Source organism: Pseudomonas sp. PS01270 (assembly GCF_029959775.1).
GTDB classification, from domain to species: domain Bacteria; phylum Pseudomonadota; class Gammaproteobacteria; order Pseudomonadales; family Pseudomonadaceae; genus Aquipseudomonas; species Aquipseudomonas atacamensis.
Window position 1 is genome coordinate 1 of the sequence record NZ_JASCPT010000045.1, and the last position, 40387, is coordinate 40387.

General features: G+C 59.6%; 34 protein-coding genes. 19 read left to right on the forward strand and 15 right to left on the reverse strand.

Annotated features, from left to right (window positions below; all coding sequences use genetic code 11):
• Window positions 1-40: 40 nt before the first annotated feature.
• On the reverse strand, window positions 41-1366 hold the full coding sequence (locus tag QMX86_RS14490; RefSeq protein WP_122601743.1) for a sigma-54 dependent transcriptional regulator: 1326 nt from the start codon (window positions 1364-1366) through the stop codon (window positions 41-43).
• Between the two features lie 513 nt (window positions 1367-1879).
• Here QMX86_RS14490 and QMX86_RS14495 point away from each other — a divergent pair.
• The 3 genes from QMX86_RS14495 to nhaB all read left to right on the forward strand — a co-directional run bounded on the left by QMX86_RS14495 (window position 1880) and on the right by nhaB (window position 5291).
• Complete coding sequence (locus tag QMX86_RS14495; RefSeq protein ID WP_016774677.1) at window positions 1880-2146, forward strand: hypothetical protein; 267 nt, start codon at window positions 1880-1882, stop codon at window positions 2144-2146.
• A 264-nt stretch (window positions 2147-2410) separates the two neighbouring features.
• Window positions 2411-3700 (forward strand): hypothetical protein, encoded by a 1290-nt coding sequence (locus tag QMX86_RS14500; RefSeq protein WP_282383989.1) that lies wholly within the window; start codon window positions 2411-2413, stop codon window positions 3698-3700.
• A gap of 88 nt (window positions 3701-3788) precedes the next feature.
• Window positions 3789-5291, forward strand: a complete 1503-nt coding sequence (gene nhaB / locus QMX86_RS14505; protein WP_122612227.1) for a sodium/proton antiporter NhaB — start codon at window positions 3789-3791, stop codon at window positions 5289-5291.
• A 126-nt stretch (window positions 5292-5417) separates the two neighbouring features.
• On the opposite strand, the gene QMX86_RS14510 is transcribed toward nhaB, so the two are convergent.
• From QMX86_RS14510 to gnd, 3 genes are read right to left on the reverse strand one after another with little or no spacing between them, the layout of a single operon-like run.
• Entirely contained in the window at window positions 5418-6239 is an 822-nt protein-coding gene (locus tag QMX86_RS14510; RefSeq protein WP_130929902.1) for an HAD family hydrolase, read from the reverse strand.
• Window positions 6236-7759, reverse strand: coding sequence for a glucose-6-phosphate dehydrogenase (gene zwf / locus QMX86_RS14515; RefSeq protein WP_122704360.1), 1524 nt, complete (start codon window positions 7757-7759; stop codon window positions 6236-6238). The genes QMX86_RS14510 and zwf overlap by 4 nt, the downstream gene beginning before the upstream one ends.
• On the reverse strand, window positions 7756-8736 hold the full coding sequence (gnd, locus tag QMX86_RS14520; protein ID WP_016774672.1) for a phosphogluconate dehydrogenase (NAD(+)-dependent, decarboxylating): 981 nt from the start codon (window positions 8734-8736) through the stop codon (window positions 7756-7758). The genes zwf and gnd overlap by 4 nt, the downstream gene beginning before the upstream one ends.
• 275 nt (window positions 8737-9011) lie before the next feature.
• Between gnd and QMX86_RS14525 the strand changes: the two genes are divergently transcribed.
• From QMX86_RS14525 to QMX86_RS14535, 3 genes are all read left to right on the forward strand, one after another.
• Window positions 9012-9194 (forward strand): DUF6026 family protein, encoded by a 183-nt coding sequence (locus tag QMX86_RS14525; protein ID WP_016774671.1) that lies wholly within the window; start codon window positions 9012-9014, stop codon window positions 9192-9194.
• Window positions 9195-9405: 211 nt separating this feature from the next.
• Window positions 9406-11148 carry a phosphoethanolamine transferase CptA gene (locus QMX86_RS14530; protein WP_282383988.1) on the forward strand — a complete coding sequence of 581 codons (1743 nt, stop codon included), beginning with the start codon at window positions 9406-9408 and terminating at the stop codon, window positions 11146-11148.
• Window positions 11149-11324: 176 nt separating this feature from the next.
• Window positions 11325-11534 (forward strand): hypothetical protein, encoded by a 210-nt coding sequence (locus QMX86_RS14535; RefSeq protein ID WP_016774669.1) that lies wholly within the window; start codon window positions 11325-11327, stop codon window positions 11532-11534.
• 115 nt (window positions 11535-11649) lie between these two features.
• Here the strand turns inward: QMX86_RS14535 and QMX86_RS14540 are convergent, their stop codons facing one another.
• From QMX86_RS14540 to zapE, 3 genes are all read right to left on the reverse strand, one after another.
• Window positions 11650-12147: a GNAT family N-acetyltransferase gene (locus QMX86_RS14540; protein ID WP_024012903.1), complete on the reverse strand. Its 498-nt coding sequence runs from the start codon at window positions 12145-12147 to the stop codon at window positions 11650-11652.
• Between the two features lie 115 nt (window positions 12148-12262).
• On the reverse strand, window positions 12263-12844 hold the full coding sequence (locus QMX86_RS14545) for a DinB family protein (RefSeq protein WP_282383986.1): 582 nt from the start codon (window positions 12842-12844) through the stop codon (window positions 12263-12265).
• Window positions 12845-12861: 17 nt separating this feature from the next.
• On the reverse strand, window positions 12862-13980 hold the full coding sequence (zapE, locus tag QMX86_RS14550) for a cell division protein ZapE (protein WP_273528252.1): 1119 nt from the start codon (window positions 13978-13980) through the stop codon (window positions 12862-12864).
• A gap of 289 nt (window positions 13981-14269) precedes the next feature.
• Between zapE and QMX86_RS14555 the strand changes: the two genes are divergently transcribed.
• Window positions 14270-15736 carry a nucleobase:cation symporter-2 family protein gene (locus QMX86_RS14555; RefSeq protein ID WP_282383981.1) on the forward strand — a complete coding sequence of 489 codons (1467 nt, stop codon included), beginning with the start codon at window positions 14270-14272 and terminating at the stop codon, window positions 15734-15736.
• 65 nt (window positions 15737-15801) lie between these two features.
• Window positions 15802-16275 carry an LEA type 2 family protein gene (locus QMX86_RS14560; protein ID WP_282383979.1) on the forward strand — a complete coding sequence of 158 codons (474 nt, stop codon included), beginning with the start codon at window positions 15802-15804 and terminating at the stop codon, window positions 16273-16275.
• 137 nt (window positions 16276-16412) lie between these two features.
• Here the strand turns inward: QMX86_RS14560 and QMX86_RS14565 are convergent, their stop codons facing one another.
• Window positions 16413-17336 (reverse strand): carbon-nitrogen hydrolase family protein, encoded by a 924-nt coding sequence (locus tag QMX86_RS14565; protein ID WP_110645240.1) that lies wholly within the window; start codon window positions 17334-17336, stop codon window positions 16413-16415.
• An 84-nt stretch (window positions 17337-17420) separates the two neighbouring features.
• On the opposite strand from QMX86_RS14565, the gene QMX86_RS14570 reads away from it, so the two are divergent.
• Entirely contained in the window at window positions 17421-18335 is a 915-nt protein-coding gene (locus QMX86_RS14570) for a LysR substrate-binding domain-containing protein (protein ID WP_282383975.1), read from the forward strand.
• Window positions 18336-18341: 6 nt separating this feature from the next.
• Here the strand turns inward: QMX86_RS14570 and QMX86_RS14575 are convergent, their stop codons facing one another.
• Window positions 18342-18596, reverse strand: coding sequence for a hypothetical protein (locus QMX86_RS14575; RefSeq protein WP_003224595.1), 255 nt, complete (start codon window positions 18594-18596; stop codon window positions 18342-18344).
• A gap of 154 nt (window positions 18597-18750) precedes the next feature.
• On the opposite strand from QMX86_RS14575, the gene QMX86_RS14580 reads away from it, so the two are divergent.
• Window positions 18751-19068 (forward strand): DUF883 family protein, encoded by a 318-nt coding sequence (locus QMX86_RS14580; protein ID WP_024012897.1) that lies wholly within the window; start codon window positions 18751-18753, stop codon window positions 19066-19068.
• A 59-nt stretch (window positions 19069-19127) separates the two neighbouring features.
• On the opposite strand, the gene QMX86_RS14585 is transcribed toward QMX86_RS14580, so the two are convergent.
• The gene (locus tag QMX86_RS14585) at window positions 19128-20156 is read right to left on the reverse strand and encodes an Ldh family oxidoreductase (protein WP_130929894.1); all 1029 of its coding nucleotides are present in this window, start codon (window positions 20154-20156) and stop codon (window positions 19128-19130) included.
• A 278-nt stretch (window positions 20157-20434) separates the two neighbouring features.
• Window positions 20435-20857 (reverse strand): hypothetical protein, encoded by a 423-nt coding sequence (locus QMX86_RS14590; RefSeq protein ID WP_282383973.1) that lies wholly within the window; start codon window positions 20855-20857, stop codon window positions 20435-20437.
• Here QMX86_RS14590 and QMX86_RS14595 point away from each other — a divergent pair.
• The gene (locus QMX86_RS14595) at window positions 20840-25231 is read left to right on the forward strand and encodes a DUF6543 domain-containing protein (protein WP_282383971.1); all 4392 of its coding nucleotides are present in this window, start codon (window positions 20840-20842) and stop codon (window positions 25229-25231) included. The two genes, QMX86_RS14590 and QMX86_RS14595, sit on opposite strands and share 18 nt — an antisense overlap.
• Before the next feature lie 70 nt (window positions 25232-25301).
• On the opposite strand, the gene QMX86_RS14600 is transcribed toward QMX86_RS14595, so the two are convergent.
• Complete coding sequence (locus tag QMX86_RS14600) at window positions 25302-25571, reverse strand: PepSY domain-containing protein (protein ID WP_071172382.1); 270 nt, start codon at window positions 25569-25571, stop codon at window positions 25302-25304.
• A gap of 153 nt (window positions 25572-25724) precedes the next feature.
• On the opposite strand from QMX86_RS14600, the gene QMX86_RS14605 reads away from it, so the two are divergent.
• Window positions 25725-26726 carry a FecR family protein gene (locus tag QMX86_RS14605; RefSeq protein WP_123442532.1) on the forward strand — a complete coding sequence of 334 codons (1002 nt, stop codon included), beginning with the start codon at window positions 25725-25727 and terminating at the stop codon, window positions 26724-26726.
• A 52-nt stretch (window positions 26727-26778) separates the two neighbouring features.
• On the opposite strand, the gene QMX86_RS14610 is transcribed toward QMX86_RS14605, so the two are convergent.
• Window positions 26779-29118: an acylase gene (locus tag QMX86_RS14610; protein WP_282383966.1), complete on the reverse strand. Its 2340-nt coding sequence runs from the start codon at window positions 29116-29118 to the stop codon at window positions 26779-26781.
• Window positions 29119-29361: 243 nt separating this feature from the next.
• On the opposite strand from QMX86_RS14610, the gene QMX86_RS14615 reads away from it, so the two are divergent.
• Entirely contained in the window at window positions 29362-29739 is a 378-nt protein-coding gene (locus QMX86_RS14615; RefSeq protein ID WP_071172379.1) for a fe2+ zn2+ uptake regulation protein, read from the forward strand.
• 9 nt (window positions 29740-29748) lie between these two features.
• On the opposite strand, the gene QMX86_RS14620 is transcribed toward QMX86_RS14615, so the two are convergent.
• On the reverse strand, window positions 29749-29937 hold the full coding sequence (locus QMX86_RS14620; protein WP_016770563.1) for a hypothetical protein: 189 nt from the start codon (window positions 29935-29937) through the stop codon (window positions 29749-29751).
• Between the two features lie 311 nt (window positions 29938-30248).
• On the opposite strand from QMX86_RS14620, the gene QMX86_RS14625 reads away from it, so the two are divergent.
• From QMX86_RS14625 to QMX86_RS14645, 5 genes are read left to right on the forward strand one after another with little or no spacing between them, the layout of a single operon-like run.
• Window positions 30249-31496, forward strand: a complete 1248-nt coding sequence (locus QMX86_RS14625) for an MFS transporter (protein ID WP_282383964.1) — start codon at window positions 30249-30251, stop codon at window positions 31494-31496.
• Window positions 31497-31505: 9 nt separating this feature from the next.
• Entirely contained in the window at window positions 31506-32636 is a 1131-nt protein-coding gene (locus QMX86_RS14630; protein WP_151551065.1) for an acyl-protein synthase, read from the forward strand.
• A 1-nt stretch (window position 32637) separates the two neighbouring features.
• Window positions 32638-35040: an acyl-CoA reductase gene (locus QMX86_RS14635; protein WP_282383959.1), complete on the forward strand. Its 2403-nt coding sequence runs from the start codon at window positions 32638-32640 to the stop codon at window positions 35038-35040.
• Between the two features lie 43 nt (window positions 35041-35083).
• Complete coding sequence (locus tag QMX86_RS14640; RefSeq protein WP_282383958.1) at window positions 35084-36394, forward strand: phenylacetate--CoA ligase family protein; 1311 nt, start codon at window positions 35084-35086, stop codon at window positions 36392-36394.
• Window positions 36363-37298, forward strand: coding sequence for a GNAT family N-acetyltransferase (locus QMX86_RS14645; protein WP_282383956.1), 936 nt, complete (start codon window positions 36363-36365; stop codon window positions 37296-37298). The genes QMX86_RS14640 and QMX86_RS14645 overlap by 32 nt, the downstream gene beginning before the upstream one ends.
• 45 nt (window positions 37299-37343) lie before the next feature.
• On the opposite strand, the gene QMX86_RS14650 is transcribed toward QMX86_RS14645, so the two are convergent.
• The gene (locus QMX86_RS14650; protein WP_071172374.1) at window positions 37344-37871 is read right to left on the reverse strand and encodes a hypothetical protein; all 528 of its coding nucleotides are present in this window, start codon (window positions 37869-37871) and stop codon (window positions 37344-37346) included.
• A gap of 353 nt (window positions 37872-38224) precedes the next feature.
• On the opposite strand from QMX86_RS14650, the gene QMX86_RS14655 reads away from it, so the two are divergent.
• The gene (locus QMX86_RS14655) at window positions 38225-40216 is read left to right on the forward strand and encodes a methyl-accepting chemotaxis protein (protein WP_282383952.1); all 1992 of its coding nucleotides are present in this window, start codon (window positions 38225-38227) and stop codon (window positions 40214-40216) included.
• Window positions 40217-40387 lie beyond the last annotated feature (171 nt).

Genomic DNA, 40387 nt, shown 5'->3' on the forward strand with positions numbered 1-40387 from the left:
TATAGTTAAACTTTGATTACCGCACTTCAATTTCTTGCATTTACCTAATCTGATGCTTATGCAACAACCGATAAAAAGTAGGCCGCGAAACCCCTAAAACTTTCGCGGCCACACTCAAATTATCACTGTGCCGGTTCAACACATCACACAACGCCTGCCGTTCCGCCCGGGTTTTGTAATCCTCCAGCGTGCCCATCGGTGTGGCGATCGAATGCTGGCTGATCAACCCCAAATCCCGCGCCTCGATCTGGCGGCCCTCGGCCAACACCAACCCACGCCTGACCCGGTTAGCCAGCTCGCGCACATTGCCCGGCCAGTCGTGCTTGCCCATGGCAATCAGCGCGTCTTCGCTGAAGCTTCTTGGCCTGCGCCCGGTTTCGTGGCTGTAGAAGTGCGAAAAGTGGTTGGCCAGCATCGATAGATCGCCGTGGCGCTCGCGCAATGGCGCTGTGACCACTTGCAGGACGTTCAGCCGGTAATAAAGGTCTTCACGAAAGCGCTTCTTCTCGATTGCTGCTTCCAGGTCAACGTGGGTTGCTGCCAGCACGCGCACATCCACCGGTATCGGCTGACTGCCGCCAACCCGCTCGATGTGCTTCTCCTGGAGAAAGCGCAGCAGATTGGCCTGCAATTCCAGCGGCAGGTCGCCGATTTCATCGAGGAACAACGTGCCGCCATTCGCCGCTTCGATGCGTCCGACCTTGCGCTGGTGTGCGCCGGTGAACGCGCCTTTCTCGTGGCCGAACAATTCTGACTGGATCAAATGCTCGGGAATCGCCCCGCAGTTGATCGCTACAAACGGTTTGTTGTGACGCTGGGATTGTCGGTGCAGGGTGCGCGCGACCAGCTCTTTGCCGGTGCCGCTTTCGCCGCGAATCAGCACGGGCGATTCGGTCGGGGCAAGTTTGCTCAGCAGTTTGCGCAGTTCGCGGATCGGTTTGCTGTCGCCGAGCAGTTCGTGCTCTGGCTGATCGACATGAATCGTGCCCTGCCCGCGCAGGCGCGCCATGCCGAAGGCGCGGCCGAGGGTGACCTGTACGCGAGAGACGTCGAAGGGCAAGGTGTGGAAGTCGAAGAACCATTCACAAACGAAGTCACCGACGTTCTGTAAGCGCAGGACTTCCTGATTGAGCACAGCGATCCATTCAGTACCGCTGCGGCTGATCAGCTCTTTGACGGCTTCGGGTCGTTCCAGATGGAACGGCTGCAAACGCAGCAGGCCGACATCGCAAGCGCGGGAAGCAGCGTTTTCCAGATTACAACTGTCGACATCCCAGCCTATGGCGCGCAATCCGGGCAACAGGCGATGGCAGTCGTCGCAGGGATCGACCACCAGTAAACGTCTCGACGCAGGCGCTTCGCTCATGACTGTTCCTTGGCGCCAAATTTGATAAATGATCGAAAAAACAGTCATTTGGCAGACCCGGTTGTAACACTAGCAAGATTTTGACGGGGGCTTGTACCGATTGCTTATAGGGCGGGTATTAAAAGAGTTATAAGAAAGTTGGTTGTTAGTTAGCTATCGACTATTTGCGGGGAGTCAAAGAGCGGAACGTCACCCTAGCCCTCTCCCAAGGCAGAGGGAACTGACCGAGGTGTTTGCGCGGGGTACGCCGATCTGAAAGACCAAGCCGAACTCGAGTTTGAAAAAAGCCCACAACTCGGCCCCCTTTCCTTGGGGAGAGGGGGGAATTCAGCGCGGTGTTCGGACATGTGCAGGATTAACGGAACGAACTTACGTTATGTAAAGAACCTGAAATTTCTTTGTTTCATGTGTGACCCGCCCCCCGGTTGCGTGCATCAGTACAAGTAACCCGCCGCACGGTAAGCCCAACCGACGGCACATCACTTGATTGGGCGCGAATAGAGAGAAGACCCCATGACTGCCCCGCTGCGTATCAACGAAGCTCTTCTGATTGCCAACCACGCCTTCAAGCCTTTCCAGTGCGTGGCCTGGGCGCCACAAGACGGCAATGGCGAACTGAGCCTGACCGTCGTCGACCGCACCAACTCCCACATCGGTCGCAAACAGATCCCGAGCAGCGCCTACTCTGACCCGGCGCAACTCGAACAACTGCTGCAGCAGGCCCGCGCCGAGCTGAGCGAAGACGGCCACAAGTTGCAATCCTGGTCGATGCCACACTGATAACCGAACAAGGGCGGATGACGTTAAAGTCATCCGCCCTTGTTGTGTGCGTAGCCGAACAATTAACGTAGTTGCAGTGCCGTTTCATCCAAAGTACTTGGCTCGCTTGCGAGTGGTTCAACAAGACACTGTTCTGGCACAGTGCGACCGTCCTTCTGTTAGTACACCCAGTTGTACTTATCGCGTTTCGGGGATTGAATGTTTCGCTCGTGCAGTCAGCCGCCCAACCACTGGGTATCGGCTCAGGCACAAGGAGACGCGTGCATGTCCACCCTGAGCCCTTATGCGCTGCCTACTGCATGGACCGCCCCCGGTTCGCTCGACCCGGCATTCGCCATTGGCGGTGTTGCGCAGGTGTACTTTGCCGGCAGTTTGTCCAGCCAGACTCAACATGTCACGCTCGATGCACAGGGTCGGATTCTGGTCGCGGCCAAGGTCGGTACATCCAAGGGAAGCCGTTTTGGCCTGGCGCGGCTGCTGGCCGATGGGTCGGCGGATTTGTCGTTCGGCATTCAGGGCAGCGTGATCGGCAGCTTTGTCGAGGGTTTCGAAGCCAAGGCCGGCAAGGTTCAGGTGTTAGCCGACGGCAAGATTCTGCTGGCCGGCCTGCATTATGAAGATACCCGACGCACCCTGCCCGCCCTCGCCCTGTTCGATGCCAACGGCCAGCCAGACCGATTCTTCGGCGATGACGGTTTCCAGGTGGTGCGGCTGCCCGGCGAGCTGTCCATGGGCACCCGCGACAACTGGTTGCCGCCGGGCGTGCCGGGCGTCGAAGCCTGTGACTTTGTGGTGCAGGAAGACGGCCGTATTCTGCTGATCGCCAACCATCATTTCAGCCTTGCCGACCACGCCGGGATGCTGATTCGCCTGCATGCCGATGGCCGGCTCGACGAATCCTTCAATGGACGCGGATTCGTCGTGGTCCGCCACCTGCTGCTCAATACCTGGCTGAGTACGCTGCTGTTGAAGAAGGATGGGCGCGTCGTGGTCGCAGGCTCCATCGACTTTCCTCAGCAAGGCCTGCTGGCGGTGTACCGGCCCGATGGCAGCCTGGATGAGCGCTTCGCCGTCGATGGCTTCATGGCCTTCAAGGCCCACGGCAATAGCGCTCAGGTCAGCCAGATCATTGAATCCGACGACAGGCTTTATTGCTTCGGCAGCAGCCGCGATCCAATCCGCTGTTTGACGTTTGTCCTGCACGCCAACGGTCGACCGGATCTGCACTGTCATCATGGCCAACCACAGGTGGTGGACATCGGTCCCAGCGGATGCCAATGGAACGCCGCCCGGTTGATGAGCGATGGCCGCATCGTTGCCGTGGGCGCGACCATCGGCGGGGTTGAAGCCGACTTCATGGTCGCCCGTTATCAAGCTGACGGCAGTCTCGATCCAGCGTTCGGCCAGGGCCACGGTTGGTTGCGCACGCGACTGGGGCGAAGTCTCGATACAGCCAATTCTCTGGCCGTACAAACTGACGGCGCAATTGTGGTTGGTGGCTATTCGCTGGATGGCAACTACCGGGCAATGGTTGCGCGTTATCTGAATCCATAGAGCATTCAACAGGATCGAGATTATCGGCGACTTGATCTTCCTTGAAACATCCGGCAACTTTCGCGCTTCTAAATAAAAGGAGCAGCCGATGTCCGGTTCAATCGCCCAGGCGTTCGCGCACAACTTCCTCGGGCAATCGCCACGCTGGTACAAGGCGACCATCGTCGGTTTTCTCATTCTCAACGCCGTGGTGCTATTCACCATCGGCCCGGTCGCCGCAGGCTGGTTGCTGGTGATCGAATTCATCTTCACCCTGGCCATGGCGCTCAAGTGTTATCCGTTGATGCCCGGCGGCCTGCTGTTGATTGAAGCGTTGCTGTTGAAGATGACCACGCCGCAAGCGCTCTACGATGAGTTGCTGCACAACTTTCCGGTGATCCTGCTGCTGATGTTCATGGTTGCCGGCATCTACTTCATGAAAGATCTGCTGCTGTTTCTCTTCTCGCGGCTCCTGTTGGGCGTGCGTTCAAAAGCCATTCTGGCGCTGATGTTCTGCTTCTTGTCGGCATTTCTTTCGGCGTTTCTTGATGCGTTGACCGTGACGGCGGTGATCATCAGTGCGGCTGTCGGCTTCTACTCGGTGTATCACCGGGTCGCGTCGGGCAACGATCCACGTAAGGACAGCGAATTCGGTGACGATGAGCATTTACCGTCGCGACACCATGAGGACCTGAATCAATTCCGCGCTTTCCTGCGCAGCCTGTTGATGCACGGCGCGGTCGGCACAGCGCTCGGTGGCGTCTGCACCTTGGTCGGTGAGCCGCAGAACCTGTTGATTGGCCATGAGATGGGCTGGCATTTCGGCGAGTTCTTCCAGAAGGTAGCCCCGGTGTCGCTGCCGGTACTGGTGGCGGGTCTGGTCACTTGCGTGCTGCTGGAGAAGCTGCGCTGGTTCGGGTACGGCACACTGCTGCCGGACAACGTCCGCGCCGTGTTGGCCAACTACGCTGCCGAGGACAACGCCAAACGCACGCCTCGTCAGACGGCGGCGCTGCTGGTGCAAGGCGCGGCGGCGCTGATTCTGATTGGTTGCCTGGCGTTTCACCTGGCTGAAGTCGGCCTGATCGGTTTGATGGTGATTGTGTTGATCACTGCATTTACCGGCATCACCGACGAGCATCGCCTGGGCAGCGCATTCAAGGACGCCATGCCGTTTACCGCGCTGCTGGTGGTATTTTTTGCCGTGGTGGCAGTCATTCACGATCAGCATCTGTTCGTCCCACTCATCGAGTGGGTCTTGGCGTTGCCGATGGATCAACAGCCGGGCATGTTGTTCATCGCCAATGGCCTGCTCTCGGCGATCAGCGACAACGTATTTGTCGCGACCATTTACATCACTGAGGTGAAACAGGCTTTTCTTGCCGGGCACATGACTCGCGAGCACTTCGAAACGTTGGCGATTGCGATCAACACCGGCACCAATCTGCCGAGTGTGGCGACACCGAATGGTCAGGCAGCGTTTCTGTTCCTGCTGACCTCGGCGATCGCGCCGCTGGTACGTCTGTCGTACGGGCGCATGGTGTGGATGGCGGTGCCGTATACCGTGGTGATGGGACTGCTGGGCTGGTATGCGGTGAGCTATTGGCTATAACGACTAGCGATGTGTAGGAGCTGCCGAAGGCTGCGATCTTTTGATTGGGACGCAGAGCGTCCCGGGCTGCATTCCCACGCAGAGCGTGGGAACGATCAAACACCGCAAAACCCATGTAGGAGTGGATCAGCGCGGGAGGATGTACTGCTCGATCGCCAAAGCCACGCCGTCTGCGGTGTTGGCAGCGGTGACGACATCCGCCTGACGCTTCACCGCCTCTTCCGCCTGCCCCATGGCAATCGACAAGCCGGCGCATTTGAACATCGCCGGGTCGTTGCCGCCGTCGCCGATGACAGCGGTTTGCTCCAGCGGCACGCCGAGGTATTCGGCAATGGTTGTCAGCGCGGTGCCTTTGTTGGCCTCAAGCGCAGTGACGTCCAGATACACCGGCTGCGAGCGCGACACTTGCGCCATGCCGTTGACCTTGGGCAACAGCTGCGCCTCCAGCTCAATCAGCAACTCAGTGTTGTTGCTGGTGGCAACGATCTTGTCGATGCGCTCCAGATACGGTTCGAAACTCTCGACCACCACCGGCGGATAGCCGAGGCCGCTCTGTTCACGTGGGACCATCGGCCCGTGCGGGTCCTTGAGCAGCCAGTCGCCGCCACTGAACACCCAGATTTCCACCTCCGGTTGATCGGCAAACTGCGCCAGAGCAATCAGCGCGGTCGTGGCCGGCAGATAATGCGCGGCCAACAGTGTGCCGTCCGGTTTGACGATGGTGCCGCCATTGAACGCCGCTGTCGGCAAATCAACGCCCAGCGCCTCGATCTGCTGCAACATGGCTTTCGGCGGGCGGCCGCTGGCGAGGCTGAACAGCACGCCGGCATCGCGCAGCGAGCGCACAGCTTCGATGGTGCGTTGGTTCAGCGTGTGATCCGGCAGCAACAGTGTGCCGTCCATGTCGCTGAGCAGAAAACGTATCGGTTGTTTCGACAAATCACTCATCCCAGGCTGTGCCAGACGCGACCATCGCGAGTCAGCAGATCTTCGGCGGCTTGCGGGCCATCTTCGCCGGCCGCATACGTCTCGACGCTCGCATCCTGCTGCCAGGCATCAAGGAAAGGCTGCACCGCTCGCCAACCGTTCTCAATGTTGTCGGCACGCTGGAACAGCGTCTGATCGCCGGTCAGGCAGTCGTAGATCAAGGTTTCGTAGCCAGTCGACGGCTGCATCTCGAAGAAATCCTTATACGCAAAACCCAGCTCGATATTAGCCATGTTCAGCGCCGGCCCCGGGCGCTTGGCCAGCAGGTCGAACCACATGCCTTCGTTTGGCTGGATCTGTATACGCAGGTAAGTCGGCTGCAACTCGTCGACTTCGGTGTCGCGGAACTGTGCGTACGGCGCCGGTTTGAAACAGATGACGATCTCGGTGTCGCGCACGCTCATGCGCTTGCCGGTGCGCAGATAGAACGGCACGCCGACCCAGCGCCAGTTATCGATCATCACCTTGAGCGCCACGTAGGTTTCCGTGGTGCTGTCGGGCGAGACGTTGGCTTCTTCGCGATAACCCTTCAATGGCTGGTCATCGCGCTTGCCGGCGCTGTACTGGCCGCGCACCGAGTTGGCCCGGGCTTCCTCCGTCGACCAGGGACGAATCGCCCCGACCACTTTGGCTTTCTCGCCGCGCACCGCGTCAGCGCCGAAAGCAGCCGGCGGTTCCATGGCGACCATGGCCAGCAACTGGAACAGGTGATTGGGCACCATGTCGCGCAGTGCGCCGGTGTGTTCGTAAAAACTGCCACGGGTTTCCACGCCGACGGTTTCCGCCGCAGTGATCTGCACGTGGTCGATGTAATGGTTGTTCCAGAACGCTTCGAACAGGCTGTTGGAGAACCGGCTGACCAGGATGTTCTGCACGGTTTCCTTGCCCAGGTAATGGTCGATCCGGTAGATCTGCTTTTCGCTCATGACCTTGAGCAGGCAAGCGTTCAAGGCTTCGGCAGTGTGCAGATCGGAGCCGAACGGCTTCTCGATCACCACCCTTCTGAACGCTTCGGGCGTTTCTTCAAGCAAACCGGCGCTGCCGAGACGGCGCACCACTTCACTGAAGAAGCGCGGCGCGGTGGCCAGGTAGAACACCGCATTGCCAGTGCCGCTGTCGGCGATTTTCGCCGCCAGGGCTGAATAAGTGCTGTCGTCGAGGAAATCGCCCTGGACGTAGCTGATGCCCTTGGCGAGCTTGGCCCACAAGGCCGGATCAAGCATCTGATCGCCCTTGCCGACCTTCGCTGCCACTTCGGTACGGATGAAGTCTTCGAGCTTTTGCGCGAAGGCTTCATCGGTAATGGCGTTGTGATCAACGCCGACGATCCGCAGATTCTCGTCGAGCAGGCCGTCGCGACTGAGGTTGTACAGCGCCGGCATGAGCAAGCGCTTGACCAGGTCGCCGTGGGCACCGAACAGGAACAGCGTGGTCGGTGGTGCGGGTTCTGCCTTGGATTTTCTGCGGATCGTACGGGTCATTTCTTGGCAATCTCCACGTGGCCGCCGAAGCCGAAGCGTTGTGCCGACAGGATTTTGTCACCGAAGGTGCCCTGCCCGCGCGAGCGGTAACGGGAGAAAAGCGAATTGGACAGCACCGGTACCGGCACCGCTTGCTCCATGGCCGCCTCGATGGTCCATTGGCCTTCGCCACTGTCGGCGACCGAGCCGGAGAAGCCGTCAAGCTTCGGATCGCTGGCCAGCGCATCGGCAGTCAGGTCCAGCAGCCACGACGAAACCACGCTGCCACGACGCCAGACTTCAGCGATATCAGCCACGTTCAGATCAAATCGCTGATCTTCCGGCAGGCGTTCGCTGGATTTGGTCTTGAGGATGTCGAAGCCCTCGGCGAACGCGGCCATCATGCCGTACTCGATGCCGTTGTGGATCATCTTCACGAAGTGCCCGGCACCGGCGGGACCGGCGTGGATGTAGCCGTGCTCGGCACGGTGGTCATCGGACTTGCGGTCCTTGGTACGCGGGATGTCGCCCATGCCCGGTGCCAGTGCGGCGAACAGCGGATCCAGACGTTTGACCGTCTCGGCGTCGCCGCCAATCATCATGCAATAACCGCGTTCCAGGCCCCAGACGCCGCCGGAGGTGCCGACGTCGATGTAGTGCAGGCCCTTCTCGTTCAGCGTCTTGGCGCGACGAATGTCGTCCTTGTAGTTGGTGTTGCCGCCGTCGATGATCGTATCGCCGGGCTCAAGCAGTTCGCTCAGGGTGTTGATGGTGTCTTCGGTCGGTGCGCCCGCCGGCAGCATGACCCAGACCGCGCGCGGCTTGTCGAGGCCGGCAACCAGTGCTGGCAAGTCGGCGACGCCAGTGGAGCCCTCGGCGACCAGGTTATCGATGAAAGCGGTATTGCGGTCGTAAACAACGGTGGTGTGCCCGTTGAGCATCAGACGTCGCGCAATATTGCCGCCCATGCGGCCCAGTCCAATAATCCCGAGTTGCATGTGCTGATGCTCCTTACTACAAATAAATGTGTGTCATTGGTTATAGCCCAACGCGACTGATGGAGGTTAGTCCAGAGCGTTGCGATGAAGTTTCCGGGCATTGTGCCCGATCCAGAGTGATAACGCCCCGAATCCTGCCGAAGACACACCGACCATGAAAAATAAAAAAGTTCCCTTCCAGGGCAAAAGAAATCAAAATTGGCGCCGATAGTAAGTCAAGCGCCTCAAAACGAGGAGTGACTTACAGTTGATGCACGCCATTTGCGAGGTGAGCAATGGGCACAGTACATACAGCAATGCCGCCACAAACCCTCTACGTTACGATCCGTCGCGATGAATTGCGCCAGTTGAAAGACGAGCGCGACCAGTTGAAGCACGAATTGGCGCAATTGCGCGCACTGACCCAGGGCTCGCAGCCGCAACCGCGTCCGGTTGTGCAGCGCGCACCCCACGCCTGATCCTCGCCTGCTTCGGGAACGGCCCTCGTCGTTCCCGACACGTTGCACCTCTGACCGCTTGATACACACCAACAGCGGCGCTTAACAAATCTTTCACAAGCCCTTGGGGATACTTCGCCCCATTCTGGCCGTGCCTGCGTGTACGGCCTCTGTTCGTCGGTGTCATGGAAGCGTTTCCGGCGTGGGTCTGATGATTGAGCTGGAGCGCTGAATGGCATTGTTCAAACGCAGCAAAACGACTGCGACCGGTTTCGACTGGGCCGGATTCATCTGGTTGTTCGTCTTCTTCTGGTACTTCTCGGGCATCACTCAACTGCTGATCCAGCTGACCGGCACGTCTGGTTTCACAGGATTCCGTCAGGCGTTCGTGATGAGTGCACTGTGGCTGGCGCCGATGCTGCTGTTCCCCAAACAGACGCGTCTGCTTGCGGCAATCATCGGTGTGGTGCTGTGGGCCTGCTCGATGGCCAGCCTGGGTTACTTCTTCATTTATCAGCAGGAATTCTCGCAGAGCGTCATCTTCATCATGTTCGAGTCGAACGTGTCGGAAGCCGGCGAGTACATGACCCAGTATTTTGCCTGGTGGATGATCCCGGCGTTCCTCGCCCATACCGCGTTCGCTTACTTTTTATGGACGCGTCTGCGCCCGGTTTACATGCCGCGTGGTCGCGCGCTGGTAGCGGCGACGGCGATTGTCATCGCCGTGGCCGGTTATCCGCTGATCAAACAAACCATGCGCATGGGCAATTTCGCTGAAGGCTTCGAGAAATTCGAAACCCGCATCGAGCCTGCCGTGCCGTGGCAGATGGCTGTGGCGTATCACCGCTATCTGGAAACGCTGGGGGACATGCAAGGCATGCTCGACAGCGCGAGCAAGATCCCGCCGCTGAAAAACCTCAAGGACGCCTCGGCCGGGCAACCGGCGACGCTGGTGCTGGTCATCGGTGAATCGACCAACCGCCAGCGCATGAGCCTCTACGGTTATCCGCGCAACACCACGCCGGAACTGGACAAACTCAAGGATCAACTGGCGATCTTCGACAACGTCATCACCCCGCGCCCGTACACCATCGAAGCGCTGCAGCAAGTGCTGACCTTCGCCGACGAGCAGAACCCCGACCTGTACCTGTCGACGCCATCGCTGGTCAGCGTGATGAAACAGGCTGGTTACAAGACGTTCTGGATCACCAACCAGCAGACCATGACCAAGCGCAACACCATGCTCACGACCTTCTCCGAACAGGCTGACGAGCAGGTGTACCTGAACAACAACCGCAACCAGAACTCGGCGCAATACGATGGCGACGTCATTGAGCCGTTCAACAAGGCGCTGGCCGATGCGGCGCCGCGCAAGCTGATCGTCGTGCATCTGCTCGGCACGCACATGAGCTACCAGTACCGTTATCCGCCGACGTTCGATAAGTTCAAGGATCGCCAGGGCGTTCCGGCTGGCGTGCGTGACGATCAGGTACCGACTTACAACAGCTATGACAATGCCGTGCTGTACAACGACTTCGTAGTCTCGAGCCTGATCAAGGACTACGCCAAAACCGACCCGAATGGCTTCCTGCTGTACCTGTCCGACCACGGTGAAGATGTCTTCGACTCGGCCGGCCACGGCACGCTGGGCCGCAACGAAAACAAACCGACCGCGCCGATGTACACCATCCCGTTCATGGCCTGGGCCTCGCCAAAGTGGAAGGAAAACCATGACTGGAACTTCGCCGGCGACCTCAGCCGCCCGTACAGCAGCTCACAGCTCATTCATACCTGGGCGGACTTGGCCGGGTTGAGCTCCGATGAACTGGATCGCAGTAAAAGCCTGGTCAGCGACAGCTTCGTAGCGCGCAAGCTGCTGATTGGCGACCCGTACCAGGCACCGCGGCGGGCGTTGATTGACTTCAGTTTGATGAAGCCAAAGCACCCGGATCCGGCGGAAGTAGCGCAGAAGTAAAACGACAAAGGGCCGAGAAGGCCCTTTTTTGTGCCTATCGACCGCGTCGTTTCTGTAATACGCCGCAATATTTGCGCTGAACCAGCGTTAACCCATTGTTAATGGCCGCGACGCAGACTTCTTTCGCGGTCTGCTTCACGGACGAACCGACTCCCACTTGTTCAGTAGGAGGCACCATGAAAACCACTACCTTCATTCTCACCACCCTGCTCGCCCTCGGTTCCACCAGCGCCTTCGCTGAAGGCGGTGCCGAACGCATGCGTTATTACTACGACAACTTCCCGGTCCAGCACGCGCAAGGCGAGCAAAAGGCCGACGCCAGTGCGAAAGAAATTCGCGTCCCTGCTGACCAGACGGCGCAGGTGACCGAGTCTTATCGCGACTGAGCTTCACCGAGCAACCGATGGACCTTCCGTGGCTCCGCTCTGGCCCGGGAGATGACAGTTCAGGCGCCCTGATCGGGGCGCCTTTTTTATGTTGGTGATTTGCGGTGAGGCGCCTTCAGGCCTGCAAGTCCTTTATCCAGAACAGCATCCGCCCGTGATCCGGATTGAACATCCCCGGTGCAAAGCCGAATTTGCGATACGAACCCTGCGCCACCGCATTGCCTTCCAGCACTTCCAGGGTGATCTTGCAGCAACCGCGCTGACGGGCGATTTCTTCTACCTTCTGCAGCATTTTCTGACTGAGCCCCAAGCCGCGAAATTTACCGACCACGGCGACGTCGTGGACGTTGACCAGCGGTTTGCAAGCGAAGGTCGAGAAGCCTTCGAAACAGTTGACCAGCCCGGCCGGTTCGCCGCCGACGAAGGCCAGCACGCTGAAGGCATGCGGGCGGCGGGCGAGTTCTTCGGGCAGGCGTTGCAGCAGTTCGGGCGCGATCGGATGACCGCCGCCCATGGGATCTTCGGCGTAGTGGTTGAGCACGATGCCGATGGCTTCGGCGTGCACCGGGTTGCTGTAGCTGGCCTGAAGTACGAGTATTTCTGCGGAATCCATTTCCATCCCCGATCAAGCAAAGAGCCCCGGCGCGCAAGGTGCTTGCTGGAAGGCTTTTGGACATTAGCTTGGGTGAGGTGGAGTGAGCAACTTGAAAAGCTGCGATCTTTCGCGGTCAGTGGCCCCAGATAAGCTCTTCAGTCCAGCCCAGTTCGGCGAAGTCTTCGGCGCGCAATGCGCTTTCCCCTGCACAGAAAAACTCATCCAGTTGCGGTGGCTTTACCGCCGTGCCACTGAGCATGGCGTGCACCTGGCCGCGATGATGGATCTGGTGCTCGAACAGGTGCGAGAGCATGCGCAGTCGGCTGTCATGTTGCGGTTCGTCGCGAGCGATAGTGACGATTCTTGGCAGATCGGCATCGCGCAGTTGCTCGCAATAGGCGATCAGCCGGCGATCGACGCGGCCCTGTTCGGCACGCAGCGTTGCGGCATCGGTAAATGGCTCGTCCTGATTAAAGAATACGTAGCAATCCGGGTGCGGCTCGTCCCCGCGCAATTCGCGCTCCAGCGCGTCGACGTAGAACCAGTCGCAAGTGAGGATGTGATTAAGCGTGAGGCGGATGCCGGGGAAGAAGCTCACCCGTAGCTCCGCCAGTTCAGTGGCATCGAGCTGGGTCCAGGCCTTGGCCAGGCGATGATTGGCCCAGGCATTCTGGTAGGCCATGGTCAGCAAATGATGGGACAGCGGTTGACTCATGTCGGTGCCCTCTTCTTTCAGGCTTCAGCGAAGCGCTGCAACTGCATCTCCTGCAAACGGCTGAGGGTGCGGCGGAACGGGAATTCCAGATAACCCTCGGTGTACAGCGCATCCATTGGCACGCGTGCTTCTACATAGAGCGGCACTTTGCGGTCGTAGCATTCGTCGACCAGCGCGATAAAGCGGCGAACGCCGTCGTCATGCACCGACAACTGCGGCAACTCGCGATCACCGGCCACTACGCGCTCAGCGCCGTCTTCGGTACCGCGTGCAATACGTCCTTCGCGTTTTTGTGCGCTGAGGTTCGGTACTTCGCTCAACAGAATAGCCCGGTAGCGATCGCACAGGGCAATGAAGTCCATAGCGGCGAAAGGTTGTTCGCACAAATCGCTGTAGCGGCACCACAGCACGGATTCGCTGGCTTGCACCACGTTGAGTGTGCGGTGGCCCACGGCCACTGGCTCCTCGCTGACAGTCTCATCTGCAGCCAGCGATTTGAACACGGCCTCCAGTGCACTCGGTAAAACATCCGCGCGAACAAAATAACGCTGCTCGATCGTCCCCGGATGCAAGCGATGATCCTCGGCGCCATTCACCGCGACCACGGTCATATGCGCCTTGATCGCCGCAATCGCCGGCGTGAAACGGTCGCGGTTGAAGCCGTCCGCGTACAGAAAATCGGGCGGCAGATTGGAGGTGCAGACGATCACCACACCTTCATCGAACATCACCTGAAACAGCCGGCCGAGAATGATCGCGTCGCCGATGTCATTGACGAACAGCTCATCGAAGCACAGCACGCGCACTTCGCCGGCCAGCTCTTTGGCCAAAGCGCGCAACGGATCGGCGATGCCACTGAGTTGAAACGAACGCTGATGCACCCAGCCCATGAAGTGATGAAAGTGTTGACGCCGCGCCGGCACCCGCAAGCTCTGATAGAACTGATCCATCAGCCAGGTCTTGCCGCGCCCGACCGGCCCCCACAGGTACACGCCGCCGACCGAGCGGGCGCCGGCGTGCAAGGCTTCATGGCATTTTTGCAAGGCCCAGACCGCGTGCTCCTGGGCTTCATCCTGGATGAATCCCTTGTGGTCGACTGCGTATTGCCAGGCACTGAGGGGGGAGTCGAAAGTCATGCGCGGGAGTATGCCACGGGCGCTTTTCCATTGCTGGTCGAGGCACGCTTGATCATTCCCGCGCTCTGCGTGGGGATGCCTCAAGGGACGCTCCGCGTTCCAGCTCTGGAAGGGACGCGGAGCGTCCCGGGCTGCATTCCCATGCGGAGCATGGGAACGATCAGAACAAGGGAGAGGCAGTAAAACCTGACCTTTCAGGCAGTTATTGCTCGTTGCCCTCGCCGCCCTCTTCCGGCATTCTGCGCACCCATTTTCTGACCCGGCCCCGCCTTGCGGCGCGCACCTCATCATGACCGCCTCTGACAAAACCCCGCGCAACAACGACCTGATCTACGGCCTCAACGACCGTCCGCACCTGACCGCCACGGTCTTCGCCGCGTTGCAGCACGTGTTGGCCAGCTTCGTCGGCATCATCACCCCGACCCTGATCATGGGCGGCGCCCTCGGTCTGCACAGTGAAATCCCCTACCTGATCAGCATGGCGCTGTTCGTCTCCGGCCTCGGCACCTTTGTCCAGGCCAAGCGATTCGGCCCGGTGGGTTCCGGTCTGCTCTGCCTGCAAGGCACCAGTTTCTCCTTCATCAGTGTGATTCTCAGCGCCGGGTTCATGGTCAAGGCGCGTGGCGGTAGCACTGACGAAATCCTCTCGACGATCTTCGGCGTGTGCTTTTTCGCCGCGTTCATCGAAGTGGTGCTCAGCCAGTTCATCGGCAAGCTGCGCATGCTGATCACGCCGGTGGTGACCGGCACGATCATCACGCTGATGGGCCTGTCGCTGATCAAAGTGGCGATGACCGACATCGCCGGCGGCTTCGGCGCGCCTGACCTGGGCGCGGCCAGTCACGTATTTCTCGCGGCGCTGGTGATCGGCACCATCGTTGTGCTGAACCGTGTCGACGTGCCGTTTCTGCGTCTGGGCGCGATCGTCATTGGCCTGACCCTCGGCTACGTAGTGGCATGGCTGATGGGCACGGTGGACTTCGCTTCGATGCCCGAGGTGCCGCTGGTCAGCGTGCCGGTGCCGTTCAAGTACGGTTTCAACTTCGATTGGGTGGCGTTCGTGCCGGTGGCGGTGATTTTCCTCGTGTCGCCACTGGAAGCGGCCGGTGATCTGACCGCCAACTCGATGATCTCGCGGCAACCGGTGAAAGGCCCGCTGTACATCCGTCGCATCAAATCCGGCCTGCTCGCCGATGGTCTCAACTCGGCCATCGCGGCAGTGTTCAACAGCATGCCGATGGTGACCTTTGCGCAGAACAACGGCGTGATCCAGTTGACTGGTGTGGCCAGCCGCTACGTGGCTTTCTTCATCGCCGGTCTGCTGGTGTTGCTCGGTTTGTTCCCGATGATCGGCGCGGTGCTGCAACTTATGCCGAAACCGGTGCTGGGTGGCGCCGAACTGGTGATGTTCGGCACCGTCGCCGTGGCCGGAATCAAGATCCTCGCCGAAGCCGGTCTGCATCGGCGCAACATGCTGATCGTGGCGATTTCCCTCGGCATGGGCCTCGGCATCGCCGCCGTACCGGAAGTCCTGCGCGAACTGCCGCAAGCGCTGCGCAATATCTTCGAATCGCCGATCACCGTTGGCGCGTTGTGCGCTATCGTGCTGAACATCTTCCTGCCCGAGGAATTCATCGAGCTGGAAGAAGACGACTTCGACCCGGAAGCTTCGATCCTGCAGGTCATGGAAAACCCCGACGTCGCCGCCAAAGGTGAACCCGGCCAAGCGGCGGCTGTCGCACAGTTGAACCGCTGACGTCGCGCCTCGAAAACAAGGGCTGCACCGGCGACGGTTCAGCCCTTTTTTGTCGAGAGATTTTTATGCGCCGCGTCCACGCCGTCATCCTGTCGCTTCTGCTGTTGTCGCTCAGCGCCTGCGCACTGTTTCCCAATCGCGACCCGGTGAACATCAACGTGGTCGGCCTCGAACCCTTGCCCAGCCAGGAACTGGAAGTGCGCTTCGCGATCAAGCTGCGCGTACAGAACCCCAATGAAACGGCGATCGATTACAACGGCATCGCCCTGGATCTGGAGGTCAATGGTCATTCGCTGGCTTCGGGTGTGAGCGATCAGAGCGGCTCGATCCCGCGTTTCTCTGAAGCCATTGTCACGGTACCGGTCAGCGTCTCGGCGTTCTCGTTCCTGCGCCAGACATTGGGCCTGAGCCAGACGCAAAGCCTCGATAACCTGCCCTACGTACTGCGCGGCAAACTGGCGGGCGGGTTGTTTGGCACGATGCGCTTTATCGACAGCGGCAAGTTGAGCCTGCCCAAGGCGAGTGCGGCGACTTGGTAAAAAGTTTTCTGATCGGGCACCGATCCCTGTGGGAGCTGGCTTGCCAGCGATAGCGGTGCATCTGCCAAAAAGATGTCGACTGACATGGCCCCATCGCTGGCAAGCCAGCTCCCACAGGTTCAAAACAAATATCAAGGTCAAGTGTTGAACCGCACCCCCGGCTTCGCACGTTCATCAACGGTCAACTCGAACACATCCGGCCGCGCATAGTGGCCGACCACATCGTAGTCATACCGCGCGCGGATCAGTTCATCGGTGTCGATCTGCGCCGTAAGCAAGCCCGCTTCCCCGCGCAACGGCCCCGCCAGCACATCGCCCATCGGTCCGACGATCACGCTGCCACCGGCAATCAACGGTCGATCACTCGGCCAGTTGGCAATCTCCACCCCCAAGGCATTCGGCGAGGCCTGCACCTGACAGGCGCTGACCACGAAGCAGCGGCCTTCGTGGGCGATGTGGCGCATGCTGACCTGCCACATTTCGCGCTCGTCCACGGTCGGCGCGCACCAGACCTCAACACCCTTGGCATACATCGCCGTGCGCAGCAGCGGCATCATGTTTTCCCAGCACACCACGGCGCCAAGCTTGCCGACCTGGGTGTCAAACACCGGCAAAGTCGAGCCGTCACCCTTACCCCAGATCAGTCGCTCGGTGCCGGTGGGCATGAGCTTGCGGTGTTTGCCGAGCAGCCCGGCCTGCGGATCGAAATACAGCACCGTGCAATACAACGTGCTGCCGGCGCGCTCGATCACGCCGATCACCAGATTGGCCCCGGTGCGCGCTGACAATCCGGCCAAGGCGTCGGTTTCGGCGCCAGGCACATCAATGGCGTTGGCAAAGTACCGCGCGAAGGCCTCGCGCCCCTCGGGCAGTCTGTAGCCCAATTGGGTGCCGAAGCCCTCGCCTTTCGGGTAGCCACCGAGCAGGGCTTCCGGCATCACCACCAACGCGGCGCCGGATTCGCGGATTGCGTCTTCCCAGCTCAGGATCTGTTCAAGGGTTTCGCCTTTGCCGCCGGGCAATGCACCGATCTGCAACGCCGCGACTATGGATTTGGCCATGGTATTTACTCCATCAGGTTCAGGTGTTGCCGATTCTCCGGCGTCACGCGATCATGAATAAAGCCCTGCCCACTGCTGAATGATATGAGCCAAATGAATATCGCCGACATTGACCTCAACCTGCTGAAAGTTTTCGAAGCGCTGCACGACGAATCCAGTGCCAGCCGCGCCGCCCTGCGCCTGGGCGTAACGCAATCGGCAGTCAGCGCGGCATTGCGCCGCTTGCGTGAGGTGTATGGCGATCAGTTGTTCGTGCGCACCGGGCGCGGTCTGGCGCCGACCCTGCAAGCCAATCAGCTGAAACCGGTGATCAGCGATGCCCTGAACAAATGCCGGCAAAGTCTGGCCATGCTTGATCCAGCGGCCAATCAGTACGAGGGGCGCTCGGTGGCGATTGGTCTGTCAGATGATTTTGAAATTGCCTACGGCCGCCGCCTGATCGAGGAAATCGCCCGCCGTGCGCCGAAGCTGCGGTTGATATTTCGCCAGACCCACAGCCAGATCGTTGCCCGCGCGCTGATGGAACGCAGCATCGACCTGGCGATCACTGCCGGCGGCTTTTCCGAGCGCCTGCTCAGCCGTCAGGTGTTGGGCGAAGGTGGCTATGCGTGTCTGGTCGACCCGGCCAGTCTCGCGCCAGGCCAACAGCAGATCGCGTTGCAGGAGTTCGTTGAACGCGAGCACATTCTGGTGTCGTCGGGCGGCTTTATCGGCATCACCGATGAAGGATTGGCGGCAGTGGGTTTGAGCCGCCGAGTCTGCGCGTCGACCACGCATTTTGCTGCACTGCCCTTTCTGCTCAAGGGCAGTCAGGCAGTGGCGACGATCCCGGCCCATGCCGCCGCAAGCATCGCGGCGCTGAGCGGGCTGGCGTTGCTGCCCTGCCCTCTGGCGTTACCACGCTATCCGGTGGAACTGGGCTGGCGCACCAGCACGCAGATCGATCCGGTGCTGGTCAAGGTTCGCGAGGCGATTGCTGCCACGTTCAGCCAGGCGTGAAGCGGATTATTTGTTCGCCGCCATCAGGCGATTGACTTCACTGCGCACCATGTTGGCGAACTCCGGCGGCGACATGCCGTCCAGCTCGGCGCGGACCCACTCGGCCCATTTGCCCTTGCGCTTGGAGCGCTCCCCAAAAAGGCGCGCGGCTTCGCCTTTGGCTTTGCCCAGATTGTTCTGCCAGAGTTCGAACAGACGGGATTTCTCATCTTCCAGCGCTGCGCGCTCTGCGAGGGATTTGTCGGCCAGATTGAAACTCATGGGGATTTATCCTGCTGCGTAAAATGGCGACATCTTACACGCTCGACACAAATCTCCGGTGCAGGTTTTTCCCTTGTCCGCGAATGACATGCAACTTTTCGCCTGCCGCTACACTCCATTGGTCACTGTCCATTCACCTGCAAGGAGTCACCCAATGGCCCGTAAAACCGCCTCGCAAGCTGCCGAAGAGCAAATCAAGGATCAAGCTTTCAGCGAGCTTCAGGCTCTGATCGAAGAATCGGACAAACTGCTCAAGAGCAGCGCTTCACTGGTAGGCGAAGAAGCAGAAACGCTGCGCGCACAAATCGCCCAGAAGCTGCAGCTGGCACTGGATTCGGTGTCCAGCGTGCGCGACCGCACCAAACCCGCTGTTGAAGCCACCGAGAACTACATCGGTGGCCATCCTTGGCAAACCGTGGCGGTCTCCGCCGGTTTCGGCCTGGTGGTGGGACTGCTGCTCGGCCGCCGCTGAGTTCCAGCGCCACAAAAAAAGCGAGCCTTGGGGCTCGCTTTTTTATGCCTTGTGCAAACTCAGTCCCCCGCCAACTCCCGCAACTGCCCCAGCGTCTGTTCATCCAGCGTGATGCCCTGCGCTAATGAGCGGGCACGCTGCAAATGCCGCCGATCCCCCGGCAAACGCTTGAGCCCGACCCCGTGCATCTGCCGTACCAGTTCCTCGCTGCGTTGGGCAAAGCTCTGCCCCGCCGCTTTGCTCGGGTCGATGACGATCAACAGCTGGCCGGTCCATGGCGTCTTCGCGCCAGGATGGTTGGACCAGTCAAACTCGAATGAGAAATTGCCGCCGGTCAATGCCGCCGCCAGCAACTCGACCATCATCGACAGCGCCGAGCCTTTATGCCCGCCGAACGGCAACAACGCGCCGCCTTCGAGAATCGCCTTGGGGTCCTGGGTCGGTTGGCCGAGGCTGTCGACCCCCATGCCGACCGGGAGTTTTTCACCTTTGCGCGCGGCGATCTGCACATCGCCATGGGCGATGGCGCTGGTGGCAAGGTCGAACACAATCGGCGCGGCGTTGGCTCTTGGTGCGGCGAAGGCAATCGGATTGGTGCCGAACAATGGCCGATCAGCGCCATGGGGCACCACGCAGGTCATGCTATTGACCACGCTCAGCGCGACCAGACCTTCGTCGGCGAAGGGCTCGACATCCGGCCACAAAGCAGCGAAATGATGCGAGTTGCGGATCGCGAGCACCGCGATCCCGGCATGACGCGCCTTCTCGATCAGCAGCGGTCGGGCCGCTGCCAACGCTGGCTGGGCAAAACCGTTGCCAGCGTCAACCCGGACAAACCCCGGCGCGACGTCTTCAACCTGGGGCACCGCATGGCCATTGACCCAACCACTTTTCAGCGTCGAGACATAACCGGGGATGCGAAACACGCCATGACTGTGAGCGCCGTCGCGTTCGGCGTTGGCGCAGTTGGCGGCCAGCACCCGGGCGACGTCGCTGGAAGTGCCGTGGCGCAGAAAAATCGTTTCAAGCAGTTGCGTCAGTGCCTCGAGGGACACTGTGGACGAGCCATGATCGTGTAGCGCAGACATCTGAAGCTCCAGAATGATTATTGGAGGGAACAACAGCGTACGGTCGAATTTGCCCACCGATTAACCGCGCCCGAGCTGCCAGCTGTCAACCCTTCGATTGATCGGCATCCGCTGGCGCGCCCAGATGCACATTTCACGGTCAGCGTGTGCGGTAACTATCTACCGCAAGTGCTCCAGTCTGCGCATCTACTGTTGAGTTCCAGCCCGATGGCGCCCCGTTCAGAGTTGCAATGATGTCCACCCCGACTGCCCCGCTGTTGTTTCCAGTGATATTCGATTCACCCGGCCTGCATGCTGCCCTGGGTCCGGCACACGGTCTCAACAGCAAAGACTTCGACTGGCTCGCCCATGCGCAACTGGCGACGCAATCGCTGCGCAACAAGCAAACCCCACCGATGCTGGCCGAACGCATCCTGCTCAACGCCGAAAAGCAACAGGCCGTGCCGCTGGCGGGCAGCTTCATGCTCAGCGCAGGGCCGGATGACAACGGCGTGTTTCTCTATACGCCCTACGATGGCCTGAAAAAATTCGCTGACCGCCAAGCACTGACGGACGCCCTGCAGACACGCCTCGACAATGCCGGGGAAGCTGATGATCTGCTGGCTTTCCTCTCGGTTTCGCTGCGCAAGGAACTGGTGGAAAAACGCGGGATTACCCTGACCTGCGAAACCATCGAAGGTGATGTGTTCGAGGACCAACAAGCGGCTATCGGCGAATCCCTGGAGAGGTGCGCCCGTGACCTGCTGGACGAGCTCAAACGCCTGCCATCCCTTGCAACGCTGCTGGAAAAGATTCTCGACGAACTGCTCGAAGCGCATTTTGGCACCGTGCAACAGTCGCTTACCCGGGTCGGTTTCTATTCGGTGACTTCTTCGGATGGGAAACAGTGGGTCGACTCGCTGTCGCTGACTGAAGCGCTGTTGGTGCACTTTCACCGTCAGGGCTGGCCCCACGGTCAGGCCGTAGAATTCACCCATCCCGCCCGTTCGATAAGCGAAGACGATCAGTCGGCCTGGACCAATGCGATCAAGTCGGCATCGGGAAAACTGACCATGCTGTTGTTTCGACAGCTTGAGGTGTTTTGGAACGGCGCCTCATTCGAAGGCTCGCCCAGACGTACTTTCTTCAGCCAGACGCTACAGGATCAAGCGCGAGCCGATCTGATGATCAAGCGCGAAACGCAGATCCTCACTGCCAGCGAATTCGACGCCCTGCACTGTCTGGTCCGTGAGCCAAGCGTTGCAGTGCGGCGGCCAACGTTCGAAACCGTGTGCCTGAGCGAAGAGACAGCCTGTGTCGAGCTGGCCGGTTCGCTGATGATCAATCATGACAAGGCTTATCTCTATACGCCCAGCCAGGGCCTGCAGGTACTCACCGACTACGCCGACCTCAAACAGACACTGACCGCCAAACTGCGAGCTGCCGGGCACGAAGATGAGCTGTACGGGCTGATGAACCTGCAAGAGCGCAATCGCTACCTTGGCTTCACTAACGCACAGGTATCCGGGGAAAACATTGGCGGTGAGATCATGACGACGCTGTTCGAGACCATCATCACCAAACAACGCCAGAACATTGAATTCGTGTTGCAGCGCTTTCGTCAGAGCAAACGCACCACCGATATCCATGCACTCTTTGATAAGGCATTGGATATCCGCTCGATGATTCATGAACGATTGCTCAAGCTCGATCTCAATCAGCGCTGGAGTACCCGTCCGTTATTCACCAGCACTCCGCCATCGTCACTCGTGCAAGCGGACAAGGCTGCGCAGCAGGCGACGAGTCTGGGACGGACGCTGGATAATCTGACCAGCCACTTCAAAGACCAGCCGACCGGCCACGGCGGCGAACAGCGGGTCTTTCTCGAGGGCATTCTCTGGAAGCTGGCGCAGGCGTTCGAAGATGGCCTGCGCGGTGAGGCGTACCTGCGCAGTCTCAGCGGGTCATGGCTGGAGGCGGAGCGAAAGATCGTCGACACCGTGTTCGATGCCACGCATCCGACACGCAGGGAGCGCCAGTCACTCAATGGTTTTCGCCCCGATGCCTGGTCGCTCACCCTCACCTGTGCCGAGTTCAAAGGTGCGCTGCCGCTCGCTCACTGCGTGCTCCTGACCGAGCGCGGCGGCATGGATGACAAGCATTCCGGACGCGCCATCCTGTGGACACCGGCCACGGGGCTGGAACAGTTCGAGAATATCGCCGTCGCGCAGAAGCAATTGCAACAACGCCTGGATGACAACAACCAGAGTCGCACGCTGCTGGAAAATCTGCCAAGAGCTCAACGTCGACTGGACCAGCAATACACCCTGGGCAGTTTTCAATTGATTGAAGACCGGGTTTCCAGTAATCGCATGCAATCGGGCATTGAACACTTCCTGGCCGATTCAGAAGAGCTGCGCGTTTGTATCAAGGACCAGGACAGGTTGCAGACTTACCTTGAGCAAATGAAAAGCGCGGTGATCGATACCAATCTGCGCCGCGCCGTTGACCTTGCACGAACCCTTGCCAGTCATCTGGATTATCCCGACTGGTTGCGCATGGCCTCGGCGACCGAGCAGCGCACGCAACTGGCGTTGCTGGATGAAATGCGCCGCGCGTTCATCGACGGCAAGGATTTCCTCGATGAGGCCCCGGCCCTGGCCACTCATATCGAGCAGACACTCAAGACACTGCTCGATGCGCGATTTCCAGGCAACGGCCTCAAGCCACAGGACATCCGGATCACCCCCAACCTGACACTGGCCGGCCCTGCCTGTGACTTGCTGGAGTTTAGCTTGCATCACTACAACGTCGTGCAGGACAGCGGTTTCAAAGTGGCATCGACAACAGCGACGGCACTACCGAAGGATTTTGGCCAGTCCGCCGTACGGCAACTGCTGCAATCTCTCGACGTTGCCACTACCTACACCGCGAAAGTGACGGAAGCGCTGACAGCTGATAGCGCCTCAGCACGCCTCAGCAAAGAACGATTCTTGCGCCAGCTGCCCTGGCAATTGATGCAGCACGCCCACTCGATGAAGTTGCAACAGCAACTCTCCGATACCGGCTACGACTATATCTGCCAGGTCCTCGATATGCCGGACGGGATAGCGCGGGCGATGGTCGACGGTGCTCACGCCATCGCTTGTCCGCTATCGTTGATCAAGACTTCGGGCGCTGATTGCGTAGACGCGCTCGGACTGTATGTCTTCGGTCCGGGCGCAGGGCAAACAGGTCCCCGGGTCCTTTATGCGCCTTACTCAAGATGGGTATTTCGCGAGTTCGAGAACGAAGCGCAGTTGATCGAGGCACTCAATACCCCCGGCCACTTTCAGGACTTGCTCATCCGGCGTCTGCCTGACGCGCAGCAGGCCGTATTCAAGAGCCTGCTGAAAACAACGATCGGCAAAAACAGTGAAATCACCCTTCATGACTCCCCCATAAAGGGCAACGTGCTCGAGCGGTTGCACAAAGACACCCTGAGTCTTCTGCCACAAATGCTGCGCAGTCAGCCACAGATCAATGCCCAGGCAGATTGGGAAGCAGTGAAGTTTCTGTTCAGCCACGGCGTCCGCCTGGTGCCGCACGTGTTGCCGGGCAAACTCGCCTGCGGATTTTTCCTTTGGCGCAGCTATCAGGATTTCAAGGCTTCCGCTGAAGGCCTGCAGGATCACCACTGGGCGAACGCCCTGAAAAGCTTCATTGCAGGGGCGATTACCCTCTTCAGCCTGGGACGTCTGTCCTGGGAAAGCGAGGCAGAAACGCTCAGTACCGAATTCGCCGCAGAGGCGCACGCACCTGAGGGTACAGCCACGACGGTGCAAGCAGCCTCTCGCTGGGCAAAAGTGTCACCGGCAACGCCCGCCCGCGTGGATCTGCAGCCCTTCGAAAGCAGCACGGCGCTGGAAAGCCTCAAGCTCGATGCCAATAAGCTGGTCTATGGCGATTCGTCGACGACGCAGAAATACGCCGCCATTGCCGGCAAGGTGTATCCGACGGTCCAGGTCGAAAAGACCTGGTATTTGCGCAAAAAAGACGGCAGCCAGGGGCCGGCACTCGAGGAGAAAAACTCCCGTCTGGTCGTCGCAAGCACCAGCCAGCAGGTGTATCGCTGCCGGTCAAAAAAACGTGACCCTGTGCAACACGAAGTCGAGGAAAACCGTTCCGTAGAAATGTATATCCAGGCCAGAGGCATGGCCCAGATCAACCGTCGCTATCCGGCCAGGGCGTTCGTGATACAGCAAGCGGTAAATCGTGCAAGAGAATACGCAGTCAATTGTCTGCATAACTACGTTACGCAGCGCGACAACCTTACGGGCACGCGGTTAGAGACGGTTTTAAAGGAGTTCTTCGAGGTGTCGGTGATAACGCCCACGCTGCTCAGGAAATTCGAGAAGGTGATCATTCCTGTTTGCCGAGAACTGACGAACCCGAAAGACGATCTGCTCTACACCGAACGCTTTTTTACTGGTCTGAACGGGCCTGGCAGCGGCAATACCGTGGCATTCGTTTTCAAACAGGACAAACGAAAAATCATTCATCTCACTGAACTGTTTTTCAACCCGGGACTGGATAAATACACTGCGCATTTGCCTCCTCGGTTCAATGTTGATTCCCATGCCCGCGCTGTAACGCTGATCCATGAGCTCTCGCATCTGGTTTGCGACAGCGACGATCTTGTCGCCGTGCAGGCCATGGCGCCTTATCTGGACCTCATCGATACGAGGACGACCCCGGGCAAACATGCCAAGGAATCTATTGAACGTCATCGCAGCTTATTGTCGCGCTACGGCAAGCACTTGTTTGCGGTGAAGACCGGCAAACAGGTCTGGACCGACCTCGACAAAATGCCGGCGCATGCCGGCAATTACCAAAAAATCCTCAGCCTTACCAACACCACAAACCTTGCAGATGCACGCCTGGCGTTTTGCCGCCCTGATTCTGCAGATGCAAGGATTGACGTCATGCTCGCCAACGCCGATTCGATCGCATTGCTCATCAGTGAACTGGGCCGCCAGCTCGACCCGCTTCCCGCCCCTCCATCGTCAGCGGCGCCGGGCTCGGATCAGGCAGGATCCTCGCAAGCGCTGCCGTGAAGACAAAAAAATGCGCTGACGTCGCGCCAGCGCATTGCTCAACACAAGAATCAGGGGTGCTTATGCTGGGTTAATCCTTCTGGTCCCGCAGTACATTGCCCGAGGCGCCGTCGATGCGGAACTCATAGACACTGCCATCGGCCTTGCGCCCTTCGCCTTCCCAGTAGCCGTCATTGTCGGCGCCGATCTCATAGACCTCGACATAACCGGCCTTGGTCTTGGCGACCTCGATGGCTTTTTCGATGGTGATCCAGCCTGCGCCCGGCTTGTCCGCCAGAGCGGCACCGGCGCTGAGCAAACCAGCAGTGGCGATCAGGGCTGCGAATGTCTTTTTGATCATTTTTTCACTCCATTTATGGATAGTAGGCAGTTGCTTCCTGTTTTTTTGGGCGCCACAGGGAAAAATAAGTTCCACGTTGATGGGTAAATGCCATGACGGATGTTCTCGGCAGCCTGCCGGCGAGGTTAGAATGAGCGAAATCAGGACGAGTCAATGACCCAAGACACTCTCTCGGAAGCCGAATACGATGCGATCACCGATGCCGCCGCGCACTGGTGCATGCGTCTGCACGCCGCTGACTGCACGGACGAGGAGCGTCGCGCATTTGAAGACTGGCACGAAGCCCATCCGCTGCATGCCTTTGAATACGAAGCCATGCAGGAAATCTGGGAAGTCGCCGGAGATCTGCCTCGAACCGAACCCGAGGCGCTCGCGGCGCAGCGCAAACCCTTGCGTTCGTGGCGCAAGTTCGCGGTCATCGCCGGCGCCTGCGCTGTCGGCTTGCCGCTCGCGGCCTACAGCGGCTGGAGTCTGGGCTGGGTGCCCAACAGTTATCAGCATTACGCCGCCACCGACAGTGTGCGTCAGATCACTCTGAGTGACGGCAGCCAGCTGGAACTCAACCTGAACACCGACCTGACTTTCAGCAATTACAAACATGAACGTCGCGCCACTCTGAACAAGGGCGAGGCGTTTTTTAATGTCAGCCATGACGCGTCTCATCCGTTCGTGGTGCGCGCCGGCGATGGCAAGATCCGCGTAACCGGTACCCGATTCAATGTGTGGATGTATGAAGATCAGGTTCGGGTCAATCTGGTCGAGGGTTCGGTGCTGGTCAGCAGCAATCGCGATCTGCCGGGCGACGGCCTGCGTCTGAGTCCATCGATGCAGGCACGCTACCGACATGGCGATTACACCCCGCAAATCAGTCAGACCTACCCCGGCGATACCTCGCTGGCGTGGCGCAGCGGCCGACTGATACTGGACAACCTTGCGCTGCACGACGCCCTGCCGCTGATCAACCGTTACCTCGACAAGCCGTTGATGCTGGCCGACACCAGTACCGGCGCGATCCGCGTGGGTGGTGTCTACAACATCAAAGAGATGAACAACCTCGCCAACAGCCTGCCAAAAGTGCTGCCGGTCTACCTGACCCGCAACAAGGAAGGCAACCCGGTAATCAATTCGATGCCGCAGCGCCCGCCGAAAAGCTGAAGGCCGCGTCCCTTGCGGGAGGCGGCCTTCGTTTGTTTCAGGCGACGACTGTTTACTGCGCTGCCACCTTCCCTGCCTGATCCTGCTTGATCGTCTGCACCTGATATTGCGGATCCGCCTGGATCTGCTGCTCAGTGAATGGCAGGACACTCCACTGTTTCTTCGAAAACGCCTCGGTCTGATCGCGTGAATATTTCGACGCCGGATCACTGGATAACGAGAACGCCAGCAGCCCTTGGGCGTGCGGGCCTTTTTCGTCGAAGCTCACCACTTGCAGATAGCTGGTGCCGCTGACCACCTCAAGTTTGCCGTCATCACGGGGCACGCTCTGCATTGCATTGTAGATGCCCAACGTACCCGGCCCGCCATGAATCGGCGTTTGCCGCCCGCCACTGCTGACCACTTGGATATCACCCCAGCGCGTTTCAGGTTTCAGGCCCATTTTTGCGACCCGCTCGACCGACGCCAGCATCGCTTCACGCAGCGCCTTGGCCACGGCCGGTTGTTCGAGCGCCAGGCCGTGCGGAGTGTGTTGCGCATCGGCCGGATTGAATGCAACACGCCAGATATCCGGTGATTCAAGCAGCGCCTGCATGATGTTCTGGAAGTGCACCAGACCGATCCCGGAATCCAGACTGGCACGACCATCCCAGGCTTTGAGGCTGGCGCAGACCGGCTTCAGCGTGGCCGCATCGCTGCCCAGATCGGCGCCGCAGAATTTCAGCAGATCGGGCATGACCTGCGCGGCCAGATAGACCTGATCGTCCATGACCATGTGCTGCAGATCCTTGACCGCCAACGGGCCTTTTTTGCTCAGCTCAGCCAAACGATCAAGCGCAAATCGCGAGCGCAGGCCCAGCGGTTGTCCGTCCTGACTGATCAGCGGTGAATAGCCAGTGAGCGGTTGCGCCGGGTTGGCCAGCCACGCTGAATCGTTGGAATGCTGAACGAAGTCCTTGCGCAGCAATTGCGGCAACTGGCTGGACGCGAAAATGCCCTGCTGCGCCGCGTGCGGATCGACATCCCAGGCACAGCCGCTGTTGGCACCGTCCAGGACAATCATGCGCAGACCGAGGCGTGGATCGCTGCACTTGGCCAGTTTTTCCGCGCTGACATTCGGCACCACCGACAGGTTCATGTACAGCGTCTGACCCTTGTCATCCACCGCCAGAGTGTTGACCCACGGGATGCCCTGAATCGTGTGCACGGCGTCTTGCAGATCCTTGAGATTGCTGGCCTGGTTCATTGCGTACCACTGTTTGAGCACGCGATCGTTGTCGAGGTTGGCATCGCGCAAGCTGTAGGCGTACTGCTTGTCCCAGTCGAGCTTGCCCGGCCATTGCACGATCGGGCCGAACTGCGAACTGTAGATATCGCGTTTCACCGGCACGACCTGGCCGTCAGCCTGCTTGACCTGCACGGTAACCGTCTGTTTGTTCAGCGGCAGCGACTTGCCATCGAGCAAATACCGGGTCGGATCCTTTGGATCGAGTTGCAGGCGATACAAGGTGAAGTGTTTCGACGAGTCGACAGTGTGGGTCCAGGCCAGATGCTGGTTGAAACCGATGTTGATCATCGGCAGACCCGGCAATGCCGCGCCCATGACATCGAGCTTGCCGGGGATGGTCAGGTGCATCTGATAAAAGCGCATCCCCCCGACCCATGGGAAATGCGGGTTGGCCAGCAACATGCCACGGCCGTTGAACGAACGCTCGCTGCCGACTGCCACGGCGTTGCTGCCGCGATCCAGGGCGAAACGTTGCTGACGGGCGTCGGCCAACTGGAACGCCTCGGCATCGTGCTTGACCTGTGCGGTCGCTTGCGGCGGCGTGGCGCCGGCCAGAGCCTCGGCGAACTGCCCGACCCCGCCTTCCACCAACAGGCGCCGTGTCAGTTTGACCAGGTCCTCGGCACTGATATCACGTACCCACTCGCCCTGGCATTGCTGCGGCAATCCTTGCTGGCGCCGTTCGGCCAGATAGCGGTTGTATCCGGCGGCATAACCCTCGACCAGGTCGCGGACCTGCGTCGGTTGCGCCTGCCAGAAGGTTTCGACCGCTTCTGGAGTATTGAGCCAGGTGAAGAACACATCACTGACGCGGTTTTCCCGTTGTTCGACAGTGAACTGCTCCGGGCCGAAGTAGCGTGAGCGCTCGCCGTTGACCGTCACAATCTCGTTGGCCAGCAAACACAGGTTGTCCTGGGCATAGGCGTAACCGATGCCGAAACCCAGCCCGCGTTCGCTCTCGGCGCGAATGTGCGGCACGCCGAAACTGGTGCGGCGAATATCGGCGCTGGTTTGTGCAGACGGGCTCAGTGCATGGGCCGACAGGCTCAGTCCGAACAAGGTGCTGGCGAGGGCCAGCCCGGTGAGTTGCCTGGAAATAATCACGCTTGCTCCTGATCGAAAGGTCGATTGCCCCTGCGTCCACGCGCAATGAGCCTGACGAAGAAACGAAGCTGAGGAGAAAAATTTAGCGGGCAATTCTTCGGGACGAGGCCGGCATCACAAGGCCGAGACGAATTTGCGACGAAATTTCTACATCTTTTCTTTCATGATTTGTCGTGCTGAAACGTCTTGTTTAGAGAGCGCAACAAAACCTTTCCCGATCTGGCTCTGAAAAGGAGTAATCGCATGTACAACTCGCAACTACCATCGGACGGTAGCCAGACGCCACAGGGCGTTTCCATGGGTTCGCACACCGGCAATTTCACCCAGCGCGGCGAGCGTCCGGGCAATGAGCGCATCCGCGTGTTACTGAAGAGTTTCGGCCTGCGCACCAGCCTGATTCGCCTGAAAGTCATCGACGCCCTGCTCGTGGCGGCACAGAGCAATCGTCGCCTGGGCGTACGTGGCGTGCATAGCCAGTTGCTCGATCTGGACGTGCCGTTGTCTTTTCTCAGCGTGCGCGAAGTGCTGAAACGCTTGTGCGCCGAAGGCGTGATCACCTTCAACGCCGACAAGAGTTACAGCCTGCACCCGCAGGCTGCAGCGGTCCTCAACCACGAATGAGGCTCGCGTTCAGGGCTTGACCTTGCGGCGCATCACGCCATTGATCACCACCACAACCACGGCCACGCCGATCGCGACGTACTGGAAAGTTTTCTCGGTGATCATGCCGGCGTTTTGCAGCCAGGACAGGCCCAGCATGATCGCCAGTACCGACAGGGCGATCAGAATCGAATAAATCAAGCGTTGCTTCTGGGTCATTGCGGTTTCCTGAAACGTTGGAATGTATGCGTTTGCAAGCCATACACTTGCCGAATTACGGGGACGTGCCGGGGCAAACGGAGTGCCATGTTACCGCCCCTGAAGACTTTTGGCTGCAAGGTCAGCCGACCTTGAGGCATGGCCCGCCCTCCCTGCTCTGGCGCAAAGAAGTAAACAGCTTCCGCGCCGCGCCAATCCTTTAAACATGCCGTAAGTTTTTGAAATCTGCTGACGCAGCAAACGGCTAGGTCGGCTGTGCGTCTGCACCTAGGCTCTGCGAACTTCCTACCACTCATAAAACAGGGATGTTCATGCAGAGAACACTTATCAATATCGGCCCCAGACAGGTTGCCGGTTTCTGTCTCGCGCTGACCGCTTTCGAACTGCTCACTTACATGGCCAGCGACGTGATCATGCCAGCGATGCTGGACGTCACTACCGACCTCGAAGCGGACGCGCGGCATGTACCCCATGCATTCAATCTGTATCTGTTGGGTGGCGTCTGCCTGCAATGGCTACTGGGTCCCTTGTCCGATCAATTCGGGCGCAGGCCACTGTTGTTGATCGGCAGTGCACTGTTCGGTGTGTCGTGCGCGGCAGCTTTCAGCACTGACAGCATTGAAGCGTTCAACCTGTTGCGTCTGTTGCAGGGCATGGGGCTGGGATTCGTCGTCGCCGTGAGCTACCCGGCATTGCAGGAGGTTTTTTGCGAAGCCGACGCCGTCAGGCTGATGGCGTTGCTCGGCAATGTTGCGTTGTTATCGCCGTTGCTCGGGCCGCTGCTTGGCATCCTGCTGCTGGAATGGCTGAGCTGGCGGGAAATTTTCTTGCTGCTGGGATGCACAGCAGCGCTGGTCTGGCTCGGCCTGTTGCTGTGGATGCCGGAAACCGTGGGCGTCGAGCGCCGCGACGGTCATCAAACTCGCCCAGTGCCCTTCTCCTGGCGCCTCACTTGTCGGCGCTACGGTGCGCTGTTGGGCAATCCGCGTTTCCTCTGTGCCAGCCTGGCGCTCGGCCTGATGAGTCTGCCGCTGATCGCCTGGATAGGCCTGGCGCCATTGCTGCTGGTGCGGGTGCTTGACATGCCGCCGCTGGAATATGGCCTGTGGCAGATACCGGTGTTCTCGGCAGTCATCGCCGGCAATCTGATTCTTGACCGCTTGCTGCAGACTCATTCGCTGACGCAATTGATTCAACTGGCGCTCTGGCCGTTCTGTCTGGGCCTTCTGTTTCTGGCCGCGTGCGCATTGCTCGGTGCGGGGCTTGGACCGGTGGTGGCGAGTCTGTCGCTGTACGCCGTCGGGCTGGGCATGAGCAATGCGGCGGTGTATCGCCTGGCACTGTTTGCCAGTGACGACAGCAAAGGTCTGGTGTCGGCGCTGACCGGCATGATTTCGATCGCCGTCATGGGCCTTGGCGGTTCGCTGATTGCTGCCATCGGTGGCGGCAGCCGTCTTGAATACTTCGCTCTCTGGGCCGCATTCGGCGGGCTGATGTGCCTGCCCATGGTTTACCGGCTCCTGCAAACCACCACCGCTGATGTGGCCTCGCCTCAATAAGGAACATGGATGACTCACCTACCCTATGCCGACGCGCTGTGCGCGTTGACGCAACCCTATTGTGCGGATTCAGCCGCGCCTGATCTGTTTGATCGGGCGATGACTGAAATCAGCCGCTTTCATTGCGAGCACACTCCGGGTTACGCCCATTGGCTAAACGCCCATGGACTGACGCCGCAGGACCTCGACAATCTCAATGACTGGTCGCGTCTGCCGCCGATCTTTGCCAGTTTCTTCAAGCAACACCTGCTGCTGAGCAGCACCGGCGCAGACGCCCTGGAACTGACTTCGTCGGGCACCAGCGGGCAGAAAAGCCGGATGCGTTACGACGAACGCAGCCTGGCTCGCGCGCAGTTCATGGTTGCGCAGATCTTCCGCCATTACGCCTGGGACACTCCCGATAGTCCGTGCAACTACCTGCTGTTGAGCTACGAACCCGAAGGACGCATTACCTTGGGCACCTCGTTTACCGACCAGTTTCTCTGTCGGTTTGCCCCGGTCAATCGCGTGGTCTACGCCTTGCGTAACACTGGTCGCGGCCATCAGTTCGATGTATTCGGCGTGATCGCCGCCTTGCAGTCATTCGCTGAAGAAGGCTTGCCGGTACGGATTTTCGGCTTCCCGGCGTTTCTCTGGCAGACCCTGCAACGCATGCAGACTACCGCTGTGCAGGATGTGCAATTGCCCGCCGGTTCGCTGGCGTTTTTTGGCGGTGGCTGGAAAACCCAGGCCGCGGAGGAAATTCCCAAACAACAGTTTTACGCCCATATCCATCGGCAACTGGGCATCGAACCGGCCCGCTGCCGCGACGGTTACGGTGCTGTCGAGCACGCCGTGCCTTACATCGAATGCGCCCGTCACCGCTTTCATGTGCCGGTGTATTCGCGAGTGCTGATTCGCGATCCGGCGGATTTTTCCCTGCTGCCCTATGGCCAACAAGGCCTGCTCGGCTTCGTCTCGCCTTACATCTCCTCCAGCCCGGCCCACGCCGTGGTCATGAGCGACCTTGCCACGCTGCACCCGGGCGCAAGTTGCGGCTGTGGATTGACCAGCGACTGGTTCGAACTGCACGGCCGCGCCGCCACCACAGCGGGCAGAAGCTGCGCAATGGCCGCCGCCGAATTACTGGGAAGTCACTGATATGTATTTGATCAATGGACAACTGCACCACGCTTATAGCCTCGACCAAGCGCTGCAAGACCTGCAACAGGCGTTGCCGCAACACTTGGCGAGGGCCCTCGACAGCCGCACAGTCATCGACGCAGTCGCGGGATTTGCCCGGCAACTGCATGACGCGCACTCGGATCTGCCCCTCGACAACGAGCAGCGGCAGGCCCTGATCGATTTCTGCCAGCCCGAAGCGCTAGCCTACAAACGCCAGCGTGAATTGGGCGCCGAGGCCGATTGCCTGCGTCGTTTCGATTATCGCCAGCCACGCTTCGAAGCCTGGCGTCCACTCGGCCTGGTGGTGCACATCACTCCGGCCAACGCGCCGCTGCTGGCCTTTTGCGCGGTGGTGGAAAGTCTGCTCGCCGGCAACGTCAACTGGTTGCGCCCCAGCCGCAGCGATCAAGGCCTGACGGCGCAACTGCTGCGCGCGTTGGTCGACTGCGATGCCAGCGGACAACTGGCCGGACATGTGGCGGTGATTCCAGCGAGCACCGAGCAGATCGGCAAGCTGTGCAAACCCGCCAACGGCGTTGCAGCGTGGGGTGGCGAAGCGGCCCTGCAAGCGATTCGGCAACAGTTGGTGCCGGGTTGTCGCTGGATCGATTGGGGGCACCGCATCAGCTTCGTCTATCTCACCCCGGAATCGTCTACGCCGGAGGCGCTTGATGCCGTCGCCGACGAAGTCTGCCGACTGGATCAGCAGGCCTGCTCCAGCCCGCAATGGCTGCTGGTGGACAGCGATGATCCGCAGGTTTTGCGCGATATCGGTGAACGCTTGGTGCAGGCCCTGCAACGACGCGCCACGCAATGGCCGGCTCTGGTACCGACAATTCAGGAAGCTGCGCAAATTACCACGCACACGCAGATGGCCCGCCTCGGCCAGAGTTTCGCCGGTCATACCGGGCAAGTGTGGAGCGCCCCGGGCTGGCGGGTGATATGGAGCCATGATCGGCAACTCGCGCCTTCACCGCTGTTTCGCAGCGTACTGCTGCACCCGCTGCCGCAAGCGCTGCTGACCGCCACCCTGCTGCCGTGGCGCAACGTCCTGCAAAGCTGTGCGCTGGTATGCGCACAACCGCAAATTATCGAGCTTACCCATGCGTTGATCGCTGCCGGAGTCACGCGGATCGCACCGATCGGCAACATTCACGACGGCTACGAGGGCGAACCCCATGATGGCGTCTATGCGCTGCAACGCTTGAGTCGGCGGGTATCGGTGAGTCTGGCGGCCACGCAACTGCCGAATCAGGCCAGTCTCGATTCACCGCCACTCGCGGCGAAGTCGTGCGCTGCGATCATGAACAAAGAGGCGTTCGTCGCCCAGCCCATCAACGATCAGGCGCAGTTGTATTTCCGCTCCGGAGGCAGCAGCGGCACCCCTGCTCTGGCCGGCTACAGCTATCGCGATTTCGATCGACAGATGCGCGCAACCGCTGACGGTCTGTTCGCCGCTGGTCTTGATCCGGCGCGGGATCGGGTCATGAACCTGTTCTTCTGTGGCGGGCTGTACGGCGGTTTTCTCAGCTTCAGCAAAGCGCTGGAATTGCTTGAGGTGACGCACCTGCCCATGGCCGCCCCCGCTGATGACAATTATCGGGAGATTGCTCAATTGATCATCGACCAACGGGTCAACGTGCTGGTGGGAATGCCCGCCACAGTGCATCGCCTGTTTTTGAATGAGCAGCAGCGGCTGCGCGCTTATGGCGGGGTTGAAAAAGTCTTTCTGGGTGGCGAGCACCTGAGCGAGCAGAACCGTGCATTGCTGCGCAGTTGTGGCGTGTCGAGCATTCGCTCGGCGATCTACGGCAGCGTCGATGCCGGCCCGCTAGGCCATGCCTGCAGGGCTTCGGCGGATGGGGTTTTCCATCTGATGAACGCGATCCAGCACCTGGAAATCGTCGCGTTCGATGAGGATGTGCCGGTGATCGGCGATCAGGTGGGTCGGCTGCTGGTGACCTCGCTCGCCCGTGAAGGGGGCCAGCGCGTGCAGCGTTATGAGATTGGCGACACCGGGCGCTGGCTGCCGGGCGTCTGCGCCTGCGGGCTGACGTCGCCACGCTTCGAGCTGTTGCAACGCCACGGCAAGCTGTTGCGCATCGGCACTGACTTCATCTCCCTGAGCGAATTGGCGTCGCGGCTGCAAGTGCCGTTTCAGTTGCAGCTGGACCACAGCGCCGAGGGCGTCGAGCGCATGCAACTGCACTGTGAACTTGCAGCCGACATCGCTAAACACCGTCTCGCCGATTACCTGACCCTGATGACCGTGGTCGACAGCGGATTGCTGGTGCTGCAGATCGAACAATGCCCGCCCGAGCACTTCGTTCAAAACAAACACAGCGGCAAGACGCCGCTGGTCATTGACTCCCGCCGCTGACGCTTGCCGTGAGCTGGCTCATTCGAATCAAGAAGAATACACCGTGAAAACAACCGACCCGATTAGCGAATTGATGGGTTTTGCCCGCAAGCATTCGCCCTTCTACAGGAACAGCCTCGCCGATATTCCCGAGGCAATAAGCTCGCTGTGCGAACTGCCACTACTTGATCCGGCAGACTTCTGGAAAGACAGCGCGGATCTGGCGCAATGGCCGGTTCTGACTGCCCCCCTGGCCCACGCCCTGGTCTTCAAGACCGGTGGCTCAACCGGCGGCGGCAGGCTCTCCGTATATGCCCGCACGGAATGGCAACGCACAGTGGAAGCTTTCGGCCGCAGTCTGAGCGAGCAATTCAGCTCCCGCGACCGTGTCGCCAATCTGTTCTTCGCTGGCGACCTCTATGCCAGTTTTCTGTTTATCCACGATTCACTGGCCCATGTGGAAACGCCTATCACCGAGTTTCCGTTTACCGGCGAAGTCGACCCGCCAATGCTGGCCGATGCCATCGTGCAACACCGGATCAACGTGTTGGCTGGCGTGCCTGCGCAACTTTTGACCTTCGCCAGTTGGCTCGACCAACGCGGCCTTGCGCTGCCCTTGGTTGATACCGTGCTTTATGGCGGGGAGAGTCTGTTTGCCTCACAACACCAGCTCCTTGAGCAAGTGCTGCCCAACGCGCGCATTGCCTCGATCGGCTACGCCAGTGTCGATGGCGGATTCATTGGTGCCAGTCATCGTGACTGCATCGAAGGAGAACATCGCACACCTGACGGCCACGTGCTGCTGGAGATTGTCGATCAGCACAGCGGCGCAACGATCGAGGCCTGCGATCAAACCGGTCTGCTCGTATTGACCAATCTGCATCGCCGCTTGATGCCGTTGATCCGCTATCCCGTCGGAGATCTTGCGTGCTGGCGAGAGCCGTCGGGCACTGCACAACGCAAATTCGCCCTGCGCGGGCGCAGCGGCAGCAGCCAGCGTGTGCGGGTCGGCATTCTGTCGCTGATGACCGATGAAATCAGCGAAAGCGTCCGGAGCATCAGTGGCAGCAACGATTGGCAGTTATTGATCGAGCACGACGACGGCAGGGATCTGTTGACGGTGAAATACGTAGTCAACGAAGGATCGACCCGCATCGAGGACAGACTCGAGGCCCGCTTGATCGAACTGTATCCGCAGATACCACAACTGCGAGGCGCCGGGTTATTGCAGCTGCGTATACAGAGTTGCCGGTTCGAGGACTTGGCGCGCCATCCTCGCGCGGGGAAAAGCCTGCGAATTGTTGACTTGCGCTGCTATGGCCCGGACGAGGGGGAGGTGCGTGATGGATACGTTGATCCTGCGCAATTACCGTGACACCGACGCCACGGCAGTCAGCCAGCTGTTTCGCGAGGTCTATGGCGATCATTACGTGCAAAGCGACGTCTACCTGCCCTGCCTGATCAATCAGAACCACGCAGCCAAGCGCTGGCACTCACTGGTTGCGGTCGAGGGTGAACGGATTCTTGGCCATGCCACTTTGTATCGGCAGAGCGAAAGCTCGCACGATGCCGAACTGGCCTTGAGCGTCGTACATCCCGATACCCGCGGAAAGAACATTGCCACGCGCCTGGGCGCGCAACTGCTGACTCATGCACAGGCGTTGGGTTGTCGCAGCGTTTCGATCAAACAGGTCACCCACCACCCCTATACCCAACGCATGGCTATCGGTCTCGGTTTTCATAACACCGGACTGTTGCCGGACTATGTCCGCTCACCCTTTGGCGGCAAAACACCGGAGTCGATCGTCTTGGGTGTCCGCGCCATAGACGGCTATCAGCGTCCGCTGCCGGAGCAGCCGTGGCCAACCCGCTACCGTGCGTTCATGGAGCGTATGACGGCGGCGTTTGGCTGTTCGCCCAGCGCAGCATGCTGGCGCGGGCCCTCGGTTCAAGTTGAACAACACGGCAATCGCCATGAAATGCTCGTGGAAAAACTCGAACCGGAACTGCTCGATCAGTTGCGAACGCTGCCCGGGCATTGGCTGATTTCGATTCGTTTGCAGCTGTCTCGACAGTTTGCCGTGGATCTGCACAGTCTTAACGCCATCGGTTTTGCTTTCACCGGTCTGGCGCCTGCGCAAGACAATCGAGGAGGCTGGCTGACGTTGTTTCATCGCGGCTACCGCACGCGCAAGCTGACATTGCATTGCCCGCACATGCAGCAGTTACACGACCAGGCACAACGTCAACTCACTGGGCGAGCCATGGCTGCGGTGTAATCAGCCGGAGCCCGCACACGGATGAGCGGGCTTCATCGGCAGATGTCACGCCTTTGCCGTCAGGCCTTTGTCGGACGGAACTGCCGCATTGCCTTCGCCATAGGTCTTGAGATTCTGCAGGACGTAAATGGCTTTCTTGAATTCGGGAATCAGGCTCTTGCCGTAGTAATTGCCATTGAGACTGTTGGTCTGGATGGCATCGAGCTGCGTGGCGAAATATTCCAGCGCGTTGAACTTGGCGTCGGGGTCTTTCTGCACACCGAAGCGGTCGAATTTGTCGCCGGCATTGAGCAAGGTGATCGAGGTGATCTCGGAAATCAGGCCGCGCCCGCGCAGGAATTCGCTGAGGTTGCCCAACTGCTTTACGGAGACGTTGGCTGGATCAAAGCCCTTGATCTGCTTGCGCAAACCCTGTTTGTCCATCTCCGCGACGTTAAGCGCATTCGGATCGTTGCCGACCAGGGTCAGCATCTGCTGCACCTTGACGCTCTGCGAAACCTGCTTTTTCGCGCCGGTATCACGGACCATTACGCCCGCCTTGCTTTCCCAGGCGCCGGTATAGCCGATCGTCATGCGAGGATTCCTTGTGCAATGAGCATGAAATGTCCTTGTTCCAACCAATTGAATGGGCGCGAGTATCGGCCGCTTCGCCTGATCCAACCAACCCTTTTGTGCGCTTTTTTACAAATCTCGTACATTCATGACACTGAGCTTAAGGCCCGCAAACATTGCTTCAGAGCCGTCATCAGGATGTAACAACTGTGGCGATTGCGATGGATGTACCAATCCCGATACCAACCGGTCATCGCCCTGAGTTCTTTCGGCACGCAAGTACCTAAAGCTTCCGCCCGGAACGACGATACGCTGTGATACCCGTCCTGTTTTATTCCTGCCCTCCAACAAAAAGCCGCTCAAGGATCAGTTCCATGCCCGCACTGCGCACTATTCAGGCTCGCTACACGCTGTTTCTGATTCTGTTCATCCTGTTGTTGTCCGTGCTGACCGTGGTCGGCATCAGCCAACTGGTCGCACCGACCCTGCGCGATACGGAAGAGAAGGTCGTGCTCAACCGCATCGCCGAAGTCGCCGTGCAGATTCAGGGCGAACTGAACAAGGTGCAGGCGCAGCAACGCAGCATCACCCAGACCATCCCCCTGCTCGACAGCGCCGCCATCGACGTGGTGCTGCCAGGGCTGGTGGATCAGTACGGCGAACTGAAAGTCTTTGGCGGCGGTATCTGGCCGTTGCCGGGCCAGCGCGAAGCCGGGCGCAACAAGTTCAGCACCTTCTGGCACCGCGATGCCTCGGGTCAGCTCAAGGTCAATACCTTCTGGAACAGCGACGCCGCACCGAACTACTACGACCAGAGCTGGCACAAGGGCGGCATGGCCACCCCGCGCGGCCAGTGCGCGTGGGCCGCTGCCTATAAGGACGACGCCAGTGCCGAGCCGCGCACCAACTGCGCCATGGCGATCTACAAGAACGGCAGTGCCTGGGGCGTTTCGACCATCGACGTGACCCTGGGCTTCTTCAACGATTTGGTAGCGCGCAAGGAAAAAGACCTTAACGCCGAAATGCTCATCGTCGAGGCTGACGGCAAGATCATCAGTAACAGCTCGCGCATCAGCGGCCCGATCGTGTTGAAGAACATCAGCGAACTGGCGGCCAGCTCGACCTTCATCAATCAGATCAAGAACGGCCTGCAGAACCGCGATAAAGCGCAACGCGTCGAGTTCGACAACAACGGTGAAGACGCCACATTCTTCATGCGCCCTATCGAGGGCACACCGTGGTTCCTCGCCACTGCCCTGCCGACCAAGATGCTCAACGCCCAGCGTGACGATGTGCTCAACAGTCTCAGCCTGATCCAGATTCCGCTGGTGATCCTGCTGGTGCTGTTGCAGGTTTACGCGATTCGCAAACTGGTACAGCGCATGAAGGCTCTGAAAGCCAACATCGATTCACTGTCCAGCGGTGACGCCGACCTGACCCGCCGCATCACCATTCGCGCTGAGGACGAACTGGGCGCTATCGGCCATTCGGTCAACACCTTCATCGTCTATTTGCAGAACATGATCGGCGAAGTCACCCAGGCCACCGGCGCCATGGCGTCCAGCCTCGACAATCTGCAACGCACTTCGGCGCACACCAGCCAGATTCTGCTGCGTCACGCCTCGGAAACCGACCAGACCGTCACCGCCATTACCGAAATGAGCTCCACCGCTGAAAGCGTGGCGCAGAATGCCGCTGAAACCGCTGCGTTCACCCAGCGCGCCAATGAAAACGCCGATCGCTCGCGCGTCGTGGTGGGTGAAGCGACCAACAGCGTGGTCGCGCTGATCGACGAAGTGGCCAGCGCTACACACAAAGTCGAAAACATGCAGCAGGACGCCCAGCGCATTACCGAAATCCTCGGCGTGATCGGTGCGATTGCCGGACAGACCAACCTGCTCGCCCTCAACGCGGCGATTGAAGCGGCGCGGGCCGGTGAACAGGGTCGCGGCTTTGCAGTGGTGGCGGATGAAGTCCGCGCCCTCGCCGCCCGCACTCAGGCCAGCACCTCGGAAATCAATGAGATGTTGACCCGTCTGACCCAAGGCGTGAGTTCCTCGGTCAGCGCCATGGAAAACACCCAGGCCAGTTGCCAGTCCGCCGCTGACGCCACCGCCCGAGTCAACTCGGGGCTGGACGAAATGGCCGGTTCGGTCAGCCACATCAACAGCCTCAGCACGCAGATCGCCACCGCCGCCGAACAGCAAAGCGCAGTGACCGAAGAGATCAACCGCAGCATGGTGCAGATCCGTCACATGGTCGACGAACTGGTGCAGAGCAGCCAGGCCAGCGAGCTGAATACCCGCCAGTTGCTCGAAGCCAACAGCCGCGTGAGCGCGATCATGGGGCGGTTCAAGGTCAGTTAAGCCAACCGCGATCACGGGAATTTTGGCCTTTACGCCATTCCCTGTGGGAGCGAGCCTGCTCGCGAAAGCGATTTATCAGTCACTGTATCTGCGGCTGGTCAACCGCATTCGCGAGCAGGCTCGCTCCCACATTGGTTCGGCTGTCTTGTAGCAACTGGAAACACTCAGTTG

Coding starts and splice junctions, on each gene's coding strand:
- QMX86_RS14585 (WP_130929894.1), bottom strand. CDS start 20,156: ATGTCTGCGCTACACGATCATGGCTCGTCCACAGTGTCCCTCGAGGCA.
- QMX86_RS14530 (WP_282383988.1), top strand. CDS start 9,406: ATGGCATTGTTCAAACGCAGCAAAACGACTGCGACCGGTTTCGACTGG.
- QMX86_RS14655 (WP_282383952.1), top strand. CDS start 38,225: ATGCCCGCACTGCGCACTATTCAGGCTCGCTACACGCTGTTTCTGATT.
- QMX86_RS14580 (WP_024012897.1), top strand. CDS start 18,751: ATGGCCCGTAAAACCGCCTCGCAAGCTGCCGAAGAGCAAATCAAGGAT.
- QMX86_RS14495 (WP_016774677.1), top strand. CDS start 1,880: ATGACTGCCCCGCTGCGTATCAACGAAGCTCTTCTGATTGCCAACCAC.
- QMX86_RS14565 (WP_110645240.1), bottom strand. CDS start 17,336: ATGGCCAAATCCATAGTCGCGGCGTTGCAGATCGGTGCATTGCCCGGC.
- QMX86_RS14560 (WP_282383979.1), top strand. CDS start 15,802: ATGCGCCGCGTCCACGCCGTCATCCTGTCGCTTCTGCTGTTGTCGCTC.
- QMX86_RS14650 (WP_071172374.1), bottom strand. CDS start 37,871: ATGACGATCGGCTATACCGGCGCCTGGGAAAGCAAGGCGGGCGTAATG.
- zwf (WP_122704360.1), bottom strand. CDS start 7,759: ATGACCCGTACGATCCGCAGAAAATCCAAGGCAGAACCCGCACCACCG.
- QMX86_RS14500 (WP_282383989.1), top strand. CDS start 2,411: ATGTCCACCCTGAGCCCTTATGCGCTGCCTACTGCATGGACCGCCCCC.
- QMX86_RS14525 (WP_016774671.1), top strand. CDS start 9,012: ATGGGCACAGTACATACAGCAATGCCGCCACAAACCCTCTACGTTACG.
- QMX86_RS14555 (WP_282383981.1), top strand. CDS start 14,270: ATGACCGCCTCTGACAAAACCCCGCGCAACAACGACCTGATCTACGGC.
- QMX86_RS14575 (WP_003224595.1), bottom strand. CDS start 18,596: ATGAGTTTCAATCTGGCCGACAAATCCCTCGCAGAGCGCGCAGCGCTG.
- QMX86_RS14545 (WP_282383986.1), bottom strand. CDS start 12,844: ATGAGTCAACCGCTGTCCCATCATTTGCTGACCATGGCCTACCAGAAT.
- QMX86_RS14625 (WP_282383964.1), top strand. CDS start 30,249: ATGCAGAGAACACTTATCAATATCGGCCCCAGACAGGTTGCCGGTTTC.
- QMX86_RS14615 (WP_071172379.1), top strand. CDS start 29,362: ATGTACAACTCGCAACTACCATCGGACGGTAGCCAGACGCCACAGGGC.
- QMX86_RS14570 (WP_282383975.1), top strand. CDS start 17,421: ATGAGCCAAATGAATATCGCCGACATTGACCTCAACCTGCTGAAAGTT.
- QMX86_RS14645 (WP_282383956.1), top strand. CDS start 36,363: ATGGATACGTTGATCCTGCGCAATTACCGTGACACCGACGCCACGGCA.
- QMX86_RS14635 (WP_282383959.1), top strand. CDS start 32,638: ATGTATTTGATCAATGGACAACTGCACCACGCTTATAGCCTCGACCAA.
- QMX86_RS14630 (WP_151551065.1), top strand. CDS start 31,506: ATGACTCACCTACCCTATGCCGACGCGCTGTGCGCGTTGACGCAACCC.
- QMX86_RS14510 (WP_130929902.1), bottom strand. CDS start 6,239: ATGAGTGATTTGTCGAAACAACCGATACGTTTTCTGCTCAGCGACATG.
- QMX86_RS14535 (WP_016774669.1), top strand. CDS start 11,325: ATGAAAACCACTACCTTCATTCTCACCACCCTGCTCGCCCTCGGTTCC.
- nhaB (WP_122612227.1), top strand. CDS start 3,789: ATGTCCGGTTCAATCGCCCAGGCGTTCGCGCACAACTTCCTCGGGCAA.
- QMX86_RS14600 (WP_071172382.1), bottom strand. CDS start 25,571: ATGATCAAAAAGACATTCGCAGCCCTGATCGCCACTGCTGGTTTGCTC.
- QMX86_RS14490 (WP_122601743.1), bottom strand. CDS start 1,366: ATGAGCGAAGCGCCTGCGTCGAGACGTTTACTGGTGGTCGATCCCTGC.
- gnd (WP_016774672.1), bottom strand. CDS start 8,736: ATGCAACTCGGGATTATTGGACTGGGCCGCATGGGCGGCAATATTGCG.
- QMX86_RS14620 (WP_016770563.1), bottom strand. CDS start 29,937: ATGACCCAGAAGCAACGCTTGATTTATTCGATTCTGATCGCCCTGTCG.
- QMX86_RS14540 (WP_024012903.1), bottom strand. CDS start 12,147: ATGGATTCCGCAGAAATACTCGTACTTCAGGCCAGCTACAGCAACCCG.
- zapE (WP_273528252.1), bottom strand. CDS start 13,980: ATGACTTTCGACTCCCCCCTCAGTGCCTGGCAATACGCAGTCGACCAC.
- QMX86_RS14605 (WP_123442532.1), top strand. CDS start 25,725: ATGACCCAAGACACTCTCTCGGAAGCCGAATACGATGCGATCACCGAT.